This is a genomic window from Ensifer adhaerens (genome assembly GCF_002940685.1).
GTDB classification, from domain to species: Bacteria; Pseudomonadota; Alphaproteobacteria; order Rhizobiales; family Rhizobiaceae; genus Ensifer; species Ensifer adhaerens_E.
The window spans coordinates 1-57671 of the sequence record NZ_PNFP01000020.1; the positions used below are offsets into that span (position 1 = coordinate 1).

Annotated in this window: 51 protein-coding genes (1 of these 51 running past the window's edge); 27 read left to right on the plus strand and 24 right to left on the minus strand. The window is 64.0% G+C overall.

Annotated elements, in window-relative coordinates:
* Nucleotides 1–404 precede the first annotated feature (404 nt).
* From C1A35_RS37135 to C1A35_RS29975, 4 genes are all read left to right on the plus strand, one after another.
* The gene (locus tag C1A35_RS37135) at nt 405–539 is read left to right on the plus strand and encodes a hypothetical protein (protein ID WP_272939277.1); all 135 of its coding nucleotides are present in this window, start codon (nt 405–407) and stop codon (nt 537–539) included.
* Complete coding sequence (gene hrpB / locus C1A35_RS29965; protein WP_104667892.1) at nt 536–2995, plus strand: ATP-dependent helicase HrpB; 2460 nt, start codon at nt 536–538, stop codon at nt 2993–2995. Before C1A35_RS37135 ends, hrpB begins: the two co-directional genes overlap by 4 nt.
* A gap of 34 nt (nt 2996–3029) precedes the next feature.
* Entirely contained in the window at nt 3030–4337 is a 1308-nt protein-coding gene (locus C1A35_RS29970) for an ActS/PrrB/RegB family redox-sensitive histidine kinase (RefSeq protein WP_104667893.1), read from the plus strand.
* Nucleotides 4338–4418: 81 nt separating this feature from the next.
* Nucleotides 4419–5003, plus strand: a complete 585-nt coding sequence (locus C1A35_RS29975) for an ActR/PrrA/RegA family redox response regulator transcription factor (protein WP_104667894.1) — start codon at nt 4419–4421, stop codon at nt 5001–5003.
* Nucleotides 5004–5076: 73 nt separating this feature from the next.
* Here C1A35_RS29975 and C1A35_RS29980 read toward each other — a convergent pair whose 3' ends face one another.
* A complete protein-coding gene (locus C1A35_RS29980; protein ID WP_104667895.1) occupies nt 5077–5601 on the minus strand; it encodes an MmcB family DNA repair protein in 525 nt (174 codons plus the stop codon).
* Nucleotides 5602–5785: 184 nt separating this feature from the next.
* Here C1A35_RS29980 and C1A35_RS29985 point away from each other — a divergent pair, with 184 nt between their 5' ends.
* Together C1A35_RS29985 and C1A35_RS29990 are read left to right on the plus strand one after the other, a co-directional pair.
* Complete coding sequence (locus C1A35_RS29985; RefSeq protein ID WP_104667896.1) at nt 5786–6475, plus strand: L,D-transpeptidase; 690 nt, start codon at nt 5786–5788, stop codon at nt 6473–6475.
* A 275-nt stretch (nt 6476–6750) separates the two neighbouring features.
* On the plus strand, nt 6751–8676 hold the full coding sequence (locus tag C1A35_RS29990; RefSeq protein WP_104667897.1) for a HAMP domain-containing methyl-accepting chemotaxis protein: 1926 nt from the start codon (nt 6751–6753) through the stop codon (nt 8674–8676).
* A gap of 108 nt (nt 8677–8784) precedes the next feature.
* Here C1A35_RS29990 and C1A35_RS29995 read toward each other — a convergent pair whose 3' ends face one another.
* Both C1A35_RS29995 and C1A35_RS30000 read right to left on the minus strand, forming a co-directional pair.
* Nucleotides 8785–10956 (minus strand): malate synthase G, encoded by a 2172-nt coding sequence (locus C1A35_RS29995; RefSeq protein ID WP_104667898.1) that lies wholly within the window; start codon nt 10954–10956, stop codon nt 8785–8787.
* A 204-nt stretch (nt 10957–11160) separates the two neighbouring features.
* Nucleotides 11161–13164 carry a hydantoinase/oxoprolinase N-terminal domain-containing protein gene (locus C1A35_RS30000; RefSeq protein ID WP_104667899.1) on the minus strand — a complete coding sequence of 668 codons (2004 nt, stop codon included), beginning with the start codon at nt 13162–13164 and terminating at the stop codon, nt 11161–11163.
* A gap of 91 nt (nt 13165–13255) precedes the next feature.
* On the opposite strand from C1A35_RS30000, the gene C1A35_RS30005 reads away from it, so the two are divergent.
* The gene (locus C1A35_RS30005) at nt 13256–13942 is read left to right on the plus strand and encodes a hypothetical protein (RefSeq protein ID WP_158665205.1); all 687 of its coding nucleotides are present in this window, start codon (nt 13256–13258) and stop codon (nt 13940–13942) included.
* Here C1A35_RS30005 and C1A35_RS30010 read toward each other — a convergent pair.
* The 5 genes from C1A35_RS30010 to hslV form a co-directional block, all read right to left on the minus strand.
* Entirely contained in the window at nt 13896–15290 is a 1395-nt protein-coding gene (locus tag C1A35_RS30010) for a cytochrome P450 (RefSeq protein WP_104667977.1), read from the minus strand. The genes C1A35_RS30005 and C1A35_RS30010 overlap by 47 nt on opposite strands.
* 74 nt (nt 15291–15364) lie before the next feature.
* Nucleotides 15365–16309, minus strand: a complete 945-nt coding sequence (locus C1A35_RS30015; protein ID WP_104667901.1) for a DUF1402 family protein — start codon at nt 16307–16309, stop codon at nt 15365–15367.
* A 195-nt stretch (nt 16310–16504) separates the two neighbouring features.
* Nucleotides 16505–17809 carry an ATP-dependent protease ATPase subunit HslU gene (gene hslU / locus C1A35_RS30020; RefSeq protein ID WP_104667902.1) on the minus strand — a complete coding sequence of 435 codons (1305 nt, stop codon included), beginning with the start codon at nt 17807–17809 and terminating at the stop codon, nt 16505–16507.
* Nucleotides 17806–18330, minus strand: a complete 525-nt coding sequence (locus C1A35_RS30025; protein ID WP_104667903.1) for a GNAT family N-acetyltransferase — start codon at nt 18328–18330, stop codon at nt 17806–17808. Before C1A35_RS30025 ends, hslU begins: the two co-directional genes overlap by 4 nt.
* Nucleotides 18320–18877 carry an ATP-dependent protease subunit HslV gene (gene hslV, locus C1A35_RS30030; RefSeq protein WP_057252069.1) on the minus strand — a complete coding sequence of 186 codons (558 nt, stop codon included), beginning with the start codon at nt 18875–18877 and terminating at the stop codon, nt 18320–18322. The genes C1A35_RS30025 and hslV overlap by 11 nt, the downstream gene beginning before the upstream one ends.
* Nucleotides 18878–19139: 262 nt before the next feature.
* On the opposite strand from hslV, the gene hisB reads away from it, so the two are divergent.
* The 7 genes from hisB to coaA are packed head-to-tail and all read left to right on the plus strand — an operon-like array spanning nt 19140 to nt 23769.
* Nucleotides 19140–19748: an imidazoleglycerol-phosphate dehydratase HisB gene (gene hisB / locus C1A35_RS30035; protein ID WP_104667904.1), complete on the plus strand. Its 609-nt coding sequence runs from the start codon at nt 19140–19142 to the stop codon at nt 19746–19748.
* Between the two features lie 24 nt (nt 19749–19772).
* The gene (locus C1A35_RS30040) at nt 19773–20243 is read left to right on the plus strand and encodes a DUF2628 domain-containing protein (protein ID WP_104667905.1); all 471 of its coding nucleotides are present in this window, start codon (nt 19773–19775) and stop codon (nt 20241–20243) included.
* Nucleotides 20243–20893 carry an imidazole glycerol phosphate synthase subunit HisH gene (hisH, locus tag C1A35_RS30045; RefSeq protein WP_104667906.1) on the plus strand — a complete coding sequence of 217 codons (651 nt, stop codon included), beginning with the start codon at nt 20243–20245 and terminating at the stop codon, nt 20891–20893. The genes C1A35_RS30040 and hisH overlap by 1 nt, the downstream gene beginning before the upstream one ends.
* 28 nt (nt 20894–20921) lie before the next feature.
* Complete coding sequence (gene hisA / locus C1A35_RS30050) at nt 20922–21659, plus strand: 1-(5-phosphoribosyl)-5-[(5-phosphoribosylamino)methylideneamino]imidazole-4-carboxamide isomerase (protein ID WP_104667907.1); 738 nt, start codon at nt 20922–20924, stop codon at nt 21657–21659.
* A 4-nt stretch (nt 21660–21663) separates the two neighbouring features.
* Nucleotides 21664–22440 carry an imidazole glycerol phosphate synthase subunit HisF gene (gene hisF / locus C1A35_RS30055; RefSeq protein ID WP_104667908.1) on the plus strand — a complete coding sequence of 259 codons (777 nt, stop codon included), beginning with the start codon at nt 21664–21666 and terminating at the stop codon, nt 22438–22440.
* Between the two features lie 16 nt (nt 22441–22456).
* Nucleotides 22457–22780 carry a phosphoribosyl-ATP diphosphatase gene (locus C1A35_RS30060; RefSeq protein ID WP_104667909.1) on the plus strand — a complete coding sequence of 108 codons (324 nt, stop codon included), beginning with the start codon at nt 22457–22459 and terminating at the stop codon, nt 22778–22780.
* Nucleotides 22777–23769, plus strand: a complete 993-nt coding sequence (gene coaA / locus C1A35_RS30065; protein ID WP_104667910.1) for a type I pantothenate kinase — start codon at nt 22777–22779, stop codon at nt 23767–23769. Before C1A35_RS30060 ends, coaA begins: the two co-directional genes overlap by 4 nt.
* A 76-nt stretch (nt 23770–23845) precedes the next feature.
* Here coaA and C1A35_RS30070 read toward each other — a convergent pair whose 3' ends face one another.
* The 5 genes from C1A35_RS30070 to C1A35_RS30090 form a co-directional block, all read right to left on the minus strand.
* Complete coding sequence (locus C1A35_RS30070) at nt 23846–24457, minus strand: alpha-ketoglutarate-dependent dioxygenase AlkB family protein (protein WP_104667911.1); 612 nt, start codon at nt 24455–24457, stop codon at nt 23846–23848.
* Between the two features lie 267 nt (nt 24458–24724).
* Nucleotides 24725–24982 (minus strand): hypothetical protein, encoded by a 258-nt coding sequence (locus tag C1A35_RS30075; protein WP_199773070.1) that lies wholly within the window; start codon nt 24980–24982, stop codon nt 24725–24727.
* A gap of 2 nt (nt 24983–24984) precedes the next feature.
* Entirely contained in the window at nt 24985–25458 is a 474-nt protein-coding gene (lysM, locus tag C1A35_RS30080; protein WP_104667912.1) for a peptidoglycan-binding protein LysM, read from the minus strand.
* A gap of 78 nt (nt 25459–25536) precedes the next feature.
* Nucleotides 25537–25971, minus strand: a complete 435-nt coding sequence (gene arfB, locus C1A35_RS30085; RefSeq protein WP_104667913.1) for an alternative ribosome rescue aminoacyl-tRNA hydrolase ArfB — start codon at nt 25969–25971, stop codon at nt 25537–25539.
* Between the two features lie 114 nt (nt 25972–26085).
* Nucleotides 26086–27696 (minus strand): phosphoenolpyruvate carboxykinase, encoded by a 1611-nt coding sequence (locus C1A35_RS30090; RefSeq protein WP_104667914.1) that lies wholly within the window; start codon nt 27694–27696, stop codon nt 26086–26088.
* A 323-nt stretch (nt 27697–28019) separates the two neighbouring features.
* Between C1A35_RS30090 and chvI the strand changes: the two genes are divergently transcribed.
* The 12 genes from chvI (at nt 28020) to trxA (ending at nt 45778) form a co-directional block, all read left to right on the plus strand.
* A complete protein-coding gene (gene chvI, locus C1A35_RS30095; RefSeq protein WP_104667915.1) occupies nt 28020–28745 on the plus strand; it encodes a two-component system response regulator ChvI in 726 nt (241 codons plus the stop codon).
* Between the two features lie 184 nt (nt 28746–28929).
* Nucleotides 28930–30717: a sensor histidine kinase gene (locus C1A35_RS30100; protein WP_104667916.1), complete on the plus strand. Its 1788-nt coding sequence runs from the start codon at nt 28930–28932 to the stop codon at nt 30715–30717.
* Nucleotides 30714–31172: an HPr kinase/phosphorylase gene (locus tag C1A35_RS30105; RefSeq protein WP_104667917.1), complete on the plus strand. Its 459-nt coding sequence runs from the start codon at nt 30714–30716 to the stop codon at nt 31170–31172. Before C1A35_RS30100 ends, C1A35_RS30105 begins: the two co-directional genes overlap by 4 nt.
* A 156-nt stretch (nt 31173–31328) precedes the next feature.
* Nucleotides 31329–31730, plus strand: coding sequence for a PTS sugar transporter subunit IIA (locus C1A35_RS30110; protein WP_034801684.1), 402 nt, complete (start codon nt 31329–31331; stop codon nt 31728–31730).
* Nucleotides 31730–32020, plus strand: a complete 291-nt coding sequence (locus C1A35_RS30115) for an HPr family phosphocarrier protein (protein ID WP_043624332.1) — start codon at nt 31730–31732, stop codon at nt 32018–32020. Before C1A35_RS30110 ends, C1A35_RS30115 begins: the two co-directional genes overlap by 1 nt.
* A gap of 166 nt (nt 32021–32186) precedes the next feature.
* Nucleotides 32187–33587, plus strand: coding sequence for an adenosylhomocysteinase (gene ahcY, locus C1A35_RS30120; RefSeq protein WP_104667978.1), 1401 nt, complete (start codon nt 32187–32189; stop codon nt 33585–33587).
* A gap of 306 nt (nt 33588–33893) precedes the next feature.
* Complete coding sequence (locus C1A35_RS30125; RefSeq protein WP_104667918.1) at nt 33894–36374, plus strand: sensor histidine kinase; 2481 nt, start codon at nt 33894–33896, stop codon at nt 36372–36374.
* Nucleotides 36374–37885, plus strand: coding sequence for a tRNA (adenosine(37)-N6)-threonylcarbamoyltransferase complex ATPase subunit type 1 TsaE (gene tsaE / locus C1A35_RS30130; RefSeq protein ID WP_104667979.1), 1512 nt, complete (start codon nt 36374–36376; stop codon nt 37883–37885). The genes C1A35_RS30125 and tsaE overlap by 1 nt, the downstream gene beginning before the upstream one ends.
* A 10-nt stretch (nt 37886–37895) precedes the next feature.
* The gene (locus C1A35_RS30135) at nt 37896–38627 is read left to right on the plus strand and encodes a nucleotidyltransferase family protein (RefSeq protein WP_104667919.1); all 732 of its coding nucleotides are present in this window, start codon (nt 37896–37898) and stop codon (nt 38625–38627) included.
* A complete protein-coding gene (addB, locus tag C1A35_RS30140; RefSeq protein WP_104667920.1) occupies nt 38624–41812 on the plus strand; it encodes a double-strand break repair protein AddB in 3189 nt (1062 codons plus the stop codon). The genes C1A35_RS30135 and addB overlap by 4 nt, the downstream gene beginning before the upstream one ends.
* Nucleotides 41802–45368: a double-strand break repair helicase AddA gene (gene addA, locus C1A35_RS30145; RefSeq protein ID WP_104667921.1), complete on the plus strand. Its 3567-nt coding sequence runs from the start codon at nt 41802–41804 to the stop codon at nt 45366–45368. Before addB ends, addA begins: the two co-directional genes overlap by 11 nt.
* An 86-nt stretch (nt 45369–45454) precedes the next feature.
* Nucleotides 45455–45778: a thioredoxin gene (gene trxA, locus C1A35_RS30150; protein WP_034801674.1), complete on the plus strand. Its 324-nt coding sequence runs from the start codon at nt 45455–45457 to the stop codon at nt 45776–45778.
* Nucleotides 45779–45870: 92 nt separating this feature from the next.
* On the opposite strand, the gene C1A35_RS30155 is transcribed toward trxA, so the two are convergent.
* The 5 genes from C1A35_RS30155 to C1A35_RS30175 all read right to left on the minus strand — a co-directional run bounded on the left by C1A35_RS30155 (nt 45871) and on the right by C1A35_RS30175 (nt 51073).
* A complete protein-coding gene (locus tag C1A35_RS30155) occupies nt 45871–47214 on the minus strand; it encodes a bifunctional folylpolyglutamate synthase/dihydrofolate synthase (protein ID WP_104667922.1) in 1344 nt (447 codons plus the stop codon).
* 158 nt (nt 47215–47372) lie between these two features.
* Entirely contained in the window at nt 47373–48287 is a 915-nt protein-coding gene (gene accD, locus C1A35_RS30160) for an acetyl-CoA carboxylase, carboxyltransferase subunit beta (protein ID WP_104667923.1), read from the minus strand.
* A gap of 50 nt (nt 48288–48337) precedes the next feature.
* Nucleotides 48338–49177 carry a tryptophan synthase subunit alpha gene (gene trpA, locus C1A35_RS30165; protein ID WP_104667924.1) on the minus strand — a complete coding sequence of 280 codons (840 nt, stop codon included), beginning with the start codon at nt 49175–49177 and terminating at the stop codon, nt 48338–48340.
* A gap of 4 nt (nt 49178–49181) precedes the next feature.
* Nucleotides 49182–50402, minus strand: a complete 1221-nt coding sequence (trpB, locus tag C1A35_RS30170; protein WP_104667925.1) for a tryptophan synthase subunit beta — start codon at nt 50400–50402, stop codon at nt 49182–49184.
* On the minus strand, nt 50399–51073 hold the full coding sequence (locus tag C1A35_RS30175) for a phosphoribosylanthranilate isomerase (RefSeq protein ID WP_104667926.1): 675 nt from the start codon (nt 51071–51073) through the stop codon (nt 50399–50401). Before C1A35_RS30175 ends, trpB begins: the two co-directional genes overlap by 4 nt.
* Before the next feature lie 155 nt (nt 51074–51228).
* On the opposite strand from C1A35_RS30175, the gene C1A35_RS30180 reads away from it, so the two are divergent.
* The gene (locus C1A35_RS30180) at nt 51229–51423 is read left to right on the plus strand and encodes a YqaE/Pmp3 family membrane protein (protein ID WP_104667927.1); all 195 of its coding nucleotides are present in this window, start codon (nt 51229–51231) and stop codon (nt 51421–51423) included.
* Between the two features lie 28 nt (nt 51424–51451).
* On the opposite strand, the gene C1A35_RS30185 is transcribed toward C1A35_RS30180, so the two are convergent.
* The 6 genes from C1A35_RS30185 to C1A35_RS30210 form a co-directional block, all read right to left on the minus strand.
* Nucleotides 51452–52204 carry a M48 family metallopeptidase gene (locus C1A35_RS30185; RefSeq protein ID WP_104667928.1) on the minus strand — a complete coding sequence of 251 codons (753 nt, stop codon included), beginning with the start codon at nt 52202–52204 and terminating at the stop codon, nt 51452–51454.
* A gap of 103 nt (nt 52205–52307) precedes the next feature.
* On the minus strand, nt 52308–52730 hold the full coding sequence (locus C1A35_RS30190) for a DUF2852 domain-containing protein (RefSeq protein WP_104667929.1): 423 nt from the start codon (nt 52728–52730) through the stop codon (nt 52308–52310).
* A 146-nt stretch (nt 52731–52876) separates the two neighbouring features.
* Complete coding sequence (phaZ, locus tag C1A35_RS30195; RefSeq protein ID WP_104667930.1) at nt 52877–54151, minus strand: polyhydroxyalkanoate depolymerase; 1275 nt, start codon at nt 54149–54151, stop codon at nt 52877–52879.
* A gap of 332 nt (nt 54152–54483) precedes the next feature.
* A complete protein-coding gene (locus C1A35_RS30200) occupies nt 54484–55506 on the minus strand; it encodes a zinc-binding alcohol dehydrogenase family protein (protein WP_104667931.1) in 1023 nt (340 codons plus the stop codon).
* Between the two features lie 26 nt (nt 55507–55532).
* Entirely contained in the window at nt 55533–56510 is a 978-nt protein-coding gene (locus C1A35_RS30205; RefSeq protein ID WP_104667932.1) for an ABC transporter permease, read from the minus strand.
* Between the two features lie 88 nt (nt 56511–56598).
* Nucleotides 56599–57671 carry the 3' portion of a sugar ABC transporter ATP-binding protein gene (locus C1A35_RS30210; protein ID WP_104667933.1) on the minus strand. It continues 481 nt past the right edge of the window, so only the last 1073 of its 1554 coding nucleotides appear in the window; the start codon falls outside the window, past its right edge — the gene reads right to left on this strand; its stop codon occupies nt 56599–56601.

The following is a 57671-nucleotide window of genomic DNA, read 5'->3' on the forward strand; positions in this document are numbered from 1 at the left end:
ACCAGGAAACTCTAGAGCGAAGGTCGTCGTCGCCAGCAGCGCCGCCGCCCTCGTCAGTGATCGGGCTTATAGACCCCACACCTCGCAGACGTCAACAGGCATCTTCAAAAAAACTTCAAAAACAAACAACCCATTGAAATCAAACATAAATACAGGCTGTTGATAAATTCGGTCGACTTAGAGCACGGTAAAACCGGCGAATCCGCACCGCGAATCTTTGACCAGGCAGTCAAAATCCTGATGGTCGCTTCACACGGTCGAAATACCCCCTCAGAGCGCCCTTCCCTACATATAGAGAACATCGGCGTCTCGATCGTCAGATATTGATCGTGGGGCGGGGAAACGCCACGCCAACACGCCTGCCGGCGCGCCATGCCTTGCCCTTGGCCGGACTATTGCCGTACTTGCGAGATGTTCACCCGCTCGACGTGGCGATCCATGCGGCGGGGCAGATCAACAAACTTGTGATGCACAAGCCGGCGGATGCGCCGGCGGCACGCGGCGCCATCATCCCTATAGGGGCGGAGATCCAGACGTGACGACACAGCTTCCTGCGCTTCCGGTTCGCGAGGTGCTGCCCGCACTGGCGCATGCACTGAGCGCGGGCCCCTCCGTGGTGCTTTCCGCCCCACCCGGCGCCGGCAAGACGACGCTCGTGCCGTTGTTCCTGCTCGATCAGGCCTTTGCCAAGGGCGGCAAGATCATTCTGCTCGAGCCCCGGCGGCTGGCAGCGCGCGCCGCAGCTGGCCGCATGGCCGAGCTCCTGGGGGAAAAGGTCGGCGAAACCGTCGGCTACCGCATGCGCCTCGACAACCGCATCTCCGGCAAGACGCGGATCGAGGTGGTGACCGAGGGCGTGTTTGCCCGCATGATCCTCGACGACCCCGAGCTCAAGGGCGTCGCGGCCGTGCTCTTCGACGAATTCCACGAGCGCTCGCTCGACGCGGACTTCGGACTGGCGCTGGCGCTCGACGTGCAGGCGGCGCTGCGCGACGACCTCAAGATCATCGTCATGTCGGCGACGCTCGATGTCGAGCGGGTGGCCGGCCTGCTCGGCGGCGCGCCGGTCGTCGAAAGCCTTGGGCGCAGCTATCCGATCGATATCCGCTACCAGGACCGCGGCGGCGAAAGCGTCGAGGACACAATGGTGCGAACAATTGCCGAAGCCCATCGTATGGAAGAGGGCTCCATCCTTGCCTTCCTGCCCGGCCAGGCCGAAATCACCCGTGTCGCCGCAAGGCTTCAGGACCGCTTCGATGCGGGAACCGCTATCGTGCCGCTCTACGGCAACCTGACCCAGAAGGAGCAGGATGCGGCGATCCGGCCGGCGCCCTCAGGCACGCGCAAGATCGTGCTTGCCACCTCGATCGCCGAGACCTCGATCACCATCGACGGCGTGCGCATCGTCATCGACAGCGGCCTGCAGCGCCTCCCGGTGTTCGAGGCGGCGACCGGGATCACGCGCCTGGAAACGGTGCGGGTATCGCGCGCGTCCGCCGACCAGCGCGCCGGCCGCGCGGGACGAACCGAGCGCGGCATAGCGATCCGCCTCTGGCACAGCGGCCAGAACGCAGCGCTTGCCGCCTTCACGCCACCACAGATTCTGGCCAGCGACCTCTCGGGCCTGCTGCTCGATTGCGCCCATTGGGGCGTGAGTGATCCCACGACCCTTTCCTTCATCGACCCGCCACCCGAGACGACGCTCGCCGAGGCGCGGCGATTGCTGGCGACGCTTGGCGCGCTCGACGAGGCCGGCGCGCTGACGCCGAACGGCCGCACGATCCGCGACCTGGCCCTGCCGCCACGACTGGCAGCCATGGCCGTTGCCGCAGCCGAGGAAGGCCAGGCCGAGGCCGCATGTCTCCTGGCTGTCATGCTCACCGAACAGGGTCTTGGCGGCAACAGCATCGACCTCGAAGACCGGCTGCGCCGCTTCCGCCAGGAGCGTGGCGACCGCGCCGAGGCCTCGCGCAATCTGGCGCGGCGCATGGCAGCCGAGTTGAAGGGCGCGCCCAAATCGCACGAACCGATCCAGCCGGGGGCGCTGCTGATGCATGCCTTTCCCGATCGCATCGCACTCCAGCGCGGCGGCCGCGGGCGGTTCGTCATGGCGAACGGACGCGGCGCCGAGATACCAGAGACGGAGCGGCTTGCGGCTGCTTCCATGCTCGTCATCGCCGACCTCACCGGCCGCGCCGGCGGTCAGCGGGTGCTGGCGGCCGCCGAGCTGACGCGCGCCGAGGTCGAAGACCATATGCCCGAGGCGATCACCCGCGAGGACCAGAGCTTCTTCGACAAGGCAAGCCGGCAGGTGCGGGCGCGCCGCGTGACGCGGCTCGGCGCGATCATCTTCGAGGAGGCGCCGCTTGCCCGGCCAACCGGCGAAGCCGCTGCCCGGGCACTCGCCGACGGCGTGCGCCAGCTCGGCCTTGCCGTGCTGCCTTTTTCCAAGGAGGCGATGCAGATGCGCGACCGTATCGGCTTCCTCAACCGCTCGATCGGCGAGCCCTGGCCTGATGTCTCCGACGAGGCCCTGCTCGACCGCCTCGACGACTGGTTCGTGCCGTTCCAGCATGGCGTCACGGCCATTGCCGACATCAAGGCATCCAACCTGTCCGAAGGGTTGCTCTCCCTCATCCCGCATGAGCGGCAGCGGGAACTTGCCAAGCTCGCGCCGACGCATTTCGAGGCGCCGACCGGACAACGGCACCCGATCCATTACGATGGCGACGAGCCGCTGCTGTCGATCCGCGTGCAGGAACTGTTCGGTCTCAAGACCCATCCGGCGATCGGCGACGGCCGGCTGCCGCTGCTGCTCGAGTTGATCTCGCCGGGCCACCGCCCGATCCAGACGACGCGCGATCTGCCCGGCTTCTGGTCCGGCTCCTGGCGCGACGTGCGCGCCGACATGCGCGGGCGTTATCCGAAGCATCCCTGGCCCGAAGATCCGGCCAATGCGGCGCCGACGACACGGGCAAAGCCGCGTGGTACATGAGACGAAAGCCCCGATGACAGGAATGCCGGCAAGAATGACCACAGTTGCGCTCGAACACAACAACGACCAGACCAGCAACCGCAGCCTGCGCCTGCAGACGCTCGTGCGGCTGCGCTGGCTGGCCGTCGGCGGCCAATCGATCGCCGTTCTCATCACCGCCTTCTGGCTGCAGTTTCCGCTGCCCTTGATTTCCTGCCTGGTGCTGATCGCCAGCCTCGCGCTGGTCAACGCCTATGTGACGCTGCGCTACCCGCCGACGCACCGGCTGCAGCCGCCGGCGGCCTTTGCGCTTCTCGGCCTCGATCTGGCGCAGATCACCGGGCTCTTGTTCATCACCGGCGGACTGACCAACCCCTTCGCGCCGCTTCTCTGCGTCCCCGTCATCATTTCCTCGGCGTCGCAGCCGAAATCGCACAGCATCATCCTGGCCGGGCTGGCGGTGATCGCGATCACCGCGCTCGCCTTCTCACCCTTTCCCCTGCCCTGGTATCCGGGCACGGTCCTCCTGATGCCGCGGGTGCTGACCGCCGGCATCTGGTTCGCGATCGTCTCGATGACGGCCTTTGCCGCCTTCTATACCTACCGCGTGTCGCTGGAGGCGAGCGAGCTGTCGGAAGCACTGACGGCGACCGAACTGGTGCTGCAGCGGGAAAAGCACCTGTCGCAGCTCGATGGGCTGGCCGCCGCCGCCGCCCACGAGCTCGGCACGCCGCTTGCGACGATCAGCGTCGTTGCCAAGGAGATGGAACGCGAGCTCGGCAACGATCCGCGCTTCGGCGAGGACGTGCACCTCCTGCGCAGCCAGAGCGAACGTTGCCGCGATATCCTGAAGCGGCTGACGACGCTGTCGTCCGAAAGCGAGGAGCATATGCGGCTCCTGCCGCTGTCGTCGCTCATTGAAGAGGTGATGGCGCCGCACCGCGAGTTCGGCATTCACATCAACCTCGTCGAGAAGGGCGACCGCGCCAGCGAACCCGTCGGCAATCGCAACGCCGGCATTCTCTACGGGCTCGGCAACCTCTTGGAAAACGCCGTCGACTACGCCAAGAAGCAGGTGACGGTCACGGTCGAGCACACGGCCGATCGGGTCCGGGTGACGATCGAGGACGATGGCGACGGCTTTGCGCCGGATATCCTGCAGAGGATCGGCGAACCCTATGTGACGCGCCGGCAGAAGGATGACAGCGCCGGCGGCCTCGGGCTCGGGCTTTTCATCGCCAAGACGCTGCTCGAACGCTCGGGCGCACGCCTGCGCTTCGAGAACGGCGGGCCGGACAGACCCGGCGCCCGGGTCAGCGTCGAATGGCCGCGCGCCCTGATGGATACGAAACTGGCGAAATGACTTTTCGCAGTTTATTGAACGACGGCAGAAGAAACCTATAATCTCGGCGAAAGCGCAGGTTTTCGCTCAAGGATTGCGAGAATGACCGACAAAACGACAGCTTCGCCCAGCACCACCGCCCAGGACGCCGAACTGATCGGGCCGGACCGCACCCTGTTGCTCGTCGATGACGACGCGCCCTTTCTCAGGCGGCTCGCCCGCGCCATGGAAGCCCGCGGCTTTTCGGTCGACATCGCCGAATCGGTGGCAGAGGGCATTGCCAAGGCCAAGGGCAACCCGCCGAAATACGCCGTGATCGACCTTCGGCTCGGCGACGGCAGCGGCCTCGACGTGATCGAGGCGATCCGCGGGCGGCGCGACGACACGCGCATGATCATGCTGACCGGCTACGGCAACATCGCCACCGCCGTGAACGCGGTCAAGCTCGGCGCCGTCGACTATCTCGCCAAGCCCGCCGATGCAGACGACATCTTCGCAGCCCTCGTTCAGCGCCAGGGCGAGCGCGTCGAGCCGCCGGAAAACCCGATGTCGGCCGATCGTGTCCGCTGGGAGCATATTCAGCGCGTCTATGAAATGTGCGAGCGCAACGTCTCGGAAACGGCACGCCGGCTCAACATGCATCGCCGCACGCTGCAGCGCATCCTCGCCAAGCGCGCACCGAAGTAAAGGACCCGCTTCGCGACCGGAGCGATCAGGCGGAGAACGGCTGCCGCTGCCCCGCTCGTTATCCTCTCCAGGATCAGTCGCGACCGCCGGACAGGATGTCGCCGATCGAATCGCCGAGTTCACCGTTGCGCTCGGCCGCCCATTCGGCGAGCATCAGCCGTTGCGCCGCCGTGCGGGCAAAGAGCTGCAGCACCGACTTTCGCGTCGCCGGCGGCAGCTTGTGTTCGGGCGCTTCGCGCACGATGTGACCCTCATAACCGTCGGACAACAGCAGACCGCACTCCTGCGGGAAGATATCCAGCGGCACGCCGGCATGGGTGGCGAAGAACAGCCGGTCGCAATGCTGGCGGTAGTCCGGCCATTTGCGGTCGACACGGAAGTCCTCGATCGAGGTCTTGATTTCGACGATCCAGATCTCGCCCTTCACCGACAGCGATATCAGGTCGGCGCGCCGCCCGCTGGCAAGCGTCAATTCCGGCAGGACCGAATGGCGCAGTTCGGCGAACAGCCGCTGCACGCCGCGGCGCACCATCATGGCGCGATTCGACTGTCGGCCGTCGATCAGGGGATTGTCGCCATGGATGGAGAGGATTGTCATGCGCCCGGTGTCCCTTTGGGACGGTCATTTTGTTGCAAAAAAACAAGGGTCATGGAATTTGCACTTTTCAGCCAAATTGTGGCCGCGCAATCTCTTGCATAGCACAAACTAATCGAAAATAACCGTAGTCACTGTTGGTCGCGGCGACCCAGTTTTTTACTTCGCTTCTTTTTAAGAGAATCCCATGCGCTTCCGCAATGCCTTCCTCTTGTGCAGCCTCGCGGCGACACTCGCCGTTGCCGGCTGCTCGACGACATCGTCCAAACCCGAAACGGCTGCGAACGAACCCGCCCCCGTAGCGCAAACGGTCGCTACGAATCAGATTTTCAACGGCGATTATGGCGCAGTTGAGGATCACGGCTACGCGCTGCCGGCCATTCCGATCAACAAGGTCGATACCCGTTTCCATCGCCAGATCGTCGACTACGCCACGAGCGAGCGCCCCGGGACCATCGTCGTCAACACGCCGAACCGCTTCCTTTACTACGTACTGCCGGGCGGCAAGGCCGTTCGCTACGGCATCGGCGTCGGCAAGGCCGGCTTTGCATGGGAAGGCGAAGCCTATGTCGCCTGGAAACAGGAATGGCCGATGTGGCACCCGCCGAAGGAAATGGCGGAGCGCAAGCCGGAAGTCGCCAAATATGTCGAGGAAGGCATGGGCCCTGGCCTCAAGAACCCGCTCGGCGCGCGCGCTCTTTACCTCTTCAACGACCAAGGCAAGGACACGCTGTTCCGCCTGCACGGCACGCCGGAATGGTCGTCGATCGGCACGGCCGCTTCGTCCGGCTGCATCCGCCTGATGAACCAGGACATCATCGACCTCTATTCGCGCGTTCGCCCCGGCAAGAACGCCCGCGTCGTCGTTCAGCAGTAATCGAGTCACATCGACACTGACGAAGCCGCCGACCCCCGTCGGCGGCTTTTTTCGTTCGCGCCCAGTACCACCCAACTTCCGGGCGAGAACCGCAACCGGGCACACCATCGACGCAAAGTTGCCGTACTAACCAGCGCTCAAATCAGGGTCGCGGATCTTGCCCCTGTCCGCTCTGAAAAGTTCGATTTCGACTTAAATTCAGCCGGTTATTAAGTAAGCGTTATCTAAATAATTGAAACAGTGTGCCCAAGAAATTCCGCTCGGGAGGGACTGGCATGCTGATCAAGACCAAGCTCATCGGCGCGATCGCGCTGCTTTCAACGATCGCCATCGGCATCGCCATCCACAGTCAGTTCAAGCTGTCGGAAGCCAGCGAAACGATGGACGTTGTCTATGCCGATCGCATCGTGCCTTTGAAAAACCTCAAGGCGACGTCGGATGCCTTTGCCGTCTCGATCGTCGATGCCGCGCACAAGGTGCGCAACGACAACGAGACGATGGAAAGCGGGCTTGCCTCGGTCAATGCTGCGCGGGCCGCAATCAAGGCCAATTGGGATGCCTATGCGGCTACCACGATGACCGATGAAGAACGGCGACTGGTCGACGACGCCCGGAGCCAGATGGTCGTCGCCATGGATTCGATCGCTTCGTTGACGCAAATCCTCCAAGCCAAGGACCAGAAGGCGCTCGATGCCTTCGTGCGCGAAAAGCTCTACGCGACGATCGACCCGTTGACCGAAACGATCTCCAAGATCTCCGATCTGCAGGTCGATCTGTCCGGTGCGACCTTTGAAGCCAAACACAGCGAGTTCGAGACGGTAGAAAAGCTCAACATCGCCATCATCGTTCTGGTCATGGCGCTTGCCGCCGGCACCTTCCTCGTCGTCCTGCGCGGTGTCGTCGGACCGCTCGGCCGCCAGATCGCGGCGATGCGCCGGCTGATCGACGGCCATATCGAGGATGCCGACGAGCCGACGGGCGGCAAGGACGAAATCGCCGAGATGGCGCGGGCCATCCAGTCCTTCCGCGCGGCGGCGCGATCGAACCTGCGGCTGCAGGCGGAGGCCGAGGAGAACCGGCGCAACAGCGAGGCCGAACGTGTCCGCGTCCAGATGGCGGCGGAGCGGACGGCGCAGGAGAAGCTGACGCAGGCAACCGCCGGACTTGCCGGCGGCCTGCAGCGGCTGGCCAACGGCGATCTCGCCATTCAGCTGAACGAGCCGTTCGCCGCCGAGTTCGAACAATTGCGCCACGACCTCAACAAGGCGGCCGGACAGTTGAACGATGCGCTCCTCGCCGTTGCCGACAGCGCACAAAACATCGGCATGGGCACGCGCGAGATCAGCCAGAGCGCCGACGACCTCTCCAAGCGCACGGAACAGCAGGCCGCTTCGCTTGAGGAAACGGCCGCGGCACTCGATCAGATCACCGCCAATGTCAGCAATTCGTCGCGCCGCACGGAGGAGGCACGCGATGTCGCCGGCGAGGCGAAAACCAGCGCGGCGCAATCCGCTGTGGTCGTGGCCAATGCGGTGGAGGCAATGCGGCGGATCGAGGAATCGTCGAGCCAGATCTCCAGCATCATCGGCGTCATCGACGAGATCGCCTTCCAGACGAATCTGCTGGCGCTGAATGCCGGCGTCGAAGCGGCGCGGGCCGGCGAAGCGGGCAAGGGCTTTGCCGTCGTCGCCCAGGAGGTGCGCGAGCTCGCCCAGCGCTCGGCGAAGGCCGCCAAGGAAATCAAGGATCTCATCCGCACATCGAGCCAGGAGGTCGAGAACGGCGTGCGCCTGGTGCGTGACACCGGCGAGGCGCTGCAGACGATCGAGGCGCATGTGATCACCATCAACGAACACATGGCTGCGATCGCCACCTCCGCGCGCGAACAATCGGTGGGACTGAGCGAAGTCAACACCGCCGTCAATCAGATGGATCAGGTGACGCAGAGAAATGCGGCGATGGTCGAGGAAGCCAATGCTGCCTCCGCGACGCTGGCGCAGGAAGGCACGAACCTGCGCAACCTCATCGATCGCTTCACGCTTGCCGGCGAGGCCCAGCCAAAGGGCAGGCCGATGGCGCCTGCCCAGGCAGCCGCCGCAACCACGCGCGACCAGGGGCGACCCCAGCCGGTTCGCCGACCAGCCGCCTATGCCGTCCACGGCAATGTCGCACTCGCAACGGACGGCTGGGCGGAGTTTTAGAGCGCGCAGACGTCGATCGCGACCGGCGACCGGAATCCACTGAAATGAAGAAGCCGTGCGTTCATCTGAACGCACGGCTTCTTCCATTACCCGGGCTTCGGTGGCTGATCAGGCGGCGTTGCGCGCCTTCAGCTCCAGACGGCGGCGGTGCAGCACCGGCTCGGTGTAGCCGTTCGGCTGCTCGCGACCCTTGAGAACGAGTTCGACGGCGGCCTTAAAGGCGATCGAACCGTCGAAGTTGCCGGCCATGGCGACGTAGAGCGGATCATCCGCATTCTGACCGTCGACGACGGCCGCCATGCGCTTCATCGTATCGACCACCTGGGCCTCGCTGACGACGCCATGGTGCAGCCAGTTGGCCATGTGCTGGGCGGAAATGCGCAGCGTCGCGCGATCTTCCATCAGGCCGACATTGTTGATGTCGGGAACCTTCGAGCAGCCGACGCCCTGATCGACCCAGCGCACGACATAGCCGAGGATGCCTTGTGCGTTGTTGTCGAGTTCGCGCTGGATTTCCTCGGGCGTCCAGTTGGGGCGGACAGCGACCGGCACCGACAGGATGTCGGACAGCTTGGCGCGAGCGCGGCTCTTCAGGCTCGCCTGTACCTCGGCGACATTGACGCGGTGGTAGTGCGTCGCGTGCAACGTCGCGGCCGTCGGCGACGGAACCCATGCGGTGTTGGCGCCGGCCTTCGGATGGGCGATCTTCTGCTCAAGCATCGCCGCCATCAGGTCGGGCATCGCCCACATGCCCTTGCCGATCTGGGCGTGACCGGAGAGGCCGCATTCAAGGCCGATGTCGACGTTCCAGTTCTCGTAGGCGCCGATCCAGGCGGCCTGCTTCATGTCGCCCTTGCGGATCATCGGGCCGGCTTCCATGGAGGTGTGCATCTCGTCGCCGGTGCGGTCGAGGAAGCCGGTGTTGATGAAGACGACGCGCTCGCGGGCAGCGCGGATGCATTCCTTGAGGTTGACCGTCGTGCGGCGCTCCTCGTCCATGATGCCCATCTTCATGGTGTTGGCGGGCATGCCGAGCGCCTTCTCGACGCGGGCGAAAATCTCGCTGGCGAAGGCGACTTCTTCCGGCCCGTGCATCTTCGGCTTGACGACATACATGGACCCTTCGCGGGAGTTCATGCGGCGACCGCCGTTGCCGACATCGTGCAGGGCAATCAGCGCCGTCACCATGGCGTCCATGATGCCCTCAGGCACTTCGTTGCCGTCACGGTCAAGGATAGCCGGATTCGTCATCAGGTGGCCGACATTGCGGACCAGCATCAGCGAGCGGCCGGGAAGCGACAGCGTGCCGCCGGCAGCAGCCCGGTAGGTGCGGTCGGCATTGAGGCGGCGAGTGAAGGTCTTGCCGCCCTTGGCGACCTCCTCTTCGAGGTCGCCCTTCATCAGGCCGAGCCAGTTGCGGTAGACGACGACCTTGTCTTCGGCGTCGACGGCCGCGACCGAATCCTCGCAGTCCATGATCGTGGTGATCGCCGATTCGAGAACGACGTCGGAAATGCCGGCCGGATCTTCCTTGCCGATCGGGGTGGAGGTGTCGAGAACGACGATCGCATGCAGGTTGTTGTGCCGGAGAACGATTTCCGAGCGCGCACCTTCCGAACCGGAATGACCGGCAAACTGAGCCGCGTTGCGCAGCGAAGTGCTGGAGCCATCCTTGAGGCCGACCGTCAACGCACCGTCGGCAACCCTGAGCGAGGTAACGTCCTTCCAATTGCCCTTAGCCAGCGGTGCGCTGGCGTCGAGGAAGTCGCGTGCCCAGGCAATGACCTTGGCGCCGCGCTTCGGATTGTAGCCGCGGCCCTTTTCGGCACCATCGGCGTCCGAGATCGCGTCCGTACCGTAGAGCGCGTCATAGAGCGAACCCCAGCGCGCGTTGGCGGCGTTCAAGGCATAACGCGCGTTCATGACGGGCACGACGAGCTGCGGACCGGCAATCGTTGCGATTTCCGGATCGACATTGGCGGTCGAAACGCTGAAGTCGCCGCCTTCCGGCAGCAGATAGCCGATATCGCGCAGGAAGGCCTGATAGGTCTCGATGTCGCTGGGGGCGCCGTTCTGCTTGTACCAGCCGTCGAGCTTGGCCTGGAGATCGTCGCGCTTTGCCAGCAGCGCCCGGTTCTTCGGCGCCAGGTCGTGTACGAGGGCGGCAAGCTCAGCGAAGAAGTGCTCCGCATCGACGCCGGTGCCCGGCATCGCCTCTTCCACCAGAAACTGATGGAGACCCGCATCAATCTTCAACCCAAACTTCTCAATGCGGTCCATCTGCCAACTCCTTGAAATAGACGTAAGGAGCGCCACCGATCCGGACGGATCCGATGAACGCCCCAACATGTTGATCTTGCCCCTGAAGCCGATCGCGGACCAGCCCCAGGCGCAATGTGCGCGCGAAACGGCCGCAGTTTCTCACCAATTCATTCCCTGTCAATTCTGCAAGGATGCGAAGAATTGTTTCCGAAATGGAAAAGATCAATCGTGAGCGATGCGCGGCCGACCGCTTGCCGAGCAGATAAACCGGGCCTCGATCAGCTTGCGGCTGCCTTCCACTTCGGGCGCGTCGATCTCCTCGCGCAACAGCGAGGCGGGATCATCGGCGCCATTGGTGCGGGCCGTCTCCAGCGCAACCGCTTCCGCTCGCGAGCGCGCGGCATTGAAAGCCTTTTCCTGGTCGAGAAAGCGCTCACTGGTCCCCGCACCGTTGACGACGAAGATGCCCTCCTCCGGCATGGTGACGAAAACCGTGACCGTGGCACTGACCTGGCCGACCACAGCGCCGACGGCATTGGCGACACCGGCCTCCTCCGGAATGGCGGTATCGGTTCCGAGCATCTCGGCGATATCAGGGTAATAGACCGGCGCCGAAGCACCGAGGCCGACAAGCGGACGATCGAGCGCGAGCGAGAAGCGGACGATGCCCGGGGTGCGGTTGAGCGCGCGATCGACGGCCTGCGAGACGGCGGGATCGATGGCGCCCGCGCCGTCTTCGCCGAGACAGGCCTGCAGGATGACTTCGGAGGATTGCCGCGTCAGCCGGTCGACGATCATCTGAGCCATGACTTCCGGCGAGGGCGCGATCGGTTGGCCGGAGCCGTCGCGCGTGCGGGCCGCAAGCTGAATGCCAAGCTCAGCCGCTTCGCGATTCCATTGCGACTGCCGGCCGAGCACATGCATGGCATCGGATGGCGTCAGGCCGCAGATATGCACGAGCCCACGCGCGACCAGCCGGTCGAGCGTCGCCTTCTGCGGGGTGGAGACCAGCAGCGTTTCGAGCGCCACGGGCACGCTGCCGATGCGCTCGTAAAGCGCCTCTTCCTGCGGCTGCAGGCCGCTTGCCAGATGATCCGGCAGACCGGTGCGCACGGCAAGGCGGCCGTCGTGGCGCCCGCGGTGCTGCGCGCGCATCTGCTTCTCCAGCACCGAGACGACGGCATCGCCATGGAGCGTCGCAGCAAGGCTCAGCGGCATCAGCCGGCGCGGACCGAGATCGAGCTTGGCCTTGAGCCCGCGATCGTTGATGCGCACCTCCGAATCGCCGCCAAGGCCATAGGTGCGCATCGCCACCGCCTCGACCATGGTGCGGAAGCCGCCGACGACGGCGCCTTCTGCATCGAGACGCGGACGACCGCCGTCAAGCACGGCCACGTCGGTGGTGGTTCCGCCGATATCCGAAACCACGGCATTGTCGAGACCGGTCAGATGCCGGGCACCAACGAGGCTTGCGGCCGGACCGGAGAGGATCGTCTCGATCGGGCGCAGACGCGCTTCTTCAGCCGAGATCAGGGCACCGTCGCCGCGCACCACCATCATGGGCACGTCGATGCCGCGCGCCTTCAGAAAACCTTCGCAGGAACCGATCAGCCGGTCGATCATCGACACCAGCCGGGCATTGAGCAGCGTCGTGAGGGCGCGGCGCGGACCGCCGAGCTTCGAGGACAGCTCGTGGCTGCAGGTCACCGGCAGGTGCGAGACTTCGCGGATGCGGTCGCGCACCCGCTTCTCATGATCCGGATTGCGCACGGCGAAGTAGCCGGCAATGGCAAACGAGGAAACCTGGGCTGCAAGCGTTGGCAGCGCGGCGTCGAGTTCGCCCATGTCGAGCGGGGTTTCGCCGCCATGCACGTTGTGGCCGCCGGGCAAGAAGATCACCGGGTCGGAGCCGAGCGCTTCGAGCAATCCGTCGCGCTTCAGGTCGTCCGGCCCGAAGCCGATCATGACCAGACCGGCGCGTCCCCCCTGCCCTTCGACCAGGGCGTTGGTCGCAAGCGTCGTCGACAGCGACACCATGCTGATCGCCGAGACCGGCACCTTCGCCTGGTCGAGCACGGCCTCGACCGCGCCGGAAATGCCGACCGCGAGGTCGTGGCGGGTCGTCAGCGCCTTGGCCTTGGCGACGACGCCTTGCGTTTCCGAGAAGAGAACGGCGTCGGTATAGGTGCCGCCCGTGTCGATGCCGAGTAGAAAATGGGAGGTCAATTCGCGCAGTCCGGTATTCGCGCGGGGCTAAGGGCCCCGGGTTCAATGGGGATCGATGCGGTGATATGACATATTTCAGGAGAAAACCATCGTGTCGCAGACATCGACGATGAGTTCAGCGACACCGATGAGAATGGCAGGGGTCCATCGCATGCTCGAATGCCGCCATCCGTTGCTCGTCGCCTTGCTGTCAGCGGGCATCCTGTGTCTTTCGGCAATCTCGTCGCGGGCACAGGACGCGGACGAGGAGGAATACAAGCCGCAACTGCCCGAAGTCGCCATCTACAAGGCGATGCTCGACGCCAACAAGCAGACCGGATGGATCCAGTTTCGCGACTATGACGACCGGCAACTGATCTACTTCACCGCATTGCAGACGATGCATTGCCGGCTATCGGAAATCCGCTATTCGATCAATTCCGACGCGCTCGACCAGCGCTTCCCATTGGCCAAGTGCAATCCGCAGCTGCCGTTCAACCTGCCGGGCGACGAGACGGCCGAGTACGTCTACATCTCCCTGCCCGCAAAAACGGCACAGACGCTGACGATCCAGGCGGTCTGGGACGATGGCGCGGGCAGCGAGATCGTCGTCTACAAGCCCTGCGACAATGCCGGTGACGCCACCTGCGCCCAGATCAAGACGATCAAGAAGCCGTCGAAGCTGCTGCAACAGCCAAAGCCGGCGGACTCTCCGGTGCGTTCCGTTCAGTCGCCGATCCCCGGCAAGACCTTCAGCGAACCGAAACCCTCATCGGCAAGCCGCCCCGCGGTTGAGTAGTGAGCCGCTGCACCGGCCAGGGATTGGTTTCCGCCGTCATATCGAAGCGGTAGCGATGCATCATCACCGCAAGCGCGATCACCGCTTCCTGCAGCGCGAAGGTGGCACCGATGCAGACGCGCGGGCCGGCGCCGAAAGGCAGATACTGGTAGCGGTGCAGCTTCTCGCGGTTTTCCGGCAGGAAACGCTCGGGCATGAAGGCGCGCGGCTTATCCCAATAGAGCACGTGGCGATGCAAGGTCCAGGGCATGATCAGCACGGCGATCCCCTTAGGGATGTGTACCCGCTTGCCGGACGGCGAGGTCCACTCGTCTTCCTCGATCGCGGCGCGATTGATCGACGGCGCCGGCGGATAGAGCCGCATCGCCTCCTCGAAGGCGGCGAGCACATGCGGCATCAGGCCGAGCCAGTCGACCGGCTCGGCCCCGCTTGCGATCGCCGCATCGATCTCGGCTTCCATGATCTCGCGATAGGCCGTCGTGTTGGCGACGCAATAGAGGGTCCAGGCGAGCGCCCGGGCGGTCGTTTCGTGCCCGGCACCGATAAAGGTCAGGATATTGTCCTCGATCTCGGCGGTCGAAAGGCCCTGGCTGCCCTCGATCTCCAGAAGCAGGGTCAGAAAATCCTGCGGCGTGCCCTTAGGGTCCTCGGCCATCTTGCGGCGGCGCAGCGCCATGGTTTCGGACACGATCGAGCGGAAGCGGTTCATCACCTTCTTGCCGCCGATGCGCGTCAGGCGCGGAATCCACTTCGGAGCGAGCAGGATATCCATCGGATCGACCCGGCCCATGCGGTGCAGCAACTCCTCGACGCTCTGCACGAACCCGTCCCGCTCGACCGCGACTTCGCCCGAGAACAGCGTTTCGGCCAGGATGTCGAAGGTCAGCTCCGTCATGTCGTTGGCGAGATTGGTCGTGAACGGGGCTTTCGTGGCTTCGGCGTAACGCTCGACGAACGCTTCCGAACTGCGCAGCATCTGGCCGGCAAAGCCCTTGGCGTGGCGCGGTGTAAACACCGGCGCCATGGCCTTGCGCGAGCGCTTCCAGACCTCGCCTTCGGCGGTCAGCAGACCGTCGCGCAGGATCGGTCTGAGGATCAGCCGGCGCACCTTCGACATTTCGTAGTTGGCGACATTGTCGACGAGGATGTGGCGGATGAGGCCGGGATCGTTGACGATCAGCGTGCGCTGCGTGGCGAACCTCGTCTCGATCCAGGGCAAGGTGTAGGACGGCTCGCCCCAAAGCTCGAGCGGGTTGCGCAGGACGGTCCTGATGATCTTCAGGTAGGAAGGAATGCCAATGCGAGGAATGGGAGCCGGCGGCTCGAAGGGCTCCGGACGCATGTCCATGATCATTGCCTTTTCTCGATTGTGCCAGGATTTCAGGTTTTTACGGCGCAATCAAGGAAAGTGCTTCACGTGAATCACAAGAGGCTTTCGAGCTCCGGCAGCTTGTCGTTGACGAGCCAGCCATAATAATTTTCTTCCGGCCACTGTGCCTGGCCGCTCTGGATCCTGGCTGCGAGCGCTGCGGCCCGGCTGTCGGGATTGCCAACGTTGTAGAGCGTCGCGGTCACCCCGGGATTGGTCGAGATATCGACGCCGGCGATCGACTTGTAGGCGTCGATCGAATGACGGATCGAGGCCGCCATATAGGCAAGCGAGACATCCGGATCCATGATCGCCTCATAGACGCCGGCGGCATTGTTTTCGTCGAGACGATCATAACCCGAGGTCTTTGCGACGATATCGGTCAGCATCAGCGCCGTCAGCGGGTTGATCTGGCCGAGGCCGAAGGTCTGCCCGGCAAAGAACGGCTGGAAGAACACGGCGCTGAAGCGGTTGTTGGGGAAGGACTTGCCGCCGACCGACTTGCCGCGGAAGTCGTTGTCCCAGACGCGTTCGCGGCAGCTCCAGAGCGCATAGGCGCCTCTCTTGGCGCCGCACTCGGAAAATTGCGGCCGAGCCACGAATTCGGCGACGGTCTCGCCATCGTATCCGAACTGGAAGCTGTTGCCGGCATAGGCGGCCGCCTTGACGTAGTAGGATTGCAGCCGGTCATAGGCGTCGACATTGTAGGTGTGCTCGCCGACGATGGCGCCGACCATGTGGATCGGCGCGATGCCATAGGCGCCCGACACGGACTTGATCTTGCTGATCAGCTGCTTGTCGGTCGCCAAGAGATCGCGAACCTTCTCGAACTTGGCGTCAAACGAGGTGCGGCCAGCCTTGGTGCGGCGCACGGAAGCGCCGGGGATTGCCGGCTGCTCGACGTTGCGGTTGCCCGGCGGGACGTCGGTCGCGGCGAATGTCTGGCTTGCGGTCAGGCAAAACGTGGCGATAGCGAGCATGCAGGCGGTAAAACGCACGATCTCTTCTTCCTGTGACTGGTGGAGGCTGCCTCGGTCGGCGGGGCGCTCCTACGCCAAGATCATGTCGGAAACATGCCCGGACCACGATCGTATCCGCGTCCGTGTTAGAAAAATTAAGGCCGCCTGTCGAGAGACAGGCGGCCTCAAGTATTCAGGGTTGCGACCGCTTGCGCGTACGCTTCGACCGAAATGTCACAGGATGTAGCGCGACAGATCGGTGTTGGCGGCGAGATCGCCGACATGCTTGCGGACATATTCGGCATCGATCGTCACTTCGTGGCCGGCACGGTCGGGTGCGTTGAACGATATCTCGTCCAGCACGCGCTCCATCACCGTCTGCAGCCGACGGGCGCCGATGTTTTCGACGGTCGCGTTCAAATGCACCGCGACATCGGCGAGCGCATCGATCGCGTCGTCGGTGAAGTCGAGCTTGACCTCTTCGGTATCCAGGAGCGCCTTGTACTGGCGGATGAGGCTGGCCTCGGTTTCCGTCAGGATGCGGCGGAAGTCTTCCTTGGTCAGTGCCCGAAGCTCGACGCGGATCGGCAGGCGACCCTGCAATTCCGGCAGGAGATCCGAGGGCTTGGCCACATGGAAGGCGCCGGAGGCGATGAACAGGATATGGTCGGTCTTGACCGGCCCGTACTTGGTGGCAACCGTCGTGCCTTCGACGAGTGGCAAGAGGTCGCGCTGCACGCCTTCGCGCGACACGCCCGCCCCCATGCCGCCCTCTCGCGAGGCGATCTTGTCGATCTCGTCGAGGAAGACGATGCCGTCGTCCTCGACTGCCTTCACCGCCTCGCGCTGGATCTGCTCGTTGTCGAGCAGCTTGTCGGACTCGTCGTTGATCAGGAGATCGTAGGAGGCCTTGACCGTCGTCTTGACCTTCTTGGTGCGGCCGCCCATGGCCTTGCCGAACATTTCCGAGAGGTTCAGGACGCCGATATTGGCGCCCGGCATGCCCGGGATTTCGAAACCGCCCGGCGCACCGGTCTCGGCGAGGTCGACTTCGATCTCCTTGTCGTCGAGTTCATTGGCGCGCAGCTTCTTGCGGAAGCTGTCGCGTGTCGCCGGCGAGGCCGTGGCGCCGACCAGCGCGTCGAGCACGCGCTCCTCGGCGTTCTGGTGGGCCTTGGCCTTGACCTCGACGCGGCGCTTTTCGCGCACGAGACCGATCCCGACCTCGACGAGGTCACGGATGATCTGCTCGACATCGCGGCCGACATAGCCGACCTCGGTGAACTTGGTCGCCTCGACCTTGACGAAGGGCGCGCCGGCGAGCTTGGCAAGGCGCCTGGAAATCTCGGTCTTGCCGACGCCGGTCGGTCCGATCATCAGAATGTTCTTCGGCATCACCTCGTCGCGCAGCTCGTCGCCAAGCTGCTGGCGGCGCCAGCGGTTGCGCAGCGCAATCGCCACGGCGCGCTTGGCGTCCTTCTGGCCGATGATGAAACGGTCGAGTTCCGACACGATTTCCCTTGGTGAAAACGTACTCATGTAGTCCTCTCAAACTCGGTCCGCGTCAGCTCCATCAGGAGCGTGCGGCCGGATGCATCAATCCATTCTGCATAGGGCACGAAGCCAGCCTTGGAGTAGGCACTGACCGCGCGCCGGTTGCCGGCGTCAGGGTCGATCACGATCCGCGGCGCGCCGGCGGCAAACAGCCGTTCGGCGAAAGCCCGGAGCGCCAGTGGGGCGACGCCCCTGCCCGTCAGTTCCGCCGGGCCGACGAAGATGTCGATACCGGGCACATCGGCCGGCAGATCCTTCACCCAGGACTCCTCGTCCGGATATTGATGGGGCTTCCAGGACTGGATGTAGCCCGCCGGTTCGCCGGCCACGTGGAAGATGAAGCCTTCCACCTCTCCAGACGCGCAGCCTTCGCGGATCAGTTCCACTTCCTTGTCCGGATCGCCCCACCATTGCCGCACATGCGGTTCGCTCAGCCAGGCATGCAGCATCGAGAGGTGGCCATCGGCCACCGGAACGAAACTGACATGCGGCCGGTCATTCGGCATCCAGCGTCTCCACCACGATATTGTGGTTTGTGTAGACGCAGATGTCACCGGCTATCTGCAGCGCCCGGCGGGCGATGTCTTCGGCCGACTTGTCGCTGTCCATGAGCGCGCGGGCCGCGGCAAAAGCGTAGTTGCCGCCCGATCCGATGGCGATCGTGCCATGCTCAGGCTCCAGCACGTCGCCATTGCCGGTGATGGCAAGGGTGATCGACTTGTCGGCGACCAGCATCATAGCCTCGAGATTGCGCAGATACTTGTTGGTGCGCCAGTCCTTGGCGAGCTCGACGGCCGCGCGCATCAACTGATCGGGATATTGCTCAAGCTTGGCTTCGAGCCTTTCAAGCAGCGTGAAGGCATCGGCCGTCGCACCGGCAAAGCCGGCGATGACGTCACCCTTGGCAAGGCGCCGCACCTTGCGCGCGTTGCTCTTCATCACGGTCTGGCCGAGGCTCACCTGGCCATCGCCGGCCATCACCACCTTGCCATCCTTGCGTACCGTGATGATGGTCGTCGCATGCATCGTTCCGTAGGGATTGTGTTCACTCATGAAGGTACCTGTCGGCCCCCAATACGCGGGGCGTTGCGGCTCGGATCCGAGCCTGGTTGCTTGAGGCCTATGTAAGTACGGCAGACAGGTTTGCAAATGGCAACAGCCCATGGGCGCAATCTTCGCTCTGTTCCCGGCGTCCGCTGATTCGAATCGAACACTCAAGTTCTGGATATTTCAGCTTTTGCCTGATAAGGAGCGGCCCAGATCGCAAGCTGGAGCGGGATTAAGGGTTCCGCACCGGCGCATACAGGAGAGCCCGATGGCAGAAGCCACGTCCAGCCGCACTGCAGAGGTTTCGCGCAAGACCAACGAAACCGCAGTGTCCGTATCGGTCAATATCGACGGCACCGGCGTTTCGAAGATTTCGACCGGCGTCGGTTTCTTCGACCATATGCTGGACCAGCTCGCCCGCCATTCCCTCATCGACATGGAGATCAAGACGGACGGCGACCTGCATGTCGACGACCACCATACGGTCGAGGACACCGGCATTGCCATCGGCCAGGCCATTGCCAAGGCGCTCGGCGACCGGCGCGGCATCACCCGCTATGCCTCGCTGGACCTTGCGATGGACGAAACGATGACCCGCGCGGCGGTGGACGTTTCCGGCCGGCCGTTCCTCGTCTGGAACGTGACGTTTACCTCGCCGAAGATCGGCACCTTCGACACGGAACTCGTGCGCGAATTCTTCCAGGCGCTTGCCCAGCATGCCGGGATCACGCTGCATATCCAGAACATCTACGGCGCCAACAACCATCATATCGCCGAGACCTGCTTCAAGTCCGTCGCCCGCGTGCTCCGCACGGCAACCGAAATCGACCCGCGCCAGGCCGGCCGCGTTCCCTCGACCAAGGGGACCCTTGCCTAAAGCGGCCAGTCACTGGCTGAACCCATGGCTTCTTACATGATCCTCACCCCGCCGGGTGCACGCGCCGACGACGAGCGCGCGCGTTTTGTCGCCGACGGCTTCTCCTGGTGGGCTTTCCTTTTCCCGGCGCTCTGGCTTTTCGCCAAACGCCAATGGGTCATCGGAATCGCAGTTGCTGTTCTGCAGATCTCGTTAATCTTCCTGTCAAACCACGAGAGCGGATTCCTGCCATCGCTCTTGGCGCAGCTCGCGCTACGGCTCGTGGTCGCGCTCGAAGGCCCGGTTCTGGTTGCGCGCAGCCTGGCGGCCCGCGACTGGACGCTGCGTTCGATCGTTCCGGCATCGAACCTGGAGGCCGCTGAAGAGATCTACTTCACCAGCGTGGCGCCGGCCGAGAGAACCTCGGCCCCATCCTCCCCGGCCGACTGGACCGTGCGCAAAGCCTCAACCGGCGGCCCCGGCCTCGGCCTTTTTGATTCCTACGGAGAACGCTGATGCGCGTCGCCATCATCGACTACGGCTCGGGCAACCTGCGCTCGGCCACCAAGGCCTTTGAACGGGCCGCCCGCGAAGCCGGCATTGCAGCCGAGATCGACCTCACCGACAAGCCGGAGCGGGTGGCAAGCGCCGACCGCATCGTGCTGCCGGGCGTCGGCGCCTATGCCGATTGCCGCCGCGGCCTTGCGGCCGTCGATGGCATGGAGCAGGCACTCACAGAAGTCGTGGAACAGGCCGGGCGGCCGTTCCTCGGCATCTGCGTCGGCATGCAGCTGATGTCGTCGCGGGGGCTCGAAAAGACCATTACCCATGGTTTCGGCTGGATCCCCGGCGATGTCGTCGAGATGACGCCCACTGATCCCACGCTGAAGATCCCGCAGATCGGCTGGAACACGCTGACGCTCAAGCGCGCGCATCCGTTGTTTGACGGCATCCAGGTTGGCGAAGGCGGTCTGCATGCCTATTTCGTGCACTCGTACCACCTGGCGGCCGAGAATGCCGACGACGTGGTCGCCGAGGCTGACTACGGTGGCCCGGTCACCGCTTTCGTCGCCAACGGCAACAAGGCCGGCTCGCAGTTCCACCCGGAAAAGAGCCAGGCGCTCGGCCTCGCCCTCATCTCGAATTTCCTGCGCTGGAAGCCCTGAGCTTTCGCACGACTGATTGGACAGACCCATGATACTCTTTCCCGCGATCGACCTGAAAGACGGGCAATGCGTGCGCCTGAAGCTCGGCGACATGGACCAGGCCACGGTTTACAACCCGGACCCGGCAGCCCAGGCCCGTGCGTTCGAGGAGCAGGGCTTCGAATGGCTGCACGTTGTCGACTTGAACGGCGCCTTTGCCGGTGAGACGGTCAACGGTGCCGCCGTCGACGCCATCCTCAAGGCAACCAAAAACCCGGTGCAGCTCGGCGGTGGCATTCGCACGCTCGACCATATCGAGAACTGGCTGTCGCGCGGGCTTGCGCGCGTCATTCTCGGCACCGTCGCCGTGCGCGATCCGGCGCTCGTCATCGAAGCCTGCGCCAAGTTCCCGGGCAAGGTCGCCGTCGGCATCGATGCCAAGGGCGGCAAGGTCGCCGTCGAAGGCTGGGCCGAGGCTTCCGAACTCGGCGTGATCGAGCTTGCGAAGAAGTTCGAAGGCGCCGGCGTCTCGGCGATCATCTATACCGACATCGACCGCGACGGCATCCTGACCGGCATCAACTGGGCCTCGACGCTGGAACTCGCGGATGCGGTTTCGATTCCGGTCATCGCATCGGGCGGCCTCGCCTCGATGGACGACATCCGCCGGATGGTCGCACCGGAGGCAACGAAACTCGAAGGCGCCATCTCCGGCCGCGCGCTCTATGACGGCCGCATCGACCCGCAGGAGGCGCTGGACCTGATCCGCGCCGCGAGAAAGGCTTGAAATCATGTCTCTCAAAGCCCGTGTCATTCCCTGCCTCGACGTCAAGGACGGCCGTGTGGTCAAGGGCGTCAACTTCGTCGACCTGATCGACGCCGGCGACCCGGTGGAAGCGGCGCGCGCCTATGACGCCGCCGGCGCCGACGAGCTCTGCTTCCTCGACATCACTGCCTCCTCGGACAATCGCGAGACGATCTTCGACGTCATCGCGCGCACCGCCGAACAGTGCTTCATGCCGCTGACAGTGGGCGGCGGCGTGCGCCAGGTCTCGGATATCCGCAAGCTGCTCTTGGCCGGCGCCGACAAGGTGTCGATCAACACGGCCGCGGTGAAGAACCCGGAATTCGTCGCCGAAGCCGCCGACAAGTTCGGCAACCAGTGCATCGTCGTCGCCATCGACGCCAAGAAGGTGTCGAAGGACGGCGAAGCCGACCGCTGGGAAATCTTCACCCATGGCGGACGCCAGACGACCGGCATCGATGCGGTCGACTTCGCCCGCCGGGTCGTCGACCTTGGCGCCGGCGAGATCCTTCTGACCTCGATGGACCGCGACGGTACCAAGAGCGGCTACGACATCGCGCTCACCCGCGCGGTCGCCGATGCGGTTCGCGCCCCGGTGATTGCGTCCGGCGGCGTCGGCACGCTCGACCACATGGTCGCCGGTATCAAGGACGGTCACGCGACCGCCGTGCTTGCCGCCTCCATCTTCCACTTCGGCACCTATAGCATTGGCGAAACCAAGCGCTTTATGGCCGAGCATGGCATCGCCATGCGCCTCGATTAAGGCTCCAGGATCTCCCATGGCTGACTTCACACTTTCCGACCTCGAAGCCATCGTCGCGACACGCGCGCAAGCGGCACCGGAGGAATCCTGGACGGCAAAGCTGGTGGCGGCCGGCCAGCCGAAAGCGGCAAAAAAACTCGGCGAGGAAGCGGTCGAGACCGTGATTGCGGCCATCAGCAACGACCGCGCGAATCTCGTCGCCGAAAGCGCCGATCTCATCTATCATCTGATGGTCGTATTGAAGATCGCCGACGTTCCGTTGCAGGATGTGCTCAACGAACTTCAGCGGCGGACCAACCAATCCGGCCTGCAGGAAAAGGCAAATCGGCAGACCCCATGACGATAGCGGCGAAAGACATCGAAGCAGCCGACCTGCCCGACCACCCCGAAAAGCGGGACTATTCGCCCTATCATTTCTTCACCGCCGAGGAATGGTCTCGCTTTCGTGCCGATACGCCGATGACGCTGACGGCCGATGAGGTGCAGCGGCTGCGCTCGCTGAACGACCCGGTCGATCTTCGCGAAGTCCGGCAGATCTACCTGTCGCTGTCGCGCCTTCTCTCCACCCATGTGGAATCGTCGCAGATGCTGTTCGAGCAGCGCAAGCGCTTCCTCAGCATGTCGGAGACGAAGACACCCTTCGTCATCGGCATTGCCGGGTCGGTCGCCGTCGGCAAGTCGACCACGGCGCGTATCCTGGCGCAGCTCCTGTCGCGCTGGCCGTCGAGCCCGAAGGTCGATCTGGTGACGACGGACGGCTTTCTCTATCCGAACGCCGTGCTCCAGCGCGAAAATATGATGGACCGCAAAGGCTTCCCGGAAAGCTACGACGTCGGCGCGCTGCTGCGCTTCCTGTCGGCGATCAAGGCCGGCCAGCCGAACGTCAGGGCGCCGAGCTATTCGCACCTCACCTATGACGTGCTGCCGGACCAGTTCACCGTCATCGACCGACCGGACATCCTGATCTTCGAAGGCATCAACGTGCTGCAGTCGCGCAACCTGCCCGCGGATGGCAAGATCGTGCCTATGGTGTCGGATTTCTTCGACTTCTCGATCTATATCGATGCCGAGGAAAGCCTGATCCACAGCTGGTACGTCAACCGCTTCATGCGGCTGCGCGAAACCGCCTTCAAGAACCCGGAATCCTACTTCCATCGCTACGCCACGATCAGCGAGGACGCCGCCCGCGCTATTGCCGAGGGCCTGTGGCACAACATCAACCTCAAGAACCTGCACCAGAACATCCTGCCGACGCGCCCGCGCGCCGACCTGATCCTGCAGAAGGGTCCGAACCACCTGACGGAAAAGGTGGCGCTCCGGAAACTCTGAGTTTTCAGCGCAGAGGAATCTCAGGAAACGTGTGAGGCGGTTTTCCGCCCGAGGTTGCGCCGTTTCAAATAGTTGATCAAGGATTGACGCGGCGCAGCGTCAGGTTGAGCCGACCGCCGTTCTTGAGCAGCGTCGAGGTGTCCGGATAGATCCGGTCGACGCCATGGAAGGCGAGCCGCCCTTCCCCGCCCAGCACCACGACATCACCGCTTTCCAGCCGGAAGGACATGGTCTGTCCGCCGCGCGTGTTGCCGCCGACACGAAACAGGCAGCTGTCACCGAGCGAAATCGACACGACAGCCGTTTCGAGATCACGCTCGTCGCGGTCCTGGTGGAGGCCCATGCGCGCCTCCTCGGAATAGAAGTTTACCAGGCATGCTTCCGGCATCTTGCTGCTGGCGGAAACCGCGCTCCAGATGTCGAGAAGCACCTCCGGCATCGGCGGCCAGGACCGGCCGGTCACCGGATGCTGAGCCTGGTAACGATAGCCGCGCTCGCGATCCGTGACCCAGCCGAGCGAGCCGCAATTGGTCATGCGGACCGACATGGGTTTTCCGGTCTTCGGCATCTCCGGCACGAAGAGCGGCGCCTCGGCAACGACTGACCGAATCGCCTCGACCAGTTGCTCCTGCCGGGTGCGATCGAGATAGCCCGGGATATGCCTGACCCCTTTCGGGAGCACCTGCATCGAAAAAGCCCCTATTGTTCCAGGCCGAGAAGTGCTGTCGGCACCATAACGAAGCGGCCAATCGGCATAAGCGACATCCGTCGGCCCGACAACGTGATCGCCCAGGTTCCTGCGGCCATTCTGAAAACGCGTCAGAGCGGGATGAGGAAAAAGTGTGCGCGGTTTTCCGCCCGCATCCCGCTCTAGCTTACAAGGATGGATCACGATGAATTGGGTCGGATCGACCCAATTCATCGTGATCAAGTGCGAATACCGTCAGGCCATCCATCATATCCGCTTCGTCGCGCAACTCGGTCGTTTCGGCTCGACCTGCATGAAGGCCCAGTTGGGAGCGACACGCATGGTCGTGACGACGAATTCGACGGGCCCGCGCATCTCCGCTTCGACCACCGGACGGATCGCGTCGAGGATGGCGGCGCGCTCGACGCTGCCCCTGGCGGGTTCACGGAAAGGCTCAGCCAGCGAAGCGCCGGCAAGCCAGAGGCTCGCCAGCGCGGCAATCGCAAGAGGACGCCTGAAGGACACGCTCAGGCCGCATCGAGATCCGGAATGCGCAGGACCTGGCCGGGATAGATCTTGTCCGGATGGGTCAGCATCGGCTTGTTGGCCTCGAAAATCAGCGTGTGCTTCGCGCCCTTGCCCTTGCCGTATTGCGCTTCGGCGATCTTCCAGAGGTTGTCGCCCTTCTTGACGGTGTAGAAGACCGGCGCCTTGGCGGGCGCCGGTGCGGCACCGGCATCGGCGACCTTGAGCTCCGAGGCCTCGACGGCGGACACGCCGAGCGTGTTGCCGACGGCGACGACGGCCTTTTCGAAGACGCTCTGGTCCTTCACGACACCCTTCAGCACGACCTTGTCACCGGCCACTTCGACCTGCACATCCTTGGTGCCGAGATCGTGGGATGCAAGTTCCTTCTGAACGCTTTCGGCATCCGGCGCATCGTCATCGCCGCCGATGCCGAGCTTCTTGCCGGCGTTCTTGATAAAGCTGAAAAGACCCATGAATATCTCCTTTTGCGAAAACACTGCTCGATAAGAGAGGGCGCTGCCGGCCAAAAGGCAAGGGAGCGGCAAAAAGAATCAATCGCCTGCAGGGCGCCCCCTGAGCTTCTTGATTTCGCCCCGCCCTGACTTTTCCTTGAGGCGACGCTCGACCGAACCGCGGGTCGGCTTCGTCTTCTTGCGCGGTGGTGGGGGCGGTTCGGCGGCTTTGAGAATGAGCTCCTTCAACCGCTCGCGTGCGTCCTCGCGATTGCGCTCCTGGCTGCGAAAGCGGCTGGCCTCGATCATCAGCACGCCCTCTTTCGAGGCGCGCTTGCCGGCGATCTTCAGCGCATTGGCCTTGATGCGATCCGAGAGCGCCGGGGAGGCCTGGACGTTGAAGAACAGTTGGACCGCGGTCGAGACCTTGTTGACGTTCTGTCCGCCCGGCCCGCCGGCCAGCACGAATTGCTCCGTCAGCTCCCAGCCGGCAATCACGATGTTGTCGTTTATATAGAGCGGGTCGCTCGCCATGGTTCACCTCGCCCCGATCTATGGCACAGAGCGAACCTCTTGAAAACATTCGCCATGAAAACGGAAAACCCGGCCACGAGGACCGGGTTTCACGTGAATCATAGCCGACGATGCTTATTCGGCGGCGATCTTGGTGCCCGGAGCGGCGTCGCGAACACTGCCATCCACATGGCTCTCGAACTTGGCGAAGTTCGTGATGAACATGTCGACGAGGCGGCGGGCCTGTGCGTCATAGGCTGTGCCATCGGCCCAGGTCGAGCGCGGGTCGAGGATGCCGTCGTCGACACCGGGGACCGAGACCGGAACGGCAAAGCCGAAGTTGGCGTCGGTGCGCAGTTCAGCAGCATTCAGCGAGCCGTCGAGGGCGGCGGCGAGCAGAGCACGCGTGACCTTGATCGGCATGCGGCTGCCGGTGCCGTAGGCGCCGCCGGTCCAGCCGGTGTTGACCAGCCAGCAGGTGACGCCGTTCTTGGCGATCAGGTCCTTCAGGAGGTTGCCGTATTCCGACGGATGACGCGGCATGAACGGTGCGCCGAAGCAGGTCGAGAAGGTCGCTTCCGGCTCGGTGACGCCCTTTTCCGTGCCGGCAACCTTGGCGGTGTAGCCGGAGAGGAAGTGGTACATCGCCTGTTCCGGCGTCAGCTTGGCGATCGGCGGCATCACGCCGAAGGCATCGGCGGTCAGCATGATGATGGTGCGCGGCTGCGGTGCGGTGCCGGTGGCGCTGGCGTTCGGGATGAAGTCGAGCGGGTAGGCGCAACGGGTGTTTTCCGTCAGCGAACCGTCGTCGAAATCAGGAACGCGGCGCTCGTCGAGCACGACGTTTTCCATGACGGTGCCAAAGCGGCGGGTCGTGGCGTAGATTTCCGGCTCTGCGGCTTCCGACAGGCGGATCGCCTTGGCGTAGCAGCCGCCTTCGAAGTTGAAGACGCCCTGTTCGCCCCAGCCGTGCTCGTCGTCGCCGATCAGCGTGCGGGTCGGATCGGCCGAAAGCGTCGTCTTGCCGGTGCCGGAGAGGCCGAAGAATATCGCGGTGTCGCCTTCAGGGCCGACATTCGCCGAGCAGTGCATCGGCATGACGCCCTTCTTCGGCAGCAGGTAATTGAGGACGGTGAAGACCGACTTCTTCATCTCGCCGGCATAGGAGGTGCCGCCGATGAGGATGAGGCCATTGGTGAAATCACAGGCGATGACCGTCTCGGTGCGGCAGCCGTAGCGCTCCGGATCGGCCTTGAAGCTCGGCAGGTCGATGATCGTCAGCTTCGGCAGGAACGCGGCAAGCGCTTCGCGGGCCGGACGGATCAGGAGATTGCGGATGAACAGCGAATGCCAGGCATATTCGGTGACGACGCGGGTCGGGAGAGCGTTGTCGGCATCGGCGCCGCCGACGAGATCCTGAACGTAGAGCGACATACCCTTGGCATGCTCAAGCATGTCCTTGCGCAGCAGGGCGAAATGCTCCGGCGACATCGGCTTGTTGTTGTCCCACCAGATCTGATCGTCGGTGTTTCCATCGCGAACGACGAACTTGTCCTTCGGCGACCGGCCGGTGTGCTGGCCGGTGCGGGCAACGAGCGCGCCATGCGCCGTCAGCTCAGCCTCGCCGCGGCGAAGAGCCTCCTCATAAAGCTCTGCGGCTTCGAGGTTGTACCGGACCGTCTCGAGGTCGGTAAAGCCGAGTTTTTCCAAGCCGTTCGCGAGATTGCGAGTGCCGAGTTGCTCCATGGTCAAGCTTCCTTCGTGTTTGGCCATTGGCGTTGAATTTCGCCGGACCTTACTTGCATGCTCGCTCAAAAACAAGACGGCGTCAAAAAAAGAATAATGATTTCAGTATATTAATCGATTTAAAGAAATTTATCGTTTTTTTAATCGGTTGAAATCGGCCTGGCGAACACCGATCTGAGACGCGCTGTCCTATCGTCACGAAAGACGCTTTTTGGTCTTCGCCACAATTTGTTCCACCTTTATACTCACTAACGCAGCCGTGACTCGCGAATGCCGGAGTTTTCGGGGACGGACCGGCACCTCAAAAGACGGAGTTGAACACGATGCAGACCATCGCCCTTGTCGATGATGACCGGAATATTCTGACGTCCGTATCCATTGCCCTGGAGGCGGAGGGCTACAAGGTCGAGACCTATACCGATGGCGCTTCCGCGCTCGAAGGCCTGCTTGCGCGGCCGCCGCAGCTTGCGATCTTCGACATCAAGATGCCGCGCATGGACGGCATGGAACTGCTGCGTCGCCTGCGGCAGAAGTCCGATCTGCCGGTGATCTTCCTCACCTCCAAGGATGAAGAGATCGACGAACTCTTCGGCCTGAAGATGGGCGCCGACGACTTCATCACCAAGCCGTTTTCGCAGCGCCTGCTGGTGGAACGCGTCAAGGCGATCCTGCGCCGCGCCGCAAACCGCGAGGCCGCAGCCGCCAACACCACAAACACCGCGAAGGCTTCCGACGCGCCGTCGCGCTCGCTCGAGCGTGGCCAATTGGTCATGGACCAGGAGCGTCACACCTGCACCTGGAAGAGCGAGCCGGTGACCCTGACGGTGACGGAATTCCTGATCCTTCATTCGCTGGCGCAGCGCCCGGGCGTGGTGAAAAGCCGCGACGCGCTGATGGACGCGGCCTATGATGAGCAGGTCTATGTCGACGACCGCACCATCGACAGCCACATCAAGCGGCTGCGCAAGAAGTTCAAGATGGTCGACAACGACTTCGACATGATCGAGACGCTTTACGGTGTCGGTTATCGTTTCCGGGAGTCCGCCTGAACCGCGGGGCTTGCCATCGCGGCCAGAGTGGCGCATTTGAAGCGGCGCGATGGTGATGGCCTCGTCCGAGGCTCGACACGATCTCCGCCGTCTTCGGATCAAACCATGGAAGGCGGCGCCACCGGCCGGCAGCGCCGCCGCCATCGAACAAGTGTGAAGGACAGTCCGCGCGGGAGCGGGACATTTGGTAGAAGTCTTGCAGGGCGACATCGAGGATACTGACGGGCGTGCCCAGGCACAGAAGGGCGAGCGCCGCTGGGCGCATCCCTTCACGCTGATCCGCCGTCTCTTCGGCAATGCCGTCTTTTCGAGCCTCACCCGCCGCATTGTCTTCTTCAACCTGGTGGCGCTCGTCGTTCTGGTCGGCGGCATCATGTACCTCAACCAGTTCCGCGAGGGACTGATCGATGCGCGCGTCGAAAGCCTTTTGACCCAGGGCGAGATCATTGCCGGCGCGATCTCGGCGTCGGCCTCGGTCGATACCAACTCGATCACCATCGATCCCGAAAAGCTGCTGGAACTGCAGGCCGGCCAAAGCATCACGCCGCTGCCGAGCGACGAGGATCTCGATTTTCCGATCATCCAGGAGCGCGTAGCCCCTGTTCTCAGGCGCCTGATCTCGCCGACGCGCACCCGTGCCCGCCTGTTCGACGCGGATGCCGACCTGCTGCTTGATTCGCGCCATCTTTATAGCGGCGGCCAGGTGCTGCGCTTCGATCTGCCACCGATCGAGCCGGAATCGTCGGGTATCGGCGAAAGGCTCAACAGCTGGCTGAACAAGCTGCTGCAGCCCGGCAACCTGCCGCTCTACAAGGAGCCGCCTGGTGGCAACGGCGCGATCTATCCCGAAGTCACCAATGCGCTGACCGGCGTGCGCGGCTATGTCGAGCGCGTCACCGAGAAGGGCGAACTCATCGTTTCGGTGGCCGTGCCCGTCCAGCGCTTCCGCGCCGTGCTCGGCGTGCTCCTGCTTTCGACGCAGGCCGGCGACATCGACAAGATCGTCCAGGCCGAGCGCCTCGCCATTATCCGCGTCTTCGGCGTCGCGGCCCTCGTCAACATCATCCTGTCGCTGCTTCTGTCGTCGACGATCGCCAATCCGCTGCGGCGTCTGGCGGCGGCGGCCGTGCGGGTGCGCCGCGGCGGCGCCAAGGAACGCGAGGAAATTCCCGATTTCTCCTCGCGCCAGGACGAGATCGGCAATCTCTCGGTCGCGCTGCGCGAGATGACGACTGCGCTCTACGACCGGATCGCCGCGATCGAGAACTTTGCCGCGGACGTCAGCCACGAGCTGAAAAACCCCCTCACCTCGCTACGCAGCGCCGTCGAGACGCTGCCGCTGGCGCGGACCGACGAATCGAAAAAGCGGCTGATGGACGTCATCCAGCATGACGTCCGCCGCCTCGATCGCCTGATCAGCGACATCTCGGACGCCTCGCGGCTCGACGCCGAGCTTGCCCGCAGCGACGCCAAGATCATCGATCTCGAAAAGCTGCTCGGCGATCTCGTCGACATTTCGCGCCAGGTCCGCAGCAAGAAAAAGTCGGTGCTGCTCGATTTCGTCATCGACCGCAAGGACAGTCCCAAGGCACGCTTCGCGGTCAACGGCTATGAACTGCGCATCGGCCAGATCATCACCAACCTGATCGAAAACGCCCGGTCCTTCGTTCCCGAGGACGGCGGGCGGATCGTCGTTCGCCTGACGCGCTCGCGCTCGCGCTGCCTTGTCTATGTCGAGGACAACGGTCCCGGCATTCAGGCCGAAGACATCGACCGGATCTTCGAGCGCTTCTATACCGACCGTCCGGAAGGCGAGGATTTCGGCCAGAACTCCGGTCTCGGCCTGTCGATCTCCAGGCAGATCGCCGAAGCGCACGGCGGCACGCTCAAGGCCGAGAACATCGCCGCAGCGGATGGCCGCATCACCGGCGCCCGCTTCATCCTGTCCCTTCCCGCCGAGCCGCACGCGTGACAGCGGCCCGCGCCAATGTCCACGGCACCGCAATCGTGCTCGGGACGCGCGGTTTCCTGATCACCGGCCCGTCCGGCACCGGCAAATCCAGGCTGGCGCTTGCATGCATCACGGCCGCCCGGCAGGCCGGGCACTTCGCGGCCCTCGTCGCCGACGACCGGGTGGACCTCTCGCTCGAGCACGACCGGATCGTGGCGCGTTGCCCGCCATCCATTCACGGTCTCATCGAAATCCGCGGGGCCGGCATCGGCACGATCGAAACCGTTCCCGCTGCGGTGATGGACTGGGCCCTGCTGCCGGTGCGCGCCCCCTTCGACCCACGGCTACCGCCGGAAGACGAGACATTGCCGCTACCACTCGGGCGAGCATTGCCGATTGTTCGCGTTCCCGTTGAGGAGGGCGCGCAGATTCTCGATATTTTGCAGGCGCTCATCGCCGAAAAAATAGGTTTCTAGCCCGCTTTACCGTCAGCGCGACCGGATTTTCGGCATTTTTGGCTTGCACTTCGCCTTTTCCTTGCCAAGATGCCCTCCCCAACAGGTGGACGAAATTGCTGCATTGCGATATCTGGCCATCAGTGAATTGCGTGTGCAGTTGGAGCGAAGATACCCATGATCGGACTTGTGCTTGTCACCCATGGCAAGCTGGCTGAGGAATTTCGACATGCGCTCGAGCATGTTGTCGGTCCGCAAAAAGCTATAGAGACCGTCTGCATCGGCCCCGAGGACGACATGGATCAGCGTCGGCAGGATATCCTCGACGCGGTCACCAATGTCGACGAAGGCAACGGCGTCATCATCCTGACCGACATGTTCGGCGGGACGCCCTCCAACCTCGCCATCTCGGTGATGCGCAGCGGCACCGTCGAAGTGATCGCCGGCGTCAACCTGCCGATGCTGATCAAGCTTGCCGGCGTGCGCGGCGAGAGCGACATGGACAAGGCACTGGTCGAGGCCTCGGAGGCCGGGCGAAAGTACATCAACGTCGCCAGCCGCGTCCTGAGTGGAAAATAATGGACCATCGCCCCGACATGTCGCTGACGCGCGAACTGCTGATCATCAACAAGCGTGGCCTGCATGCGCGGGCGTCTGCGAAGTTCGTGCAGACGGTCGAGGCATACGACGCCGAGATCACCGTCTCCAAGGACGGCATGACCGTTGGCGGGACCTCGATCATGGGGCTGATGATGCTGGCCGCCAGCACCGGCTGCAGCGTTTGCGTGACCGCCAGCGGCGCGCAGGCCGAAGAGGCGCTGAATGCGCTCGACGCGCTGGTCGCCGACAAGTTCGGCGAAGAAATCTGACGGCAATATAAAGATATAAAGACTTCTTTATATCGAGGTTGCTCTCCACCCTGAATCCTGATAGATCGGTCGCACTCTCACCGCGTCCTATAGGCGTGGGAGGCATAATCGCGCCGCGAAGATGGCCAAGGCCGCGCGGCTTGAAGAGATCAGCCCGGAGAACTCCATGACCACCACTCAGGACTATATCGTCGCCGACATCGGACTTGCCGATTTCGGACGCAAGGAAATTGCGATCGCCGAAACGGAAATGCCGGGCCTGATGGCCTGCCGCGAAGAGTTCGGCGCTTCGAAGCCGCTGAAGGGCGCGCGCATCACCGGCTCGCTGCACATGACCATCCAGACCGCCGTCCTCATCGAGACGCTGGTTGCACTCGGCGCCGACGTGCGCTGGGCATCCTGCAACATCTTCTCGACCCAGGACCACGCGGCTTCCGCGATCGCCGCCAGCGGCGTTCCGGTCTTCGCCGTCAAGGGTGAAACGCTCGAAGAGTACTGGACCTACACGGACAAGATCTTCCAGTGGGCCGACGGCGGCGTCTCGAACATGATCCTCGACGATGGCGGCGACGCCACCATGTACATCCTGCTCGGCGCCCGCGCTGAAGCCGGCGAGAACGTGCTTTCGAACCCGGGTTCGGAAGAAGAAGAGATCCTCTTTGCACAGATCAAGAAGCGCCTTGCCGCTTCGCCGGGCTTCTTCACCAAGCAGCGCGACGCGATCAAGGGCGTGACCGAAGAAACCACGACCGGCGTCAACCGCCTGTACCAGCTCCAGGCCAAGGGCCTGCTGCCGTTCCCGGCGATCAACGTCAACGACTCGGTCACCAAGTCGAAGTTCGACAACAAGTACGGCTGCAAGGAATCGCTGGTCGACGGCATCCGTCGCGGCACCGACGTGATGATGGCCGGCAAGGTCGCCGTCGTCTGCGGTTACGGCGACGTCGGCAAGGGCTCGGCTGCCTCGCTCTCGGGCGCCGGCGCCCGCGTCAAGGTCACCGAAGTCGACCCGATCTGCGCACTGCAGGCTGCCATGGACGGCTTCGAAGTCGTTCAGCTCGAAGACGTCGTCTCGTCGGCCGACATCTTCATCACGACGACCGGCAACAAGGACGTCATCCGCATGGACCACATGCGCGAGATGAAGGACATGGCGATCGTCGGCAACATCGGCCACTTCGACAACGAGATCCAGGTCTCGGCGCTGCGTAACCTGAAGTGGACGAACATCAAGCCGCAGGTCGACATGATCGAGTTCCCGAAGGGCAACCGCATGATCCTGCTCTCGGAAGGTCGTCTGCTCAACCTCGGCAACGCCACCGGCCACCCGTCCTTCGTGATGTCGGCCTCGTTCTCCAACCAGGTGCTGGCGCAGATCGAGCTCTTCACCAAGGGTGAGAACTACAAGAACGAAGTCTACGTCCTGCCGAAGGCACTCGACGAGAAGGTCGCTCGCCTGCACCTGAAGAAGCTCGGCGCCAAGCTCTCCGAGCTTTCCGAAGAGCAGGCCGACTACATCGGCGTGAAGACCCAGGGTCCGTTCAAGGCCGAGCACTACCGGTACTAATCCTTACCCGGGCAATCCACAACATCTTGTGGCCGCGTTCTTGACAAGAGAGCGCGGCCGCTTTTTTGGGCCTCTCCCTTCCCGACGATTCGACTAGGAAGTATGCTCTAACCCATTGATTCGTGATGCCGGTGCGGACCTTGGGCATCGCGGATGGGATGTCTTGTCGAATAAGCGGCAAACAGACGGAGACAGACCGGGGATGCAAACGGAACTGACGCGGACCCTTGAACAGGGCCCCGGTGGAACTGTGCAAGGCGCAGCAAGGCCGGCAGCACTCTTCGGACAGACGGGGATGGCAGCGCCATGAACAGAGACCAGACAGATTTTCCGGCCATCCGCCGCAAGGGTCCGAAATTCCTGCGCCGCCTTCTGGCCGGCACCGCCCTTTTCACCGCCACGGACGCGCTTGCCCAGGTCGCGCCGCAAAAGGCGGGCATCTTCGGCTCGTCGGAAGTCGTCACCTTCTCCGTGCTGATCGGCGTCATTTCCGCCGCGATGATCTCGGCCATCTGGCTGATCCGTCAGCGCGGCAACATCGAGGCGGAAAACCGCGAGCTCAGGTCCGACCTTTCCGACGCCAACCAGCGCCTCTCGCGCTACCAGGCGCTGGTCGCCGACAAGAACCGCCGGATCGTCATCTGGGACGGGCTGCTTGAACGCGCCGAACTGCTCGGCCAGCTGCCGGCGGAAACCGGCGCGCCCTCGGACGATCGCGACTTCCTGGCCTTTGGCCGCTGGGTCAAGGCGCAGTCGGCCGGCGAGCTGGAAAAATCGATCGAGGCGCTGCGCACCCAGGCACGCAGCTTCGATCTGGTCATCGAAACGCAGCGCAATGAAGTGCTGGAGGCCCAGGGACGCGTTTCCGGCGGGCGCGCCTTCGTGCGCTTCATCGCGCTCAACAACATGCGGGCGGAGCTCGCAGAGCTGAAGCTCGAACACGATCGGCTCAATGCCGCGCTTCGCTCCTTCCATACGCTTCTCGACGCGATCGACCTGCCCGTCTGGCAGCGCGGCACCGACGGCACGCTCATCTGGGTGAACGAGGCCTATGCGGATGCCGTCGAGGCACCCGATGTCACCACCGCCATCGCGGAGCGTCGGGAGTTGCTCGCGACCGTCGCGCGCGAAAAGATCCGGTCGGTTTCGACCTTCGACACGCCTTTCCGTGACAAGGTCTCGACCGTCGTGCGCGGCAACCGCACCTTCTTCGACGTCGTCGACGCCCGCAGTGCCGCCGGCTCGGCCGGTATCGCCCTCGATGTGTCGGGGATCGAGGCCGTGCGCGAGGAACTCAACCGCACGCTCAAGAGCCACGCGGAAACGCTCGACCATCTGGCGACGCCCGTCGCGATCTTCGACGGCAACCAGCGCCTGCAGTTCTACAACCAGGCTTTCCAGCGCCTGTGGAACCTCGACATCGGCTTCCTCGAGCGCAAGCCGGACAATGGCGAAGTGCTCGACCGGCTGCGCGCCGGCGGCCAGCTGCCGGAACAGCTCAACTGGAAACAGTGGAAGGCGAACGCGCTGTCCGTCTACCAGGCACTCGACACGCAGAGCGACCTCTGGCACCTGCCGAACGGGCAGACGCTGCGCGTCTTTGCCACCGCCCGCCCGCAGGGTGGCGTCACCTGGGTGTTCGAGAACCTGACCGAGAAGGTCGACCTCGAAACGCGCTACAACACCCTCGTCCAGGTCCAGGGCGAAACCATCGATCACCTCGCCGAAGGTGTCGCCGTGTTCGGCCCGGACGGCCGCATTCGCCTGTCGAACCCGGCGTTTCGCGCGATCTGGGGCATCAGCGAGGTGGAAGCCAAGCCCGGTACGCATATCAAGGCGATCGAGCAGGCCTGCCTGATCTCCTACGACCAGCCGGACGGCTGGAAGCGGTTCACCCACATCATCACCAGCTTCGACGACGAGCGACCCTCCAGCCGCGGCATCCTCGAACTCAGGACCGGGCTGATCCTCGACTACGCCGTCATCCCGCTGCCGAACGCCCAGACGATGCTGACCTTCGTCAACATCACCGACAGCGTCAGGGTCGAGCGCGCGCTTACCGAGAAGAACGAGGCGCTGCGCAAGGCGGATGCGCTGAAGAACGACTTCGTGCACCACGTTTCCTATGAGCTGCGCTCGCCGCTCACCAACATCATCGGTTTCGCCGACCTCTTGAAGACGCCCGCCTTCGGCGATCTCAACGAGCGGCAGGCCGAATATGTCGATCACATCGCCACGTCCTCGTCGCTGCTGCTGACGATCGTCAACGACATTCTGGATCTCGCGACCGTCGACGCCGGCATCGTCCAGCTCGACCTGGCTGACATCAGCCTGACCGACTTCCTCGACGACATCGCTCATCAGATGGCCGACCGGCTGATCGAGAGCGGCGTGACGCTCAGGATTGCCGCCCCCGACAATCTCGGCCGGATGGTCGCCGATCAGCAGCGCCTGAAGCAGATCTTCGTCAAGCTCTTGACCAATGCCGCGAATTTCGCGCCCGATGGCAGCGTCATCGAACTGGCGTGCCGCCGCGAGGGCAGCGACTTCATCTTCTCGGTCTCCGATAGCGGCCCCGGCATTCCGCAGGACGTGCTCGACACCGTGTTCAACCGCTTCGAGAGCCACGGTCAGCGCGGCGGCGCCGGCCTCGGGCTTTCGATCGTCGAGAGCTTCGTCAGCCTGCATCACGGCACGGTCTCGATCCGCAGCAAGGAAGGCGAAGGCACGGAAGTGACCTGCCGCATCCCCTCGGCCGACGTGCCGTCCACCGTCGCGGCCGAATGATGCCGGCGATCGAACGCCATCTTGCGGACGAGGCGGCAACGATCGAGCTTGGCGAAGACCTGGCGCTGGCCCTGAAGCCCGGCGACTGCGTCGCTCTTTCGGGTGATCTCGGCGCCGGCAAATCGACGCTCGCACGCGCCTTCCTCAGGGCAGTAGCCGACGACGACGGCCTGGAAGTGCCGAGCCCGACATTCACGCTCGTTCAGAGCTATGACCTGCGCATACCCGTCGCGCATTTCGACCTCTACCGGCTGGCCGATTCCAGCGAGCTCGACGAACTCGGCTTCGATGAAGCCCTGTCGCAGGGTATCTGCCTGGTCGAATGGCCGGAACGGGCGAACGATGCCCTTCCTTCAGGCCGCATCACGCTCACGATCACCCATGAAAAAGACGGGCGCCGTGTCGAGATCTCCGCTCCGGACGGCACGCTGCAACGCATTGCCCGCGCACTTTCGATCCGCGACTTTCTCGATCGGAACGGGCATTCGAAAGCGCGGCGCCGGCACCTGAGCGGCGACGCCTCGATCCGCGCCTATGAGCGCATTTACCCGGCGGACCGATCCGTTAGCCGGATTCTGATGGATTCGCCGCGGCACAAGCCGGGCCCGATCCTTCAGGACGGAAAGTACTACCAGCAGCTCGCGCATATCGCCGAGGACGTCGTTCCATTCGTCGCCATCGACCAGCTGCTCGTCGCCCGCGGTCTTGCCGCACCGGCGATTTACGCCCGCGACCTCGACCAGGGCATCCTCTTGATCGAGGACCTCGGATCGGAAGGCGTTCTGGATGCGGACGGACAGCCGATCGACGAACGCTACATCGAGAGCGCACGCCTGCTCGCCCGCCTGCACGCGGAGCAGGCACAGCGCGAAATCAGCATCGACAGGACGGTCATTCACCGCATCCCGGACTTCGACCGCACGGCGATGAAGATCGAGACGCGGCTCTTGACCGACTGGTATCTGCCGTGGAAACGCGGCGCGCCGGCAAGCGACGACGAGATGCGCGAATATGGAGACATCTGGGACGGGCTGATCGACCTTCTCCAGACCTCCGAGACCAACCTGCTGCTGCGCGATTTCCATTCGCCGAACATCATCTGGCGTGACGAGCGCGAAGGGCTTGACCGGATCGGCCTCATCGACTTCCAGGACGCGATGATCGGCCCGACCGCCTATGACGTGGCATCACTGGTGCAGGATGCGCGTGTCACCATCGCCCCTCCGCTGGCAAGCCGGATGATGGAGACCTATCTCGCCGAGCGGCGCAGAGACCCCAGCTTCGACGAGGTGACGTTCCTGCGCGACTGGCACCTGATGTCGGCGCAGCGCAACTGCAAGCTCGTCGGCATCTGGGTGCGGCTGATGCAGCGCGACGGCAAGCCGGGCTACATGAAGCACATGCCGCGCACTTTCGCCTATCTTCAGGCGGCGCTCTCACATGAATCGCTGAAACCCTTGCACGACTGGTGTATGAAGACCGGAATCCTCGTTTCCGAATCAGCGAACTGACAGAGAATCAATGTCGATCAGCAATGCGATGGTGCTCGCCGCGGGCCTCGGGACCCGACTTCGTCCGATCACCAACACCATGCCGAAGCCGCTCGTCGAAATCGCCGGCAAGCCGATGATCGACTACGTTCTGGATCTCCTGGTCGAGGCAGGCGTCAGCAAGGCCGCGGTCAACGTGCACCACTTCGCCGACCAGATGGAAGGCCATCTCAGGCGACGCAGCGCTCCGGAAATCGTCATCTCGGACGAGCGCGACCAGCTGATGAATTCCGGTGGCGGTCTCGCCAAGGGGCTGAAACTTCTGCCGGAAGGCCCGGTCCTGGTGATGAATGCCGACCTGTTCTGGGTTGGCGAACCCGCGGACAAGCCCAGCAACCTGACGCGCCTGGCCGCGGCCTTCGATGCGGAGCGCATGGACATGCTGCTGCTTTGCGTGCGCGACGAGGATACGACCGGACACAACGGCAAGCGGGATTTCTCGCTCGGCGCCGACGGCAGCCTTGCCCGCTACATCGAAGGTCTGCCGAACCCGGTGGTCTATGCCGGTGCGATTGCGCTTCACTCGCGCCTCTTCGCCGACGCGCCGGACGAGGCCTTCAATCTCAACATCTACTTCGATCGCGCGGCCGAAAAGGGCCGTCTCTACGGCCTGCTGCTGGACGGCCATTGGATGACAGTCGGCACGCCCGAGGCGATCGGCGAAGCGGAGGCGGCGATCCGTCGCCACCGGCCGGAGGGATGAGCGTGCGCGGCCGCCGGTCCAACGTCTTCACGATTCCGCCCGGCCTCCCCTTCCTGAAGACGCTCGCCGAAAGGCTTTGCGACGGTAGCCTGACGCCGGACTTCCGCTACGATCCGGCCGATCCGCTGCCGCTTGCGGGCGTCACCATCTTCGTGCCGACACGGCGTTCGGCCCGTGTGCTCAGATCCGAATTCGTCGATCTGCTTGGCGGCCGCTCCACCATCCTGCCCACCATCAAGGCGCTCGGCGAGACCGACGACGACAGCGGCTTCTTCGATGCCGAAGTGCCGGCGATCCTCGATCTGGCCCCGCCCCTGCCGGGCACGGCGCGGCTGATCGAGCTTGGCCGGCTGATCCTGGCCTGGCGCAACCGGCTGCCGAAGGTGGTGCTCGACATTCATGCGGAGAGCCCGCTGATTGCGCCGGCGAGCCCAGCCGATGCGATCTGGCTTGCGCGCAACCTTGCCGATCTCATCGATGCGATGGAGACGGAAGAGCTCAACTGGGACAAGCTCGACAAGCTCGATGCCGGCGAGCACGCACTCTGGTGGCAGCTGACGCTCGAATTCCTGAAGATCGCCCGCAATTACTGGCCGGAACGGCTGGAGGAACTGAAACAATCCTCACCGGCGCGCCACCGCAACGCCATCCTGCAGGCGGAAACGCAGCGCATCGCTGACGGCAAGATCGAAGGCCCGATCATCATTGCCGGTTCGACCGGCTCCATTCCCGCAACCGCGGCGCTGATCGCCGCCGTGCAGAAGCTGGAAAACGGTACGATCGTGCTGCCCGGCCTCGACCAGACGATGAGCGAGGCCGAATGGGACATGATCGTCGCCGACGCCGCCCTCGACGGCAGGCCGGACCCGGCAAGCCGCAGCCATCCACAATACGGCTTCTACAGGCTGCTGAAGCGCATGGCCGTTCTGCGGCCGGATGTGACCACCTTGGCCAGCGCCGAGGCTGACCTCGACGTCCGTGCCGAGATCCTGTCTCACGCGCTGCTCCCGGCCAAGGCGACCAATGCCTGGACCGCGATGCGCAGCGAGCTCGATCCGGCGCTGCTGCTGCAAGCCTTCCGCGATGCGGCACTCGTCGAAACCGCCAACGAGCGTGAGGAAGCGACCGCAATCGCCGTTGCCTTGCGGCTCGCGCTCGAAGGCAGCGACGAGAGCCAGGCGGCGCTGATCACCCCGGACCGAAATCTCGCGCGACGGGTCGGCGCCGAGCTCGCCCGCTTCGGCATCGAGGCCGACGATTCCGCCGGCACGCCCCTGTCGTCGACGCCGCAGGGCAGCCTGCTGCGGCTGCTGCTGGAAACAAGCCTGCGCCCCGGTGATCCCGTGCCGTTCATCGCGCTGCTCAAGCATCCGCTGGCCCGCTTCGGGCTTTCCCAGGACACGATGCGCGAAGGCGCCGACGCGCTGGAACGCATGGCGCTGCGCGGCAGCACGGCGAGCGTCGATCTGCTGGCCCTAGCCCCGCTCTTCGACGCGGCGATCATCCGGCACAAGGCCGACCGCCACCCACCGGAATGGCGCATCGGCATCGGCGAAACCGAACTTGTCGCGGCCCGCGACGTGGCGGCGAAGATCAGCCTCGCGGTGGCGCCGCTTGCTTCCGCGCTCACGCGCAGCAGGGACGGCAGCCGCGTGTTCTCGGAGGAATTCACCTTTGCCGACTGGGCGACGCGCACCGGTGAAGCGCTGGAAGCGACCTGTGCCGACGAGCGCGGCGATCTCGGCGGGCTCTGGTCCGGCGAAGCCGCCGATACGCTCTCGACCCTCCTTCGCGGCATCATCGAAACCGATGGCCAGATGACCGCGGACGGGCCGCAATGGTGCGACGTCGTCGAGGCGCTGTCGGCGAGTGCTGCGGTCAAGCCGCGCTCCATGCGCCATCCGCGGGTGTTCATCTTCGGCGCGCTCGAATCGCGCCTGCAGAGCATGGACCTGGTGGTTCTCGGCGGTCTGAACGAGGGCAACTGGCCCGGCCAGACCGCCAATGATCCGTTCCTGTCGCGCACCATGAAAACGGGGATCGGTCTCGAGCCGCCGGAACGGCGCATCGGCCAGCTGGCGCACGACTTCCAAATGGCCTGCGGTACGCGGCGGCTGATCTTCACCCGCTCGATGCGTCAGGGCGCAGCCCCCACCGTCGCCTCGCGCTGGCTGCAGCGCCTGCTGGCGCTCGGCGGCGAACGGCTGACGCAGACGCTGCATGCCAATGGCGCCGATTATCTCGCCTGGGCCCGCATGCTGGACGACGGCGGTCGCCAGCCGCTTGCCGAGCGTCCCGCCCCCAAGCCGCCCGCAGATCTGCAGCCGCGCAAGTACTCCTTCAGCGAAGTTTCACGGCTGCGGCGCGACCCCTATGCGATCTATGCGCGACGCATCCTTCGGCTGCATCCGCTGCTGCCGTTCAACAGCGATCCCGGTCCGGCCGAGCGCGGTACGCTCTACCATCAGATCGTCGAGCGTTTCGTGCGCTCCGGCGTCGACCTGATGTCGCCCGCGGCCGAGGAAGTCATGCACCGGCTGCTCAACGAGGCCTTCGACGAGGCGCACCTGCCCACCCATATCGACACGATCTGGCGGCCGCGCTTTGCCGCCGTCGGGCAGGCTTTCATCAAGTGGGAACGGGACCGCGCCCGTTTCCTCCGCCGGTCGCGCACGGAAGCTCCGGCATCGATGGAGCTCGGCGTTGCCGACATGCGGCTGACCGGCATTGCCGACCGGCTCGATACGCTGACCGACGGCAGTGTCGAAATCATCGACTACAAGACCGGCTCCAGCCCGTCGGTCAAGGAAGCCCGCGTGCTGCTCGATCCGCAGCTCGCGCTGGAAGCTGCGGCACTCAAGGCCGGTGCTTTCAAGGACGTGCCGCCCAGCCACCCGCAGGCGCTGCTCTATGTCAGGCTCAAGCCGGGCGCGCGCTTCAAGTCGGAAACGGTCAACAACGAGGGCAGCAAGTCGAAGGAGACGAAATCTGCCGATCAGCTTGCAGACGAATCCCTTGCCGAACTGCGAAAACTGCTGAGCGCGCTTCTTTCCGGCAAGCATGGCTTTGCCTCGCGCGTGATTGTTCAGAAAGAGCGCGATTATGGCGGTGAATACGACCATCTGGCACGCGTAGCCGAATGGTCGACGGCCGATAGCGAAGAGGAGGACGGCGATGAGGGATGACAGCCTCGGCCCCGAACAGGCGACGCCGCAAGGCTGGCTCGACTGGACCTCGCGCCGGCAGTCGCTGGCTTCGGACCCTGCCCGCTCCGCCTGGGTGTCGGCCAATGCCGGCTCCGGCAAGACACATGTGCTGACCCAGCGGGTCATCCGGCTGCTGCTGGCCGGCTGCCGCCCCTCGGCGATCCTCTGCCTCACCTACACCAAGGCGGCGGCCTCGGAAATGTCGAACCGCGTCTTCGAGCGCCTGGCCGAATGGGTCACGCTCGACGACGCGACGCTCGAAAAGCGGATCGAGGCGATCGAGGGTGAGCGGCCCGACCTCTTGAAGCTGCAGGAGGCACGACGCCTCTTCGCCCGCGCGCTGGAGACGCCGGGCGGCCTCAAGATCCAGACGATCCATGCCTTCTGCGAGGCGCTGCTGCACCAGTTTCCGCTGGAGGCCAATGTCGCCGGGCATTTCTCCGTTCTCGACGATCGCGCGGCTGCGGTTCTGCTTGCCGATGCGCGCCGGCTGCTGCTGACCGCGACCGCCGCCAAGGACGATCCGGCCCTTGCGCAAGCCTTTGCCACCGTGCTCGACATCGCCGACGATACGGGCCTGGAAAGGCTGCTGGCGGCGATCGTCCAGAACCGAACCGCGATCCAGGCCTTTCTCGAACATGCCGATGGGCTTGGCGGCACCGAAGCCGAGCTGCGGCGGGCGCTGAAACTTTCGCCGGATGAAAGCGTCGACCGAGCCATGTCGGCGATCTGGCCCTTGGCGGGACTGAACGGCGCGGCGCTCGAACGGTATTTCTCGCTCGCCACCAGTGTCGGCGGCACGAAGGTGCTCGACTTCGCCGAGGGGCTGAGAACCGTTTCGAAGATGACGGACCTGAGCGCGCGCTATGACGGGCTGCGTCACCTGTTCTTCACCGGAACCGGCAAGCCGCGGGCGCAATCCGCCTTCCTCAACAAGGCGATGCAGCAGGCCGCACCCGATCTCATTGACCTCGTGGACGAGGCCTACCGCCATGTCGTCGCCTGCATCGATCACATCAGCATTCTCAGGATGTTCGAGGCGACGCTGGCGGCGTTGACGCTCGCGGAGCGGCTGAATGCCGACTACGAGGAACTGAAGCGGCGGCGCAGCCAGCTCGATTTCGAGGACCTGATCAACCGCACCGCGGCGCTCTTTGCCCGCGGCGATGTCAGCGCCTGGGTCCACTACAAGCTCGACCAGGGCATCGACCATATCCTGGTCGACGAGGCCCAGGACACCAGCCCGGCGCAATGGACGATCATTCAGGCGTTGGCCGCCGATTTCTTCTCCGGCGAGAGCGCCCGCGGCGCCAACCGCACCATGTTCGCGGTCGGCGACGAGAAGCAATCGATCTACTCCTTCCAGGGCGCGCGGCCGGAGCGGTTCTCGCACGAGAGCCAGGAGACCGAACGACGGGTGCGCGACGGCGGCAAGGCCTTCGAACCCATTCGCCTGCAGCTTTCCTTCCGCTCGACCGTCGACGTGCTTTCGGCCGTCGACGCCGTCTTTGCCAATCCGGCACACGCCCGGGGCTTGAGCGCCCGCAACGAGGCGGTCGTGCATGCTTCGAACCGCATCGGCCATCCCGGCGCCGTCGACATCTGGGACGTGATTGCCGCCGAACCGGTGGATACGGAGGAGGAATGGACCGCCGCCTTCGACGCGACGCCGGAGAGCGCGCCGGTCAACATCCTCGCCCGCCGGATCGCAGCCACGCTCGAGAGCTGGATCGGCAAGGAGACGATCGTCGAGAAGGGCGTTCGCCGGCCGATGCGCCCCGGCGATATCATCGTGCTGGTGCGCAAGCGCGATGCCTTCGTCAATGCGCTGACCCGGGCGCTCAAGCGCCGCAACAACATTCCCGTCGCCGGCGCCGACCGGCTGGTGCTCACCAAGCATATTGCAGTTCAGGACCTGCTGGCGCTCGGGCGGTTCGTGCTCTTGCCGCAGGACGACCTGTCGCTGGCGGCGCTGATGAAGAGCCCGCTGTTCAATCTCGGCGAGGACGCGCTGTTCGAACTCGCCGCCCGGCGCGAGGCCGGGGAAAGCCTCTGGCAGCGGCTGCTGCAGGAAGCCGACGACGGCATCCTGTTTCACCAGACGGCGCGAACGCTGAAATCCTACATGGCGCTCGCGCGCCAGCTTGCGCCGCATGATTTCTACGCCCGCATTCTTGGCGTCCATGGCGGCCGGGCCGCCTTTCTCGCCAGGCTCGGCAGCGAAGTCAGCGACATTCTCGACGAGTTCCTGACCTTCGCGCTCGACCAGGAAAGAAGCGGCCTGCCCGGTCTGCAGGCCTTCGTCTCGACGCTGGAAATGGAAGCACCGACGGTCAAGCGCGAGCAGGACAAGGAACGCGACGAAGTCCGGATCATGACGGTGCACGCGGCCAAGGGCCTCGAGGCGCCGGTCGTCTTCCTCGTCGATGGCGGCGGTGCGGCTTTCAGCAACCAGCATGTGCCTTCGCTCCGCTTCCTCGAACTCGCGCAAAGGGACGGCAGCGTTCTGCCGCTCCCGGTATGGCGCGCGCCGGGCGCGGAATCGAACTCGCTCGTCACCGCCGATGGCGAACGGCTGAAGACGCTGGCCGAGGAAGAATATCGCCGCCTGCTCTATGTCGGCATGACCCGCGCCGCCGACCGCCTGATCGTCTGCGGCTATCGTGGGCAGCGGGCCGTCGCCGAGACATGGCATGCCATGGTCCAGGCGAGTCTCGCCAGCGACGAAAGCGGTCGCGGGCATCCGACCGCGTTCCACGCCGGCGGCGAGGAATGGTCAGGCCATGCCTGGCGCGAAAGACAGCTTGAGCGCGACCTTCCCTCCGGCGACGCGCCCTTGGCTCACGGGGTCCGCCCGGCGATCATGCTGCCCAAGGCGCTTTCGACGCCGCTTCCGCCGCAAAAGCGGCTGCCGCGCCCGCTCAGCCCTTCCGGCGTCGGCATTGCGGTTGACGAGGACGACGGCGATGCGCTCGTCGGCTCGGCTCTCTTCTCGGAAAAGGCCCCCGCGAACCTGTCGATGCTGTGGGGCGCGATCCTGCACCGCCTGCTTCAGGTTTTGCCCTCAATGGCGGGCGACCATCGCCGGGCCGCGGCCGAACGTTATCTGGAGCGATCCGTTCCGCTCTGGTCCCCAGAGCAGCGCGCGGCCGTGATCGCCGGCGTCGAAAACGTGCTCGGCCATCCGGATCTTGGCGCGCTTTTCTCACCGAGCAGCCGGGCCGAGGTTTCGGTCATGGGCACGCTGACGCTCGGCAAGCGTGACCACGCGGTCTCCGGCCGGATCGACCGGCTTGCCGTCAGCGACGGCGTCGTGACGATTGCCGACTTCAAGACCAACAGGCAGGTGCCGGCGTCGCCTGGCGACATCCCCTTCGCCTACACGGCGCAGCTTGCGATCTACCGCGCGCTTTTGCAGCCGCTCTATCCGGCGCATGCGTTTCGCTGCGTGCTGATCTTCACGGAAGGGCCGGCAATCCACGTCGTTGACGATCAGGCGCTCGACAGGAGCCTTGAAGACCTCGCGACAAAGTGAGATACCCGATATTGAAAATCCAGCGGTGCCTTCTCACATGAGACACAACATCTGGATACTGCCATTCCGAACGCAAGGAGCAGCCTATGGCTACTGTAAAGGTCGATACGTCCAATTTTCAGCAGGAAGTGCTGAACTCCGCCGAGCCGGTGGTTGTCGATTTCTGGGCTGAATGGTGCGGCCCGTGCAAGATGATCGCGCCGAGCCTCGAGGAAATCTCGAACGAACTCGCCGGCAAGGTCAAGGTTGCCAAGCTCAACATCGACGAGAACCCGGAACTGGCCGCCCAGTACGGCGTTCGCTCGATCCCGACGCTCGCCATGTTCAAGGCCGGCGAAGTGGCAGACATCAAGGTTGGCGCCGCCCCCAAGACGGCCCTTTCCTCGTGGATCTCCACCGCCGTCGCTTGAGGCGGTTCATTGCTGAAAACATTGAAAGCCCGGCATGCCGGGCTTTTTTCTTGCCTTCAATCTGGGAGCGGGGTGGCTGGGCCACCTCTGGATCACTTCGGCGGCGTGCCGTTGTCGGCGAGAACGTCGCCCACCAGATAGAGCGACCCGCCGATCAGGATGCGCGGCGGCGCCGGGTCTTCGTCGACCAGATTGGCGATGACCGTCAATGCCTCGGCAACCGACGAGACGGCCGAAGCCTCAAAGCCGACCGAAGCGGCGTCGCTCGCAAGCGCCACGGGATCAAGACCGGCGTCGGAACCGCGGATCGGAACGGTGAAGACCTGTTCGGCGAGATCGAGGAAGGCGCGGAAGTAGCCGATCGGCTCCTTGGTGTTGATCATGCCGATGATCAGGAACAGGGGTCGTGATTCGCGCTCTTCGAAGGTCGCCATCGCCTCGGCGATCACCTGGCCGGCGCGGGGATTGTGGCCGCCGTCGACCCAGATCTCCGCACCATCAGGTCCGTAATGCGTGAGCTTGCCGCTGGTCAGGCGCTGCAGGCGTCCGGGCCATTCGACGCCTGCGAGGCCGCGCTCGATCGCCGCTTCGGAAACGTCGAAGCCGGCGGCCCGCACCGCGCGGATGGCCGCCGCGGCGTTGGCATACTGGTGGCGTCCCGGCAGCTTCGGTAGCGGCAGGTCGGCGAGCCCACCCTCGTCCTGATAGACGAGGCGGCCGAACTCCTCATGCGCCATGAAATCCTGGCCATAGACGAACATCGGGCAGCCGAGACGCTCCGCCGTCGACACGAGCACGTCACGGGCGGCTTCTTCCTCCTGCTGGCCGATCACCACCGGGCAGCCGCGCTTCATGATGCCGGCCTTTTCGGCGGCAATCAGTTCCACCCGGTCACCGAGATAGGCCTGATGGTCGAGCGAGATCGGCATGATGACGCAGACCGCCGGCCGGGCAATGACGTTGGTCGCGTCGAAGCGACCGCCGAGACCCACCTCGATGATCGCCACGTCGGCAGGGTGCTCGGCGAAAAGCAGGAAGGTGACGGCGGTCAGGATCTCGAAGACGGTGATCTTCTCGCCGCCATTGGCTTCGGCGACGCGGCGTACGGCATCGGCAAGGACCGGATCGCTGACGAGCCTACCCTTGCCGCCCTTGACGCCAAGGCGATAGCGCTCGTGCCAATTGACGAGATGCGGCGAGGTGTGGACGTGAACGCTGAGGCCGGCCGCTTCGAGGATCGCCCGCGAGAACGCGGTCGCAGAGCCCTTGCCGTTGGTGCCGGCGACGTGGATCACCGGCGGCAGGCGGTCCTGGGGATTGCCGAGCGCCGCGAGAAGCCGGGTGATCCTGTCCAGCGACAGGTCGAAGCCCTTGGGGTGGAGGGCGAGAAGTTTTTCGATCTCATAGCCCGCTTCGCTGGCTTCCACCGCTGCCATCTTTCACCCCGCCCCGATGCGCCCGGAAGCTACAGCGCCGTGCGCCTTGCCGGCTGCGACTGATCGCTGTAGCGCCTTGAGTTGCAGCACACCCGCGCACAAGTAGTCGCGGAGATGCATCATTTTGTTCTACGCAGTTCGACGAACCCAGCGCCTTTTCAAGCGCTGGCGGCAACCGGCAGTGCGGCTGGCTGCGTGCCGCCGTTGAGCTTCGAGGCTTCCGCCGGCTTCTTCATCAGGATCTTCAGGACCCGGGCGAGCGTCGACGGCAGGTCATGGCGCTTGACGACCATGTCGACCATGCCGTGCTCCAGCAGGTATTCCGACGTCTGGAAACCTTCCGGCAGCTTCTCGCGCAGCGTCTGCTCGATCACGCGCTTGCCGGCAAAGCCGATTTCAGCGCCCGGCTCGGCCATGTGGATGTCGCCGAGCATCGCATAGGATGCGGTGACGCCACCGGTGGTCGGGTTGGTGAGCACGACGATATAGGGAAGGCCGGCTTCCTTCAGCATGTTGACCGCAACCGTGGTGCGCGGCAACTGCATCAGCGACAGGATGCCTTCCTGCATGCGGGCGCCGCCCGATGCCGGGAAGATGACCAGCGGGCACTTCTCGGCGATCGCCCTTTCGAAGGCCTTGATGATCGCCTCGCCGGCGGCCATGCCGAGCGAGCCACCGATGAAGTTGAACTCGTGCACGACGGCGACGAGCTTGACGCCCTGGACGCGGCCGAGACCGGCAACGATCGTGTCTTCGAGCTCCGTCTTGGTGCGGCTGTCGCGCAGACGGTCGACGTATTTCTTGGAATCGCGGAATTTCAGCGGGTCCTGCGCCACCTTCGGCTGCGCAAACGCCTCATAGATGCCGCCGTCGAACAGGTCCTTCAACCGCGCCTTCGCCGGCATCTTCATGTGGAAGCCGGACTGCGGGATGACCCACTTGTTTTCCTCGAGATCGCGGTGGAACACCATCTCGCCGGTTTCCGGGCACTTGATCCAGAGGTTTTCCGGAACTTCCCGGCGGCCCAGCATCGAGTTGATCTTCGGCCGAACGTAGTTTGTGATCCAGTTCACTTAGTAACTCCTGAAGATTTCCTTCGGGTTGTGCGCGCTAATATAGGCAATTATTCGGCTGCTGCGAGACGTGCGGACCGCACGCCTGCCGAGAGCCCTCTCACCAGCGCTTCGACACCCGGAACCGTCGCATCGGTCGCCTTGCCCTCTTCGGTCAGGCTCGACGCGATCTGGTTGACGATCGCCGTACCGACGACCACGCCATCGGCGGATGCTCCGATGGCCCTTGCGTGTTCCGCCGTCTTGACGCCGAAGCCGACGCAAACGGGCAGATTGGTGTGCCCCTTGATACGGCCGACAGCGCCGGCAATCAACGACGGATCCGGCAAAGCCGAGCCGGTGATGCCGTTCATCGACACGTAGTAGACGAAACCGGTGGTGTTTTCGAGCACCTTCGGCAGGCGGCGATCATCCGTGGTCGGCGTCGCCAGGCGAATGAAGTTGATGCCCTTGTCGAGCGCCGGAATGCAGAGCTCGTCGTCCATCTCCGGCGGCAGGTCGACGACGATCAGGCCGTCGATGCCGGCAGCCAGCGCATCCGTCAGGAAGCGGTCGACGCCGTAGATATAGATCGGGTTGTAATAGCCCATCAGCACGATCGGCGTGCGCTGGTCCTCCTCGCGGAAGCGGCGGGCGATCTCCAGCGTCTTTGCAAGCGTCTGGCCGCCCTTCAGCGAGCGCTGGCCGGCAAGCTGGATCGCCGGGCCATCGGCCATCGGGTCCGAGAACGGCATGCCGAGCTCGATGACGTCGGCGCCGGCCTTCGGCAGCGCCTTCATGATCGCGACCGACGTCTCGAAATCCGGATCGCCGCCCATGAAATAGGTGACGAGGACCGGACGTCCTTCGGCCGCCACATCGGCAAATCGCTTGTCCATGCGTGCGGTCATGATCTTACTGCCCCATTCCCAGTAACTTGCCGACGGTGAAGATGTCCTTGTCGCCGCGGCCGGAGAGATTCATCAGGATGATCTCGTCCTTGCCCATCTTCGGCGCGCGCTTGATGACCTCGGCGAGCGCATGCGACGGTTCGAGCGCCGGGATGATGCCTTCGAGGCGGGTCAGCGTCTGGAAGGCTTCGAGCGCCTCGTGGTCCATGATCGGCACATATTCGACGCGGCCGACATCGTTCAGCCAAGCATGCTCCGGACCGATGCCGGGATAGTCGAGGCCGGCCGAAATCGAATGGCCTTCCTTGATCTGGCCGTCGCCGTCCTGCAGCAGATAGGTGCGATTGCCGTGCAGCACGCCGGGCGAACCGGCGGTGATCGAGGCGCAGTGCTCGTCGCCTTCGATGCCCCTGCCGCCAGCTTCGACGCCGACGATCTTGACGCTCTCGTCATCGAGGAAGGGATGGAAGATGCCGATCGCATTGGAGCCACCGCCGACGGCGGCAACGACGAGATCCGGCAACCGACCTTCGGCAGCCAGCATCTGCTCCTTGGCTTCCTGGCCGATGACGGCCTGGAAGTCGCGGACCATTTCCGGATAGGGATGCGGGCCGGCAGCCGTGCCGATCAGGTAATAGGTGTTGTCGACATTGGTGACCCAGTCGCGCAGCGCCTCGTTCATGGCGTCCTTGAGCGTGCCGCTGCCGGCCGTCACCGGCTTTACCTCGGCACCCAAGAGCTTCATGCGGAAGACGTTCGGCGCCTGGCGTTCGACGTCGGTCGCGCCCATGTAGACGACGCAGGGCAGGCCGAAGCGGGCAGCGACCGTCGCCGAGGCGACGCCGTGCTGGCCGGCACCGGTTTCGGCGATGATGCGCGTCTTGCCCATGCGCTTGGCAAGCAGGATCTGGCCGATGCAGTTGTTGATCTTGTGCGAGCCGGTATGGTTCAGCTCTTCACGCTTGAAATAGATCTTGGCGCCGCCGAGTTCGGCCGTCAGCCGCTCGGCGAAATAGAGTGGGCTCGGCCGGCCGATATAATGAGCGCCGAGATGGGCGAGTTCCGCCTTGAAGGCCGGATCGTCCTTCGCCTTGTTCCACTCGTCCTGCAGGTCGAGGATCAGGGGCATCAGGGTCTCGGCGACAAAACGGCCGCCAAAAATGCCGAAACGGCCGTCCTCGTCGGGACCGCCCCGGAAAGAATTCAACTTCGGCGCCTGGTTCACGTCCTGCTCCCTGACCGTGGCATGCCCGCCTCCGCCTGGCGAACGGCATTGAAAAACGATTCCATGAGCTTCAGATCCTTGACGCCCGGCGCGCTCTCGACGCCGGAGGAGATATCGATGGCGCGGGCGCGGGTCTGCGCCATGGCCTCGCCGATGTTCTCGGCGTTGAGCCCTCCGGAAAGCATGTAATCGACGCTTCCGTCAAGCGCGTCGAGCAGCTTCCAGTCAAAGGAAACGCCGTTGCCACCGGGCAAATCCGACCCGACCGGAGCCTTGGCATCGAAGAGGAAGCGATCGGCAATTCCGACATAGGCGTCGATCTTCTCGAGATCCGAGGCCTCTCGGACCGAAAAAACCTTCATGACGGGAAGGCCGTACATCGCCTTGACCGTCAGCAGCCGTTCCGCGCTTTCGCCACCGTGCAGCTGCAGGATATCCGGGTTCAGCGCCGAGACGATCTCATCGAGTTCGTCATTGTCGGCGTTGACCGTGACGGCGACGATCTTGGCCTGGCCGCGGATCCTCTCGGCGATGCGTCCGGCATCGTCGGGCTCGATGTTCCTGGGGCTCTTGGGGAAAAAGATGAAGCCGACGTGGGATGCGCCGAGCGCGACGGCGCGTTCGGCCGCTTCCGCGGTCTTCAGCCCGCATATCTTCACTTGGGTTTTCATGAGAAGCGACCTTGCATGAAATGTCGCGCGAGTCGAGCCAAAAACCGACGCGCGAGCGGTCAGCCAGCGCCGCTCCACCTGTCATTCGACGGGGGCGCGCCCTTGCGCGGCAGGCACGCTTTCACCATATGCATTTTACCACAACGGAGAGACTGATGCGCCTGTTGCTCGCGCTTATCCTGCCCTGGCTGCAGTTTTTTACCATCGGCCGCCCCTTTGCCGGCCTCATCTGCCTGATCCTGCAGTTGACCCTGATCGGCTGGGTTCCGGCGGCGATCTGGTCGGTCTATGCGCTCAGCCAATACAAGACCGACGAGAAGATCCGCGACGCGCTGCGCCACCGCGCATGACGCGCCTCGAACGCCGCTTTCGCCCGGGTCAATCGAAGTCGATTGCGTGAAGCATCGTGCCGTTGCGGCGGAGCCAGCGCTTGGCATCCTCCGTATCCGGACACAGCCTCCCACACAGCGCCCAGAAGTCCGGGCCGTGGTTCATTTCCTGCAAATGTGCCACCTCGTGGGCGGCCAGATAGGCAATGACCTTCGGCGGGGCCATGACGATGCGCCAGGAAAAGCTCAGCGCCCCGTCGGCAGAGCAGGATCCCCAGCGGCTGCGCGTGTCCTTCAGCGACAGCGACTTTGCCCGCCGGCCGATCCGGCCGGTGTAGATCGCCACGAGGCGGTCGAGATCCTGGCGGGCTTCCTTCTTCAGGAAATCGACGATACGGCGGTTCAAATGCTCTTCACCGCCACTGACACGCAGCACCGGTTCGTCATCGATCACGATCGCTTTCGTGAGCCCACGGATCTTGCCGGTTCGCTCGATGCGATGGGCAACGCCGCGGATCAGGATGGAGCCGCCCTCCTCGATCTGGCTTTCGCCGGAGAAGCGGGCAAGCTTGGTCATCAGCCAGCCCTGATGGCGGCTGAGAAAGGCGTTGACCTCGCGCTCCGGCAGCCCTTGCGGGATTGTCATCTTCAAGGCCCGGCCGCCCGGCTCGATGCGCAGCGTCATGCGCGTCGCGCGCGCGTTCTGCTTGATCGTCAGCGGCAGGGACTTGCCGGCAACATCGATCTGCCGCGTCGTGGCGGGTGGTGCAGGTTTGATGCGCCGCTTGAAGGAGGGGAACATGCAGGCTTTCTAACCGATTCGCTGGGCTTTCGCCTACAGGTCCGCGAGATCTGAAAGGGCAGTCCGGCGTTTCATGTGAAACGCCGGAGGCATTTTCTTCAAATTAGTGGGCTTCGACGATCGGGCCGGAGCCGCCGTTCTTGCGGTCGCGCATGAAGCGGTCGAATTCTTCCTGGTCCTTGGCGCGGCGAAGCTCGCGCACATAGGTGTCGAACTCCTCGCGCATTTCGTCGAGCTTGCGGCGTTCCTCGTCGAGGCGGGCAAGTTCGGCTTCGCGCCAGTCGTCGAAGGCGACGTTGCCGGTGCGGTTATGCGTCCAGTTGGAACGGCGACCATTGCGCTTGAAGTGAGAGCACATGCCATCCACCGTGTCGTTTGCGTCTTTCTTGAACGTCTTGAGCTTTTCGCCAAACAGAATGTAGGCGAGCATGGCCAGGCCGAGCGGCCAGAAGACCACGAAGCCAAGCACCATCAGGGCGATGGTCGCGGGCGTCCAATCCGGACGGATCATTGCAGATTGGTTCATCTTCAGGATTCCTCGCAATCATCCGGGCCGCCCATGCGGCCCGATGAAAACGATGTGGGAAGGCGCCCTTGGCTCTGCAAGACGGCCTTCCCCGGAATCGGACAAACCCTTGACTCTACGCGGTCAAAACGGCGCTGAGCACGAGATCAGGCCGACTTGCCGCCCTTGATGAGCTGCTTGACCGGCTTCACGTGCCGCGCGTGCTCGCGGTGGAAGGCGACGATGCGCGGCGCGATTTCACGGCGGAAACGCGAGCCGTTGAAGACGCCGTAGTGGCCGACATCCGGCTGCATGTAATGCATGCGCATATGGTCGGGAATGTTGGTGCAGATCGTCTGTGCCGCCTTGGTCTGGCCGACGCCGGAGATGTCGTCGTTCTCGCCTTCGACGGTCAGCAGCGCCACTTTCCTGATCGCGGTCGTATCGACGCGCTTGCCGCGGTGCATCATCTCGCCCTTGGGCAGCGCGTGCTGCATGAACACCACCTGCACGGTCTGCAGGTAGAATTCGGCGGTGAGATCCATGACCGCCAGATATTCGTCGTAGAAGTCGCGGTGCTTCTCGGCTGCGTCGCCGTCGTTCTTCACCAGATGGGCAAAGAACTCCTTGTGGGCGATCAGGTGCCGGTCGAGGTTCATCGACATGAAGCCCGAAAGCTGCAGGAAGCCCGGATAGACCATGCGCATGAAGCCCGGCTGCGGCCACGGCACCGGCATGATGACATTGTCGCGGAACCATTCGATCGGCCGCTGCTCGGCCAACTGGTTGACGCCCGTCGGATTGATGCGGGTATCGATCGGCCCGCCCATCAGCGTCATCGTCGCCGGCGACAGCGGGTCGTCCGCCGCTTCCATCAGGGCGACGGCGGCAAGAACCGGCACGGCCGGCTGACAGACACCGATCACATGGGTGTTCGGGCCGAGGAAATGCAGCATCTGGATGACGTAGTCGATGTAATCATCGAGGTCGAAGGTGCCTTCGCTGAGCGGCACCATGCGGGCGTCGATCCAGTCGGTAATGTAGATGTCGGAATGCGGCAGCAGCGCCTCGACCGTGCCGCGCAGCAGCGTCGCATAGTGGCCGGACATCGGCGCGACGATCAGAACCTTCGGATCGGCGGCGCGGCCCTTGGGCAGTGCGCGCTCGAAATGGATGAGATTGCAGAAGGGTGCGCGCCAGACGATGCGCTCGTAGACGGAGACGGAGGCGCCATCGACCTCCGTTGCAGGGAGCCCGAACTCCGGCTTGCCATAGCGGCGGGTGGAGCGTTCGAACACCTCGAGCCCGGCGGCGGCGGCGCGACCGAAATAGGTGTGCGAGACGGGGTTCATCGGATTGCTGAACGCGAGCCGCATGGCATCGGCAGCCGTGCGCCACGGCGCCATCATCGCATGGTTCAGTTCATAGAGCTGGTAGAACATGGGAAGCGTACCCCTTGGTTCAATCAACGACAACGCCGCTCCCGGTCGGACGCAAGCTTGCGATTGTTTGTCTTGGTGTCCGCAATCGCTGCCAGACTACCATTTTCTTTGTGCAGCGCAACAAATATACCCGTCTCACCTCGATACAAGGCCTCAGGCCAGAATGAATCTGGATTCCTGACGATTTGCAAACGAGCTTGTCCGAAACTGGCGGTTTTCCGCTATTTTCGTGTGTTGAGATCCGATGCCTGGCGTTTTCAAAGAAAGATCGTGGCTCCGCCGAGCGTATGTCAGCTGCGACCTCTGCGGCGATGCAACCAAGCCGCCATCGCTCACGTGCTCGCGACCTTGATGATTGCCTTGACCAGACCCGACTTTTCCTCCGCCCATCGCGGAAGGTCGGCGACCGCGCCATCCAGCGTGGTTCGGTGGGTTACCAGGGCCTCGACCGGCACAAGCCCGGACGCGATCGAAGCGACGACATGATCAAAATCCTCGCGGGTCGCGTTGCGGCTGCCGACCAGGGTCATTTCACGCTTGTGGAACTCCGGATCGGAGAAGCGGATCTCGTCCTTGACGACGCTGACGAAGACCAGCGTGCCGCCATGGGCGACATGGGCGAAGGCGGCCTGCATCGAACCACCGTGCCCGGTGGCGTCGAAGACGACGTCGAAGCCGTCCCCATCCGTCGCCGCGGCAACACGCGCCGCCGCGTCGGCATCCACGACGATGCCGTTGGCAAAGCCGAGCTTGCGGGCGGCAAAGTCCAGCCGCTCGGTGCTGGTGTCGGCGAGCACCACGTCATGGCCGGCGATGCGGGAGAAGATTGCCGTGCCGAGGCCGATCGGCCCGGCGCCGATGACCAGCGCCCGCGAGCCGGCATCCGCGGATGCGCGGCGCACCGCATGGGCGCCGATCGCAAGAAACTCCACCGTTGCCGCTGCCTCCGCCGAGAGACCCTGCGCCGGGTAAAGATTGTCCTGCGGGACAAGGATCTCTTCGCAGAAGGCGCCGTCGGTGTGAACGCCGAGAACCTTGATGGCGGTGCAGCAGTTCGGCCTTCCCTTGCGGCAGGCAACACAGGCGCCGCAGGAGAGATAGGGATTGACCACAACGGGCGTTCCGGGCGCCATCGTCGTCCCTCGCCCACCGGCAATCACGGTTGCCGAGATCTCATGACCCATCACCCTTGGATATTCGAGGAAGGGATGCTTGCCGGCGAAGATATGGTAGTCGGTGCCGCAAATGCCGACATGGCTGACGGCAAGACGGACCCAACCGTCCGGCACGGTTTCGATTGGCGTGCGGTCGACGACCTCCAGCCGACCGGGTTGCGGGCAGAGCACGGCTTTCATGGCAATTCTCTCGAATACGGCGGCGCCTAGCGGGCGCTGCGACGACGCAACTGGTCAAAATAGACGATGACGATGATCAGCGCGCCCGTGATGATGCGCTGCCAGAACGAATTGACGTTCAGCAGATTGGCGCCGTTGTTGATCGTCGCAAGGATGAACGCGCCGAGCAGCGGCCCATGCACCGAGCCGACGGCGCCGAACAGGCTGGTACCACCGATGACCGAGGAGGCGATCGCCTGCAGTTCCCAGCCCTCGGCCTGGGTGGCATTGCCGATGCCGATACGCGAGGCGAGCAGCAAGCCGACGAAGGCCGCGCAGGTCGAGGACAGGATGTAGGCGAGATAGATGGTGCGGTGGACGTTGACGCCGGAAAGGCGTGCGGCCTCGCTGTTGGAGCCGACGGCGAAGAGATAACGGCCAAAACGGCTTAGGTGTAGGAAGATATAGGCCGGGATCGCCACCACGATCACCATCCAGAACAGGCTGGGCACGCCGAGAAAATCCGCGCGGGAGAAGTTGGTGAAGGCTTCATTGGTGATCGAGATCGTCGAGCCGTTGGTGATCAAGAGGCCGATGCCGCGCAGCGAGGTCAGCGTCGCAAGCGTAATGATGAAGGGCGGCAGGCCCATGCGCACGATGCCGAAGGCGTGGAAGGCGCCGATCAGGACCCCGAAGGCGAGCGTGAGAATGATGGCGGCCCAGAGCGGTACCCCGGCAGCCAGCAACCAGGCGACGATGACGCTGGTAAAGCCGACCACGGCGCCGACCGACAGATCGATGCCGGCGGTGATGATGACGAAGGTCTGGCCGACTGCAAGGATCGCCGTCATCGCGCCTTGACGCAAAAGGTTGCTGATGTTGTTGGGCGTCCAGAAGCTGTTGGTGGCAAAGCCCAGGAGCAACCAGAGGAACAGAAGCAGCCCAAGAAGGGTGAGGCCGAACAGAATACTCACGCCCTTGCGTGGTGCCGCGCTCGCGCCGCTTTCCACCGTTTCCGCACTCATCGTCTTCCTCCCTGCATCCCCTTGAATTTCCTGGCGCGGGATGCGGGCGGAAGACCGCCCGCACATTTCCTCATCCCGCTCTTGGCGTTCACACGCCGATCGCCTGCGTCAGCACTTCCTCATGGCTCGCAGCGCGGTAGTCGTGACTGGCCACGAGCCTGCCGCGCCTGAAGACATGCAGCCGATCCGCCAGTTCGTAGACTTCCGGCAGATAGGAGGAGATCAGGATGATGCCCGCTCCCTTCTCCAGAAGCCGGGCGAACAGGCGGTAGATTTCCGCCTTGGTGCCGACATCGACGCCGACGGTCGGCTCATCGAAAATGAAGAGCTTGGCACCATGGCTCAGCCATTTGCCGATGACGATCTTCTGCTGGTTGCCGCCCGACATGGCGGACGCCAGCACGCGCCGCGACGGCGTCTTGATCTTCAGATCGCGGATCTGCCGGTCGGCATTTTCGCGTTCCTGCTGGCCGTTGATCGTCAGGCCGCGCGTCAGGCGGTTGAAAACGGGCAGGTTGATGTTGAGACCGATCGGCAGATTGAGGCACAGGCCCTGGTCGCGCCGGCTTTCCGGCGCCAGCGCGATGCCGAGATCCATGGCGATGCGTTCGCTGGCGATCTCGACCTTGCGCCCCTGCCAATAGACCTCGCCGGCGCTTGGGCGATGGCGGCCGTAGAGGCCGAGCGCGAACTCGCTGCGGCCTGCCCCGATCAGCCCGTAGAGGCCGACGATCTCGCCGGCGCGGACAGTCAGCGAGACATCCTGAAAGCCAGGACCGCTCAAGTTGCGCGTCTCGACGATGACCTCGCCGGGCGGGAAATGCTCCTTGTGATAGATCTGCTCGATGGTGCGGTTGATCATCAGGGCGATCAGCTCCGCCTCGTTGGTCTCGCCGATCCTGCGGGTGCCGACGTGGGTGCCATCACGCAGGACCGAGACGCGGTCGGCAAGCTCGAAGACTTCCTCCATGCGGTGGCTGATGTAGACGATGGTCACCCCTTCCGCCTGGAGCCTGCGGATCAGCCGGAAGAGCTGCGCGGATTCCTGGCGCGTGAGATAGGCGGTCGGTTCGTCGAAGATCAGAAACTGGGTACCGCGCATGGCGGCGCGTGCGGTTGCGACCAGCTGCTGCTGGCCGATCGTCAGGCTGCCGAGCACGG

Excerpts from the sequence above, each read along its gene's own strand:
- C1A35_RS29970 (WP_104667893.1), top strand. The coding sequence starts at position 3,030 with ATGACCACAGTTGCGCTCGAACACAACAACGACCAGACCAGCAACCGC.
- C1A35_RS29975 (WP_104667894.1), top strand. The coding sequence starts at position 4,419 with ATGACCGACAAAACGACAGCTTCGCCCAGCACCACCGCCCAGGACGCC.
- C1A35_RS29980 (WP_104667895.1), bottom strand. The coding sequence starts at position 5,601 with ATGACAATCCTCTCCATCCATGGCGACAATCCCCTGATCGACGGCCGA.
- C1A35_RS29985 (WP_104667896.1), top strand. The coding sequence starts at position 5,786 with ATGCGCTTCCGCAATGCCTTCCTCTTGTGCAGCCTCGCGGCGACACTC.
- C1A35_RS29990 (WP_104667897.1), top strand. The coding sequence starts at position 6,751 with ATGCTGATCAAGACCAAGCTCATCGGCGCGATCGCGCTGCTTTCAACG.
- C1A35_RS29995 (WP_104667898.1), bottom strand. The coding sequence starts at position 10,956 with ATGGACCGCATTGAGAAGTTTGGGTTGAAGATTGATGCGGGTCTCCAT.
- C1A35_RS30010 (WP_104667977.1), bottom strand. The coding sequence starts at position 15,290 with ATGGACATGCGTCCGGAGCCCTTCGAGCCGCCGGCTCCCATTCCTCGC.
- hslU (WP_104667902.1), bottom strand. The coding sequence starts at position 17,809 with ATGAGTACGTTTTCACCAAGGGAAATCGTGTCGGAACTCGACCGTTTC.
- C1A35_RS30025 (WP_104667903.1), bottom strand. The coding sequence starts at position 18,330 with ATGCCGAATGACCGGCCGCATGTCAGTTTCGTTCCGGTGGCCGATGGC.
- hslV (WP_057252069.1), bottom strand. The coding sequence starts at position 18,877 with ATGAGTGAACACAATCCCTACGGAACGATGCATGCGACGACCATCATC.
- hisB (WP_104667904.1), top strand. The coding sequence starts at position 19,140 with ATGGCAGAAGCCACGTCCAGCCGCACTGCAGAGGTTTCGCGCAAGACC.
- C1A35_RS30040 (WP_104667905.1), top strand. The coding sequence starts at position 19,773 with ATGGCTTCTTACATGATCCTCACCCCGCCGGGTGCACGCGCCGACGAC.
- hisH (WP_104667906.1), top strand. The coding sequence starts at position 20,243 with ATGCGCGTCGCCATCATCGACTACGGCTCGGGCAACCTGCGCTCGGCC.
- hisA (WP_104667907.1), top strand. The coding sequence starts at position 20,922 with ATGATACTCTTTCCCGCGATCGACCTGAAAGACGGGCAATGCGTGCGC.
- hisF (WP_104667908.1), top strand. The coding sequence starts at position 21,664 with ATGTCTCTCAAAGCCCGTGTCATTCCCTGCCTCGACGTCAAGGACGGC.
- C1A35_RS30060 (WP_104667909.1), top strand. The coding sequence starts at position 22,457 with ATGGCTGACTTCACACTTTCCGACCTCGAAGCCATCGTCGCGACACGC.
- coaA (WP_104667910.1), top strand. The coding sequence starts at position 22,777 with ATGACGATAGCGGCGAAAGACATCGAAGCAGCCGACCTGCCCGACCAC.
- C1A35_RS30070 (WP_104667911.1), bottom strand. The coding sequence starts at position 24,457 with ATGCAGGTGCTCCCGAAAGGGGTCAGGCATATCCCGGGCTATCTCGAT.
- lysM (WP_104667912.1), bottom strand. The coding sequence starts at position 25,458 with ATGGGTCTTTTCAGCTTTATCAAGAACGCCGGCAAGAAGCTCGGCATC.
- arfB (WP_104667913.1), bottom strand. The coding sequence starts at position 25,971 with ATGGCGAGCGACCCGCTCTATATAAACGACAACATCGTGATTGCCGGC.
- C1A35_RS30090 (WP_104667914.1), bottom strand. The coding sequence starts at position 27,696 with ATGGAGCAACTCGGCACTCGCAATCTCGCGAACGGCTTGGAAAAACTC.
- chvI (WP_104667915.1), top strand. The coding sequence starts at position 28,020 with ATGCAGACCATCGCCCTTGTCGATGATGACCGGAATATTCTGACGTCC.
- C1A35_RS30110 (WP_034801684.1), top strand. The coding sequence starts at position 31,329 with ATGATCGGACTTGTGCTTGTCACCCATGGCAAGCTGGCTGAGGAATTT.
- C1A35_RS30115 (WP_043624332.1), top strand. The coding sequence starts at position 31,730 with ATGGACCATCGCCCCGACATGTCGCTGACGCGCGAACTGCTGATCATC.
- ahcY (WP_104667978.1), top strand. The coding sequence starts at position 32,187 with ATGACCACCACTCAGGACTATATCGTCGCCGACATCGGACTTGCCGAT.
- C1A35_RS30125 (WP_104667918.1), top strand. The coding sequence starts at position 33,894 with ATGAACAGAGACCAGACAGATTTTCCGGCCATCCGCCGCAAGGGTCCG.
- tsaE (WP_104667979.1), top strand. The coding sequence starts at position 36,374 with ATGCCGGCGATCGAACGCCATCTTGCGGACGAGGCGGCAACGATCGAG.
- C1A35_RS30135 (WP_104667919.1), top strand. The coding sequence starts at position 37,896 with ATGTCGATCAGCAATGCGATGGTGCTCGCCGCGGGCCTCGGGACCCGA.
- addB (WP_104667920.1), top strand. The coding sequence starts at position 38,624 with ATGAGCGTGCGCGGCCGCCGGTCCAACGTCTTCACGATTCCGCCCGGC.
- addA (WP_104667921.1), top strand. The coding sequence starts at position 41,802 with ATGAGGGATGACAGCCTCGGCCCCGAACAGGCGACGCCGCAAGGCTGG.
- trxA (WP_034801674.1), top strand. The coding sequence starts at position 45,455 with ATGGCTACTGTAAAGGTCGATACGTCCAATTTTCAGCAGGAAGTGCTG.
- C1A35_RS30155 (WP_104667922.1), bottom strand. The coding sequence starts at position 47,214 with ATGGCAGCGGTGGAAGCCAGCGAAGCGGGCTATGAGATCGAAAAACTT.
- trpA (WP_104667924.1), bottom strand. The coding sequence starts at position 49,177 with ATGACCGCACGCATGGACAAGCGATTTGCCGATGTGGCGGCCGAAGGA.
- C1A35_RS30175 (WP_104667926.1), bottom strand. The coding sequence starts at position 51,073 with ATGAAAACCCAAGTGAAGATATGCGGGCTGAAGACCGCGGAAGCGGCC.
- C1A35_RS30180 (WP_104667927.1), top strand. The coding sequence starts at position 51,229 with ATGCGCCTGTTGCTCGCGCTTATCCTGCCCTGGCTGCAGTTTTTTACC.
- C1A35_RS30185 (WP_104667928.1), bottom strand. The coding sequence starts at position 52,204 with ATGTTCCCCTCCTTCAAGCGGCGCATCAAACCTGCACCACCCGCCACG.
- C1A35_RS30190 (WP_104667929.1), bottom strand. The coding sequence starts at position 52,730 with ATGAACCAATCTGCAATGATCCGTCCGGATTGGACGCCCGCGACCATC.
- phaZ (WP_104667930.1), bottom strand. The coding sequence starts at position 54,151 with ATGTTCTACCAGCTCTATGAACTGAACCATGCGATGATGGCGCCGTGG.
- C1A35_RS30200 (WP_104667931.1), bottom strand. The coding sequence starts at position 55,506 with ATGAAAGCCGTGCTCTGCCCGCAACCCGGTCGGCTGGAGGTCGTCGAC.
- C1A35_RS30205 (WP_104667932.1), bottom strand. The coding sequence starts at position 56,510 with ATGAGTGCGGAAACGGTGGAAAGCGGCGCGAGCGCGGCACCACGCAAG.